Origin of the sequence: Bacillus sp. PDNC022 (assembly GCF_016919285.1) — a bacterium.
Classification (GTDB): Bacteria; Bacillota; Bacilli; order Bacillales; family Bacillaceae; genus Bacillus; species Bacillus safensis.
The window spans coordinates 1,727,192-1,784,862 of the sequence record NZ_CP070345.1 but is presented as its reverse complement, the minus strand read 5'-3'; the positions used below and the strand labels follow the sequence as shown (position 1 = coordinate 1,784,862).

The following is a 57,671-nucleotide window of genomic DNA, read 5'->3' as shown; positions in this document are numbered from 1 at the left end:
ATGGGGTATTACGTGCTTTCAAGCTTTTTTGGCTGGAATCAAACATATAATCTGATTCATGTATGCCAGTCTGTTCTCGAATTCTATGGATTCACTCCTTTGAAATATTTCCTTGATGCTTTAGTCCTCTACACGTTGGGATTTGCGATTTTCTATATGACGAAACAAATCAAAATGTACATTCAATTCAAGCAAAATCTGATGCTTGCAGTCGATCACCAGTCGACCGAATCTTTATCTGAGAAATATGCAAATGACATCATTGTGTTTCATTGTCATGAACCGCTTGCTTTCGCCATGGGAATGCTTCACCCAAAGGTCTACTTATCAACGTCTCTCATGGATATGCTGGATGAAGAGGAGATTGACGCTGTGGTTCATCATGAATTGCACCATAAATACAGCTATGATCCTTTAAAGGCCTTCACATTCTCAATGCTCACAAAAGTTATTTGGTACATTCCGGTGTTAAAGCATATGAGACAAAGCTATTCCATTTTTCGTGAAGTGATCGCAGATGACTATGCGATTCGGCAGACAGGCACTGAGCTTGGAGTAGGGCAAGCCCTTTTGAAACTCATTAAAAAGAGAACTCAGTTTCAAAAACAAACGAAGTTTGCGGTATCCTTTGGAGATCGGGCATTGAATTTAAGAATACAGAAGATCTTAAACCCAACATACAATATTCCTTTCAATGTACCCATCATTCCCATTGTCACATCAACGATCCTCATGGTGGCCTTAATGATTATGCTTAACCTAAATTACTAATTTTTTTTACTTATTAACATTACATTATGTAGTGTAAAAACAGGAGGAAATCACTATATGAAAACGAATCAAGAAATAGGAACACTTTTTGTACGTGTTATTTTAGGTATTATCTTCTTTCTACACGGACTTCAGGCATATCAAGGAGGTCTGGGAGGAACAGCGGCATTCTTTGGACAAATCGGTATACCGGAATTTATGGCCTATATTGTAAAGACAATTGAGCTGGTCGGTGGTATCGCCTTGATTTTAGGTCTAGGAACACGTATTTTCGCAGCATTATTTGTACCAATTATGGCTGTGGCGATTATTACGGTTGGTTTTTCTAAAGGATTTGTTGGCGGTTATGAATTTGAACTATCGCTGCTCGTCATGGCGCTTTATTTAACACTTAGCGGCAGTAAGATGCTATCCATTGATGGGATGCTGAAACATCAGCAGCAAAGCAATGAAGCAAAATTTCATTAAACGATCATGAAAAAAACTCCTTCTGCTATTTGTGGCAGAGGAGTTTTTTTATTTATCAAATTGTCGTTTTCACGTTTGAAAAAGTGAAAGAGATGAGAGGTTTGCTGAGGATCGTCCTTTATTTTATAGATTGAATGAATAAAAAGACAATTTCATTTTTTGACGGAACATACGATCTCCTATTAAAATAGGACTATCTAAGACACATGGTGCGTTAAAAGATATAAAAACCATACAGCATGCTGCTGTTCATCTTGAGCGATACGTTTCATCAGCTCTTTTGTTCCTTGATCCCGGACATAATCTGATACCGTTAAGTAAAAATCGACCGTTTTTTGTTCATCTTTAAATGCGAAAAGAAGCCCTTCTCTAAATTGATCTGGACAAGGTTCTGTTACGCTTGGTTTGTGGTTTTTACCTGTTAGAGAATAATATAGCTTTGAAAATAGTTGATAGTGTCTGACTTCATCCTGGCGTATTTCTTGAATGATTTTTTTTGCCTCAGGAGTTTTTGCTCTTTGGGCAAGTTTTTCGTAACATTGGATCGCAGAATATTCACCATTGATTGCTTTTTCAAGGTCTGAAATGATTCTTGTGTTTTGGCGCATGTCATATGGCGAGTAGTCGTAATAACCGTAATACATGATATTGCCAGCCTCCTTTGAGTTCATGATGGTTTATGATATGAGAAGAGTGAGGAAAGGTGCCTATATCTTTTTTAGGGAGGAGAAGGGGAAAATAGCTATTTACTTTTATTTTCGCTAGAATATGAGTACATAAGAAAGGTGTTGTGGAGCGTGGAGATTCAGTTTTTAGCAGGCAGATCGGGGAGTGGAAAAACGACTGCAATCTTAGAGGAAATCATAGAACAGCTTCGGCATGATCCGTTGGGTCCGCCAATCATTTTTTTAGTCCCGGATCAAATGACATTCTTAATGGAATATGAGCTTGCAAAAACGTCTGAAGCTGGCGGGATGATCAGGGCCAAAGTATTTAGTTTCACGCGTCTTGCTTGGTCTATTTTACAGCAGACTGGCGGAGCGAACCGGCAATTTGTGACAAGCACAGGAATTCAAATGCTTTTAAGAAAAGTGATTGAAGAGGAGAAAGAAAAGTTTAAGGTATTCAAAAAAGCGAGCGATAAGCCGGGGTTTGTGGAGCAAATCGAAAAGACGATGGCTGAGTTCAAGAGATACTGCATGCTGCCGGAGGATATTGAAAAAATTTCATTATCGAGCATGCATTCAGAGTATACGGAAGAAAGACGGGCAGCTGAGAAATTGCATGATCTGCATGTTCTTTATCAGCAGATGGAGCAGCATTTACAAGATGAATATGTGCACTCCGAAGACTATTTGACGCTTCTCACGCAGCAAATTCCTTTATCTGAAGAAATAAAAGGAGCACACATTTATATAGATGGTTTTTATCAATTTACACCGCAGCAGCTTCTCGTCATTGAACAGCTTCTGCTGCATGCTGAGAAAATAACTGCTGCGTTCACAGTGGATCGTTCCTATCATGATAAGCAGCCAAATGAACTTGATTTATTTCGTATGACAGGTAAAACGTATTTCCAGCTCTATCAGCTTGCAAGAGAGTGCGGAGCGGCCATTTCTGAGAACATTTTGGAGGGAAATAACCGTCATCTTCATACGCCAGATCTTGCTTATTTAGAACGCCAATATGAGCAGAGACCGGTGCAGCCATATCAGGAAGTCACCCCTCATCTCACAGTATCTAAAAGTGCAAGTAAACGAGCTGAAATTGAGGGAGCAGCGAGAGAAATTCTTCATTTAGTGAGAGAAGAAGGGCTCAGACTGCGGGATATTTCGATTGTAGCGCGGCATGTAGACGACTATAAAGATACGTTAAAAGAGGTTTTTCGAGATTATGATATTCCATTTTTTATTGATGGAAATGAATCGATGCAGTATCATCCGCTCATTGAATTGATTCGTTCGAGCTTGGATGTCATAAAAGGAAACTGGCGGTATGAGGCCGTGTTTCGCTGCGTGAAGACAGAGTTCTTATTTCCGCTCGAACTTGCCAAAAACAAAGCGAGAGAACAGGCAGATCAGCTTGAAAACTACTGTATTGCTTATGGTGTAAAAGGAGAACGCTGGACAAACGGTTCCCGTTTCCATTACAGACGATTCCAATCCTTAGATGAGGATTTTGGACAAACAGATCAAGAAATTGAAATGGAACAGATGCTGAATGATGTAAAGGAATGGATCGCACCCCCGCTTTTCCAGTTGCAAAAAAGGCTGAAAAAAGCGCAAAAGGTCAAAGACATGGTGGAGGCAGTCTATGTCTTTTTAGAGGAAATACAAGTGCCGGAAAAACTTGAAAAGGCCAGGCTGGAGGCTGAGGAAGCAGGTAGATTAGCTGAAGCCATGCAGCATGGACAAGTATGGGATGCTGTCATTCAATTAATGGATGAATTTGTTGAAATGCTCGGTGAGGAGGAGCTCTCATTTCCTTTATTCCAACAGATGATGGATACAGGACTCGCCTCTCTAAAATTCGCTTTAATTCCGCCTTCACTCGACCAAGTATTTATCGGAAGTATGGATTTATCGAGAATGTATCAAGTGAAGTGCATGTTTATCATTGGGGTAAATGATGGCGTTATTCCCGCACGCCCTTCTGACGAAAGTGTTTTGTCTGAGGATGACCGGGAATGGTTAAAACGAGCAGGAGCAGAGCTTGCAGAGACAGGAAAGGAACGGCTGCTAGATGAGCAATTTTTAATATACCAAGCGCTTTCGAGTCCATCCCATCATTTGTATCTGTCTTATTCGGTGTCAGATGAAGAGGGGCGCTCTCTATTGCCTTCGACTCTTATCAAGTATTGTCAGGAACTTATGCCGAATCATCAGCGTGCTTTGTATGTGTTAGACCCGGAACAGCTGGATGACGAGGAGCAATTAAAATTTGTAGCGAATGAGCATGTCTCGTTATCTTATACCGTCTCACAGCTGCAACAATGGCTCAACCAATATCCCATCAGTGGTGTATGGTGGAGTGTCTATAATTATTTGATGACGTCATCTCATCGGGATGTTTCGAAAAATATCTTGTCGAGTTTGTTTTTTACAAATCGAGCGAAGCGCTTAAAACCGAACGTCACAAAAGAACTTTACGGTGATCACATTCAAGGCAGTGTTTCAAGAATGGAGAAATTCAATGCGTGTGCGTTTTCTCACTTTGCTTCCCACGGGTTAAAACTAAAAGACCGGCAATTTTATAAACTGGAAGCACCTGATATCGGCCAGCTGTTTCACTCAGCTTTAAAGCATATTTCAGATACGCTTGTTGAACAAAAAAAGGATTGGAAAAACCTAACGAAGGAAGACTGTGTCACTTATTCAAGACATGCAATCGAACAGCTTGCTCCGCGTCTTCAAAAGGAAATTCTATTAAGCTCTAATCGGCATGCTTATATTAAAGAAAAGCTCCAGAAAATCTTGATTCGAGTCTCTTCTATCTTAAGTGAGCATGCAAAAGTGAGTGGATTTTCTCCCGTTGGGCTTGAGTTAGGCTTTGGCGGTCAAGGACCTTTGCCGCCGTTTACTTTTCAATTGAAAAATGGCTGCACGATGGAGCTTGTCGGAAGAATTGACCGGGTGGATAAAGCAGAAGGTTCAAAAGGGCTGCTGTTGAGAATCGTCGACTACAAATCGAGTGAGAAAGGTCTTGATCTAGCAGAAGTATATTATGGACTGGCCTTGCAAATGCTCACTTACTTAGACCTGACCATTACGTATTCGAAGGAATGGCTCGGCGTAGAAGCAACACCAGCTGGCATTTTATATTTCCATATTCATGATCCGCTCATTCAAGCACCGATTCCGCTTGCAGAGGATGAAATTGAGCAAGAAATATTCAAGAAATTTAAAATGAAAGGTCTATTGCTTGAAGATGTAGAAGCGGTAAAGCTAATGGATCAAACGCTTGAAACAGGAAGATCACAAGTCATTCAAGCCGGCTTGAAAAAGGATGGGTCTTTCCGTTCTGACTCTGCTGTTTTAAGTGAAGATCATTTTCATATACTCACACAGCATGTTCGGCGCACGTTTGAAGAGGCAGGCGAAAGAATTACAAATGGCGAGGTAGCCATTAATCCATATAAATTGAAGGATCAAACACCATGCCGCTTTTGTTCATTTAAGTCTATTTGCCAATTTGATGAATCGATAGAGGATAATGAATTTAGAGTGCTTTCATCTGAAAAGGATGATGTCGTGATAGACCGGATCAAAAAAGAAGGGGATCAGTATGCAAATACCAAAACCGAATAACAGTACTTGGACGGATGACCAGTGGGAAGCCATCGTTTCAGAAGGACAAGATATCCTTGTTGCGGCGGCGGCAGGGTCAGGTAAAACAGCTGTTTTGGTTGAACGGCTGATTCGAAAAATGACCCGTCCTGAAGATCCAGTTGATGTGGATCGTCTGCTCGTTGTGACTTTCACAAATGCATCTGCGGCAGAGATGAAACATCGGATCACAGAAGCACTTGAAAAGGAATTAGCCAAGAACCCTGGGTCCCTTCATATGAGAAGACAGCTGTCACTCATGAATCGTGCCAATATTTCTACCTTGCACTCTTTTTGCTTACAGGTGCTGCGTACCTTTTACTATGAGATTGACCTTGATCCAGGCTTTCGTTTGGCTGATCAAACAGAAGGAGAATTATTAGGAGATGAAGTGTTAGATGAACTGTTTGAGGATGAATATAAGGCTGGAAAGCCAGCGTTCTTTGAACTGGTTGATCGTTATACTTCTGACCGTCATGATTTAGACTTGCAATGGCTTGTGAAGAGAATTTATGAGTTTTCCAGATCTCACCCTTCACCTGAGCAATGGATGAGGGCATTCCTTTCTCTTTATGATGTAGATGCTCAAACAAAAGTAGAACAATTACCGTTTTATCCATATATCAAAGAGGATCTTTCTCTCGTTTTTCGAAGCTGTCTGGAACTGCTCGAACGAGCTCTCGCTCTATCAAAAGAACCGGGCGGTCCAGCACCGAGAGCAGAGAATTTTATAGATGATTTAGAGCAAGTCAATGAATTGATCAGGCATCAAGATGATTTTGAGAAGCTTTACGAGCTTTTGCCAAACATTAATTTTAAAAGGCTCAAAATATGTAAAGGGGACGAATATGACCCTGTGCTGTTAGAAAAAGCCACAGATGCACGCAATCAAGCAAAAAAACAATTAGAAAAGCTCAAAGATGAATACTTTATGCGAAGTCCCGCCCAGCATTTGAAAAGCTTAGCTGAAATGAAGCCAGTGGTCGAAACACTTGTGGAGCTTGTCATCCAATTTGGACAGCGATTCGAAAGAGCGAAGCAAGAAAAATCAATCGTGGACTTTTCGGATTTAGAGCATTATTGCTTACGCATTTTAGCGGAGCAGGACGCGGAAGGAAATTTGATCGAAACAGAAGCGGCCAAGTACTATCAACAGCAGTTTGAAGAAGTACTCGTTGATGAATACCAAGATACAAACCTTGTACAAGAAACGATTTTAAAGCTTGTATCTAAAGGGGAACATGCTGCAGAGGGCAACCTGTTTATGGTTGGTGATGTAAAGCAGTCTATTTATCGTTTTAGACTGGCTGAACCCATGCTCTTTTTAAACAAATATAAACAATTTAAACCAGATGGCAAAGAAACAGGGAAGAGAATTGATTTAAATAAAAACTTTCGCAGCCGTTCAGATGTGTTAGACAGTACGAACTTTTTGTTCAAACAGCTGATGGGGGAAACAGTTGGAGAAATTGAATATGATGAACAAGCTGAATTAAAGCTTGGAGCGAGTTATCCAGAAAGTAAAGATACAACGACAGAAATGCTCCTTGTTCATTTAGATCAACAGGAAGCAGAAACTGACGAAGAGCGGGAAGAACTAGAGACCGTACAGCTTGAAGCGAGAGTCATTGCTAAAAAAATAAGAGAATTGGTAGAGCAGCCATTTCAAGTGTACGATGCAAAACAGCAAATGACCCGTAATTTGCAGTATCGGGACATTGTGATTTTACTTCGCTCCATGCCGTGGGCCCCACAAATGATGGAGGAATTGAAGAAGCAGGGGATTCCTGTGTATGCGAATCTTTCCTCTGGTTATTTTGAAGCAACAGAGGTGTCTGTGATTCTTTCTCTGTTAAAAGTCATCGATAATCCATATCAGGATATCCCGCTTGCAGCTGTATTAAGATCACCAATTGTTCATTTAGACGAAAATGAAATGGCACTGATCCGCACGAGTGATAAGAAAGGCACTTATTATGATGCTGTGAAAGCATTTATGAGTGTGACTCATTCAGATCACCCTACATGCAAAAAACTAGAACAATTTTTCAGGTTGCTGCGTAAGTGGCGTGATTTCTCCATGAATCATTCAGTAGCGGAATTGATTTGGGAAGTATACCGCGATACGCAGTATCTAGATTACGTTGGCGGGATGCCTGGAGGCAAGCAGAGACAGGCGAACCTCCGTGCTCTTTATGATCGAGCGAAGCAGTATGAAAAAGCTGCCTTTAGAGGGCTGTTCCGTTTTCTTCGCTTTATTGAAAGAATGCAGGAGCGTGGAGATGATCTTGGTGCGGCAAAAACGTTCAGTGAAACAGAGGACGTTGTTCGCATGATGACGATCCACAGCAGTAAAGGATTAGAATTTCCAATCGTCTTTACCGCAGGACTCGGCAGGAACTTTAATATGATGGACTTAAACCAGTCCTACTTGCTTGATAAAGAATTAGGATTTGGAAGCAAATATATTCATCCAGAGCTGAGAATTAGTTATGCAACATTACCGCTTGTGGCGATGAAAAAAAAGATGAGAAAAGAGCTATTATCTGAAGAGCTGAGAGTTCTATATGTGGCGCTCACAAGGGCTAAGGAAAAATTATTTCTGGTCGGCTCTGTCAAAAATCAGGTGAAAGCATTAAGCAAATGGCAAAATGCTGCAACCGGAGAGGACTGGCTGATCCCTGATTTTGAACGTTATCAATCGAAAACATACTTAGATTTTATTGGTCCTGCTCTTATCCGTCACCAAGCGATGTCATCTATTTTAGAAGAAACAGGTAATGTCGTTCTGTCGCATCCATCAGTATTCACGATCTCATTTACTCAAGCTTCTGATCTTCTAAAAGAAGATATGTCACTTGAAAAGAAGCAGCAAGATGAGGTGGTACAAGCATTGATGGACGGTCTGCCTGTTGAAGGATATGGTGATGCTGATGAGAAAGTAGCAGAGAGACTTTCATGGAGATACCCATATTTAGCGGCCTCACAAGTCGGTACAAAGCAGTCTGTTTCTGAGATAAAAAGAATGAAAGAAATACAGGATGAGTACAGTGTTCCTTCTTCTCTTCGAAAAGCTCGTACAACGTTGTATGACCGTCCGGCTTTCATGAAGAAAAAAGCACTGACTGCCGCAGAGCAAGGCACCGCAATGCACACAGTCATGCAGCATATTCCGCTTCCTTCTGATGTGCTCTATGATGATTCACGTATACAGCAGCTGCTTGATTCCTTACAGCAGAGAGACTTACTAACAAATGAACAAGTCCAGTCAATTGATCAAGAAGGAATTACAGCTTTCTTCTCTACTTCTATTGGTCAAAAGCTGCAAAAAGCGGACTGGGTGAAACGAGAAGTGTCATTTAGTATGGTGTTACCAGTTAAAGAGGTATACAGCCATATTGATGCAGAGGGAGAGCCTGTCCTTATTCAAGGGATGATTGACTGTTTATTTGAAACGGACGGAAAGCTATATTTACTAGATTATAAAACCGATAGAGTGCAAGGCAGATATACAGGCGGCCTTGAAGCAGCTGCGCCTATTTTGAAAAAGCGCTATGAAACTCAAATAGCGTTATATGCAAAAGCAGTAGAACGTTTAACAAACAGAACATTAGAGGAGAAAATTCTTTATTTCTTTGACGGGAATTTAGAAATTTCTTTATAAATGTATCGGAATGAGAGGTGAATCACATGAGGATTCTGCATACGGCGGATTGGCATTTAGGAAAAACCCTTGAAGGCCGAAGCCGGCTTGATGAGCAAGCACAGTTTTTAGATGAGCTGTATCAAATCGTAAAAGACGAACACATTGATGTCATTGTGATGGCTGGAGACGCCTTTGATACAGTGAATCCGCCTGCTAGAGCAGAGCAGCTTTTTTATGAAAGTCTATCCGCCTTATCTGATAAAGGAAAACGTCAGGTCGTGGTCATCTCAGGCAACCATGATAATCCGGATCGCTTATCCGCCGCATCCCCTTTAACAAATGATCAGGGGATTCATTTAATTGGATATCCGACAAATGACATCATCCGCGTCGATGTTCCTTCTTCGAGTGAACGTTTATCCATTGCAGCTCTTGCTTATCCGTCTGAGGCGAGATTAAACGAGGTGCTGGCTGAAACATTTGAAGAGAAATTGCTTCGTGATCATTACAATTTAAAAATACATCAAGCATTCCAACATCTGAGCGCTCAATTTCAAGCCGATACAGTCAATATCGCAACGAGCCATATTTATGTGGCAGGAGGAAGTCAAACAGATTCAGAAAGACCGATTGAAGTAGGCGGCGCATATACCGTTGCGGCTGAAAGTCTGCCAGAAGCAGCCTGCTATGTTGCTCTTGGTCATTTGCACCGCCCGCAAACCATCAAACGTGCCAAAACGATTGCCCGCTATTCCGGGTCACCTCTTGCTTACAGCTTTTCTGAATCAGGATATGCCAAATCAGTCACGATTGTAGAGGCAAAACCTAATGAAAAAGCAAGCTGGAAAGAAGTGTTGTTATCAAGCGGAAAACCACTTGTGAAATGGAAGGCGACTGAGGGACTGAGCCAAGTACACGAGTGGCTGGATGAAAAACGGGATCTTCAGGCATGGATTGATTTAGAGATTCATTTAACTGATCAGCTCTCTATTGAAGAGATCCATCAGCTCCGAAAGCAGCATAGCGGGTTTGTCCACATTAGACCAAAATTTAAAGAACTGCAGCAAATGGAAGAACAAAAACAAGTCGAAAAGCTCTCAATCGAAGAGCGGTTCGTGAAATTTTATGAGCGCCAGACAGGCGGCGGTTTACCTGATGAAAAAACAGTCAAGCTGTTTTTAGAGCTCGCCAATGAAATGCAAGAGGAGGAAGCGACTTGAAGCCGATTACGCTAACCATTAAAGGACTTCATAGCTTCAGAGAAGAACAAACAATTGACTTTAGCTCATTATGTGATGCTGGTGTATTTGGCATTTTTGGACCGACAGGAAGCGGAAAGTCTTCCATATTAGACGCCATGACCCTGGCACTCTATGGCAAAGTGGAACGTGCGCTAAATAATACACATGGTATTTTGAACCAAGCGGAAGAAAAGCTGTCAGTTTCCTTTACGTTCGCTTTACAAAAGGAACATCACATCTCTTATAAAGTCGAACGTGCTTTCAAGCGGGCAGATGAAATGAAAGTCAGAACGACACTATGCCGTTTGATTGAAATTGGTGATACGCAGACAGTTCTTGCTGATAAAGCGAGTGAGGTTAATCGTAAAATAGAAGAATTACTCGGGTTAACCATCGATGATTTTACGCGAGCGGTTGTCTTACCTCAAGGGAAGTTTGCAGAATTCCTTTCCCTAAAAGGAGCCGATAGACGACAAATGCTTCAGCGTTTGTTTAACCTAGAGAAGTATGGGGATCAGCTCGTCAAACGTTTGCGCGCGAAGGCGCAGAATCAATATGGACAAAAAAACGAACTGCTGGCTGAGCTGAATGGTTTAGGTGAAGCTGGCCCAGAGGCACTGGCAAAGGCAAAGGAAGCGGCTGAGCAGGCAAAGGCTATTTTTCATGAGAAAAAACAAGCGCGGGATGAAGCGTTCACTGCTTTTACAAAGGCGCAAACGATTTGGCAGTATCAAAAGGAACAAGAAGCTTATGAGACGGAATTAAACAATCTGAATCAACTGACACCATCAATGGAAGAGAAAAAGGCCAAGCTTCATATCGCTGAGCAGGCAGAGGCATTAAAGCCGTATGCGGATGCATTAACAAAGGCTGAAAATCAGCTTTCTCAAGCATTAAAAGAAAAACAGGAAGCAGAAAATCAGCTGCTGCATCAACGAACGATCTATGATCAAATGACGCAGGACTATGAGCAAGCCAGACAAAAGAAAATAGAAACCGAACCAGAACTTCTCCAAAAGAAAGAGCAGCTGATTCAGCTAAAGGAAATTGAACGGAAAAAAAAGGCGGCTCTTCAGGAAAAGACGGCAATCGAACAGCAAAAAAATGCTACAGCGCAGCAATTATTACAAAAAAAAGAAGAAGCAGACAATCTACAATCTTTGTTAGAACGTGCACTGGCAAAACAAACACAGCTGAAGCGTGAGCTGGAGCAATTACAAGTCTCTGTAAAAGAACGGAAAAGTGTACAGGATGCTTTGCGTTTAAGCGAAAATGTTCAAAGAATACATCAGAGCATACACAAGGAAGAACAAAAGATGGAGGAGCTCAAAAAGCGATCATTACAGACCGCAGCAGCATATGAAAAGCTTCAAAAACAGCAAAAAGACCATCATGAAAAAATAGACCAATCGTTTCAAGCGATTGAACAGCTCTATTTCTATGTATGTGAATTCGAACGCGCTTTTACAGAATGGAGTAAAAGAGAACAAAGTCAGAAACTCGAAAAATTAAAACAGCGTGACGCTGTTAGGGCGGCAGAATTAAGAAAAGAATTAGCAGCAGAGCTCGTAGATGGTGAGCCATGTCCTGTTTGTGGATCGATTCATCATGATCCAAAAGCATTGGAAAACAATGACCATGAAGAAACTGTGGCACAAATTGATGAAGTGATTCAAAGGATGGACAAGGAGCTCAAGCAGGCAGAGGAATATACAAGAGACATGTATGCCGCCAAGCAGCTATTGGAAACGCACGCCCATCAATTAGTAAAGCAGTTTGCCTTTTTATCTCAGAAAGCGCCTGGTGCGGAAGTTGCTGCAGCAGTAGAAGCTGTGCAAAATCCGGAGTCCTTGCAGTATCTCATGCAAGAATGGAAAGGCTTGAAACAAGATATTCAAGAAGTTGAACGTAAACGAGCTCGTTTAATGGATGAAACACACGATCAAGCAGCAGAGATAAGCAAGATGAATGATCAAATGACATTTGAACAGCAGCGTATCGCAGAATTAGGTGGGCTGATCAAGGAGCTTCGATCTGAGCTTTCAGAGCAAACGTCTCAATTTGAACAGACCTTCCCGCGCTTTACATTGCATCAAGTACAAGAGATGCAAAAGCAGATCGATGAAAAGGACCAGCAAGCGGAAGGCTATAAAGAGCGTATTGAGAAAAGTATTTCATTTTTGGAAGAAAAGCAGCAGGCAAAAGAACAGCTGCAAACAGCCATATATGATGTAGAGAAGGAACTTGATAAACTAGCGCATCAGCTGGAAAGCCAGCAGCAGCTCATTCATCAATATGAAACAGATTTAGGGAGATATCCATTAAAAGCTGTCTCTATTTCTGATGAACTGATCGAGGTTGAACACACGCTTGCTCGTCTCAATGAAATGGAACAGCAATCGTACAAGCAATTACAGCACGCGCAGGAGCTGTTTAGTGAAGCACAAAGTCATTTTTCAAGCTGTGAGCGTCAGCTTCAAGAGGCTGACCGAAGAAAACAAGAAGCAAGTGCAGCATGGGCTAAAGAATCGGAGTCTTCTCCTTTTGATAAGCCTCAAGAGATTGAATCTGCTTTCATGAATCAGGGAGTACGTCAATCGGTTAAACAAGAAATTGACGAATTTGAGGATAAAAGAAAGCAATGTGCCGCAAACTTAAAGCGAATTTCTGAACTGCTGAAAGATGAGTCACTAGATGAAAAGCAATGGACTGACATTCAACTGAGAAAAGAAGCGGCAGAAAAGGCATTGGAAGAAGCAACAGTGATGAGCGGATCTGCATATGAACATCTGCGCGTAATAGAAGAAAATCACCAGCGCTTTGCAAGTATTCATGAACGCTTGGCAGAGCTCCAGCAAGAAATTGATCGGCTCGATAAGCTGCAAACCGTTTTTAAAGGAAATACATTTGTTGAGTTCTTAGCAGAAGAACAGCTGGAAAGTGTCAGTCGTGATGCATCTGCCCGTCTTGGTATTTTGACAAGACAAAGGTATGCGATTGAGGTTGATTCAGAAGGCGGTTTTGTTATGCGTGATGATGCGAATGGCGGTGTCAGACGTCCAGTGTCCAGCTTATCCGGCGGGGAAACTTTCCTGACGTCGCTTGCGCTTGCATTAGCTCTTTCAGCGCAGATTCAGCTAAGAGGTGAGTTTCCGCTGCAATTCTTTTTCCTTGATGAAGGCTTCGGTACCCTTGATCAAGACTTGCTTGATACGGTGATTACCGCATTAGAGAAGTTACAATCCCAAAACTTAGCTGTTGGTGTCATTAGCCATGTGGAAGAATTGAAAATGCGGCTGCCGAAAAAACTGATTGTCCATCCAGCAGATCCAAGCGGGAAAGGGACAACAGTCTCAATGGAATTAATGTGAATATTGAGGTGATGACACGGTGGCAAAGCAAACAATTGGATTATGTGAGCTGTGTGGAAGACAAGATGTCCTGCTCACAGAACATCACTTAACGCCAAGAGAAGAGGGCGGTGCTTTTTTACCGACTGCCTTCCTGTGCATCCCTTGTCATAAACAAGTACATGCCCTCTTTACAAACCAGGAGCTTGCCGCACGTTTGAATACAATTGATGCGCTAAGGCAGGATGAAAAGCTTGCTTCGTACATCAAATGGATTCGGAAACAGCCGGCAAGCAAGCTGGTCAAAACGAAAAAATCGAGACAGCGCAGAAAGAAATAAGCATAAAAAAGCGCTCCTCTATTTGAAATGGGTGTAGAGGAGCTGCTTTATGCATTGCCTACCATATTCTGATCATTTAAGTCAGGATCCACATAGTTGGTGGCGCTGATGCCATTATTTAATATCAAGAAATCTCCGGTATTCCCCGCTCCAGAGCCTAAAGCAGATTTTGACGAACTTTTAGGCGACAGGTAGAATGAGTCACCGACGTTTACGACGCCTCCAGAAATAGAGTTAATGTAAATGGGTCCGACAATTGCTGGCATAATCGACATCCTTTATTCGAAGTCATATCACATCATATGCGCAGGTAGGTCCATTTGTGAGTTTTGCGGACTTTCATCATTGCTAAACAGCTCCCTGATGTGCTTCACTCGCGCAACGCCATTCATTCTACAAGTAGACCCGATTTGATAGACAGAGGACGATGATACCCCTTCTACATGGATTGAAGACACCTTAATTACAGGCTTTTCATGGTAGAATGCGGTTCTAACTGATCGTTCTGGCAGCATCAATGGAATGGGTTCATAATACACTTCAAATTCTTTCGCATCTAAATTTCCTGCTTCATAGCCATAAAACAAACTAATGGTTCGTTGAACAGCTAACACCTTGACTGTCGGGCATAGCTCTTGTGTATCACCAATTTGAACCACACTCGAAATCCCGACAGAATTCACCTTTGAGAACTTCACTTTAGATGTGCGCTTGATCATTATCGAGGCGCCAGAGGAACAAACGGGCCGATAATCAGTGATTCTGGCGGTGTATCGAAAATCGAGGATAATTGTACATGGTCTGTGTCCCCGATGATAAACAGGGAAGAGGACGATACCCCGACTACTTTAATGCTTCCAGTCTCGATGTTGCGGTTGACAACTGTGAAATTCATCCGTTTTCCTCTCCTTTCGTTTCACTTGGAATATGGGCTAAAAAGTGCTCAATCGCCCGCTTTACATCATGCTTCACATATTCAGCAATTTGCTCTGAACGCTGCAGCGGGGTCATATCTTCCCGGTGCGGCAGCTGTCCCGCATAGTATTTGATTCTGCTGTCAATTTGCTTGCGAATGTCCTCAATGATATGGTGTTTGTTGCTTTCATCAAGGGACCCTTCATATCGCTGCTCTAGCTCTTCAAGAAGGTCCGGTGCTTCTTCATTTAAGAATGCATCGACAAGCTGTCGTGTTTGATTGAAAAATTGATCAGCCATTTCTTGCTGCATCATTCCAATTCCCGGGGTTGTTGTTTGGCCCACTTCAAAGTTTTGAACACTGTTTGGATCAGATGGATTGAGGCCGATATTCAGCGTTCCTTCCAGCCGTTCGATTTTCAGTTGATCAAATTGATAATCAATCCGTTCAATATTCGTTGTCGGCTTATCTTTGATCATTTGTATTTCCTGCTGAAGTTCGTTAAGCCTTTTTTCAAGCATCATGATTTGTTGCGAGTGTTTTTGAATGATGCCATACGCTTGTGAAGCGTTGCTTTGATAATCATACATTTACATACACCTCCGGGGATTGCAGATGAACTTAAGTTGTTGGTGACTGAAGTGGTACAAAAGGTGCTGTGCTTGCGCCTTGAGATTCTTCAATTCCTTGTGTACCTGCTGCGGCAGGCGCTGCTTCTACGTAGCTTCCCGTGTTATACAGGTTGGAAAGGGCTTTGATGGATCCAGCACTCCCAATTTGCAGAACAGAGGAGTTACTCACAGACTCTACACGTAAATAATTAATTTGTATCGCTTGATTAATATAGAAGTTCAACGGATCCTCACTCCTTACAAGTTACCAACAAGCGGTTGATCAATGACATCACTGTCGTACGTATTTGTCACACTTTTGTAGTTGCTAATTCGTAATTGATCACCAGTATTAAAACTGCCTGCGCCAGCAAACGTTTTAACCTGACTATTTGGAGAAATAGTGATGCAGTCTCCAACATGAACGACTCCGCTCGTTCCGACGGCATTTACTTTAAAGGCTCCAACAATAGCCGGCATAGCGGTGCACATCCTTTATAAAATTAGGGCACTAGTTTTGGGCGTTTCACCATAGCTTATGATGGGTCTTTTAATGTGTGATTGTCTTTTTGAAAGCTTTTGATGAGAGGAAATTGATGTATGGCTTACCCTTTTTTTGAGCAATCTTTAGAGGTGGATTTGATGCCTTTATTTAAGAGTGTGTCAAGCTCCTGACTGCACCTGATCGTTTCTTCGGCATTCATCCCGAATTTTTTTGCAGTCTCAATTAAATGTAATCTTTTTTGTTCAATTTCATAATTGATCATAACGGACGCCAACTCTCACATTTTTTATCAAATAGAAGGATATGGTTAGTATACCCTATTTTTCTATAAAAAAAGCTGTTTCGTCAATATGAGTAATAAAGTGACAAAATTCGAAAGTGTTCTTACATGCCAAATATCTCTTTTCTTATCTCAGCCTGTAAATAACGTCGTCTTTTGTTGATATACTGCCGGATTAAGTCTCGTTCAGACTGCAGGATGTCTTTTCGATCTTTCGTATATGGATCATCTCCAATTCTATCCTCAATCGATTCATGCCATTTCTCAATGATTGGGCAGAGCCGGTCTTCTACAAAATGTGTATCGAGTACATGCTGAAAAAGTGTGTAATAGGCTCTTTTAAACGAAGGGATATCTAGTAATCTAGCTGTTAATGTATTAAAACCGTTTACTGGTATATAATCAAACGCCATTTCTTCTCCATGAATGTCACGACCCCATGTTGCATCATAATCCCAAGGAAGTACTTGAAACCTTCCTTGTTCATTCACATAAAGAGCGTAGTTATGAACAAAACCATCAAAGTTTTGGGTGCATACCACACCGACGAGCCAGCGGAAATATTGTGTCACATCTAGGTACTGTTCAATCTTTTCTGCAAAAGTGTCATCTTTCGCTGTGTTGAGAAAGTAAATAAATTCGCTCAGCTGCTGATCATGTTGAGGAGTCCCCGTTTTTTTCTCGTATCCGAGAAGAAGGTGCTTTTTTGGCTTTTTATCAAAGGAACTCAAAAGGGAGAAGTTCGCATCGTCATCAACTGCATAATAAATGCCGCCTCCTGAAAGCTGCCGTTTTTGAAGAAAAAACTCATCGACGGATTCTATTTTCAAATAAATGCCTTCTTTTCTTCCGTTTATGGTGAGAAACACATGAGAAGCGGCTGGGCTTAGCACCCCCATCTGTTCAAAGAAATAAAAGGACAGCCTGTTTCGGATAAACGAAGGGTCATTGTACTCTGCATTTAAATGGAAGATGGATTCGCCTTGTCTTTGTTTTGGCTTTCGGTATTCAATTTGATAGGACTTTTTCTTAAGCTTTCTAATGTGTGATCCGCGGTATGAAGCATAAATATGTGATTTGATTTGGCCGGTTTTCAGAATGGCTTCAACAGGTTCATCGTTCCAAATGTCTTTTTTTAATTCAATCAGATCCTTTGGATGAATCCACATATCAAGTTGTTTTAAAGGTTCTGTGTTCATATGTTCATCAGCCTCCTATATGCTCTTCTTTACGATATGAAAGTGAAGGAATGTCCTGTACCGGCTGGTAGGTATTCATGGAGTTTTAAAGGAAAGAGGCATTCGTCACGAACACTTGTCTACCGAGTCTCGTAACATAAAGCAGAGAAGATAAACAGCTTTGTCTGTTTGTTTTGTCGAAGCATAGACTGGGAGGGGAATTGTTCGTGAGTACAATTGATCATTCACACATTGAACATGCAGTAGCTTCACTTCGAAGTGAGGGACGTGATCATCACTTAGATCGTGAACCAGAATCGAGACGTTCGCATAAGTCAGCTCGTTCTCGTCATTCAAGTCGCGGTCATTGGTTCTTTGGTGGTGGACGCCGTAAATCACGCCGCAGTAAAAAAAGTTACAGAAGCTATCGTTCAAAGAAAAGTTATCGCTCTAAGAAAAGCTATCGCTCGAAGAAAAGCATGAAGAGTAAAAAGTCATATAAAAGCAAAAAATCTTACAGAAGCAAAAAGAGCGAACCGAAAAAGTCACACCGCAGCAAATGCAGATCTCATCATAAGAAGAGCTGCCGCAAGTCACACCGCAGCAAGCGCAAATCGCATCATAAGAAGAGCTGCCGCAAGTCACACCGCAGCAAGCGCAGATCTCATCATAAGAAAAGCTGCCGCAAGTCACATCGCAGCAAGCACAGATCCCACCATAAGAAGAGCCGCAAGTCACGCCGCAGCCATCGATCTAAACGTTCTCATCACCATAAACGCAGCCGCTCTTGCCATAGATGTGGAAAGAAAAAGCATCGTTCTCAAAGAACAGGAAATGTTGAGCGTAAATGGGATCAAGGAAACATGTGGGAGTACCGCCGTTTTCGCTAAGCGTTAGATCATCATTTTTGAAACCCTTTTTAAAAGAGAGTATGATAAAAAAGGGTTTTTTTTGTTTCATAGAGAAATAAAAATGAGACATCATAACTTAATAACTTAGCGAAATGAAGATTGTGAGGGGAAGACATGAAGTTTTTTACAGGTGAGATACATAGCAGCATGTTTATTGGGGTAGTCATTGATGATGAATGGGTGATGGACGTCAAAAAGGCAGAAGCCAAATTATTTGAGCTTGAGACACTGCCAAATTCATTATCTGAGTGCATCAAAATGGGGGACAAGTTTGTGGAACATGTAGGGCAGCTTCTTGATTGGGCTGAGAAAAAAGAAGAAGACCGCGGTTCTTATGTATATCCGCTTTCGGATGTGAAGCTCCATGCACCGATTCCAAAGCCATCTAAAAACATCATGTGTGTCGGAAAGAATTATCAAGACCATGTCATGGAGATGGGGAGTGCGGAAGATATTCCTAAAGACGTAATGATTTTTACAAAGGCACCTACTTCTGTCATTGGACACGAAGCGGACATTCTTCTTCATGAAGCTGTGACAAGTGAATTGGATTATGAAGGAGAGCTTGCCATCGTGATGGGTAAATCAGGGAAAAACATTGCTCCTGAAGAGGTTCAAGATTATATATTTGGTTACACCATTTTAAATGATGTGACGGCAAGAGATTTGCAGAAAAAACATAAACAATTTTTCATTGGTAAAAGCTTAGATACTACCTGCCCGATAGGACCTTATATCGTTCATAAGTCAATGATCGAGGATCATGGTGCGCTCCATGTAGAAACGAAGGTAAACGGAGAGGTTCGTCAGTCTGCCAGTACGGAATTAATGATCTTCACAGTTGAAGATATTGTCTCCACTCTTTCAAAAGGGATGACATTAGAAGCGGGTGACATCATTGCAACAGGTACACCTTCTGGCGTTGGGAAGGGCTTTGAACCGCCTAAGTTTTTAGCTTCTGGAGATCGAATTGACATCACGATTGAACCGATTGGAACGCTGACAAATCACGTCAAATAAAGCGAGTGATGACACAGGATTGTCGCTTTGTGTTCGACTTATTTCGTGGTACGATGAGAAGGTACTTGTTCTGATAAAGGGGGAAATCACAAATGGGAACACATTTACATATCACAGCATGGGTGCTGGGGATTATTTTATTCTTTGTAGCCTTTGCTCTAGCAGGTAAAAACGACAAAGGCGCTAAAATTGTGCACATGATCGTTCGCTTATTTTACTTGATCATTATCGCAACAGGCGTGGAGCTGTATGTTCGCACAGGAATGAAAATTCCAGGTTTCGGTGGCGAGTATATTGGAAAAATGATTCTCGGTATCCTTGTGATCGGTTTCATGGAAATGGTCCTAGTGCGCAAGAGAAAAGGAAAATCGGTGACTGGTGTGTTGATTGGTTTTATCGTATTTGCGATTGTGACCATTCTTCTCGGTTTACGTCTGCCGATCGGTTTCCATATCTTTTAATATAAAAAGGGCATTGCTTAAACAAAAGCAGTGTCCTTTTTATGTGGCATCAAATTGTGAAACCGTCCGGTGTCCGTCTGAAGTGGTCCATTCAAAACGAATGTGGCTGGATGCAGGCTCATAGTGACATTGAAGTGCAAGTGATTGCGTATCTGCCGAAAACTGAAAGAAAGAGACGCGCTGCAATGAATGAAAGGAAGAGAAGACACAATCATAGACGGAAAAACCAAGATGCTCTACCTGTTCAAGGATGTGATAAAAGACGTTTTCCGGTACGAACATGAGAAGATCAAGCCATCCTTTGGCAAGGGACGCCGTATATTGAATTTTTTCTCCCCCGTGTACTTCTATTAGCTGCCCGTTTTCATGGAGAATCATGGAACCAAGCAATTCTCCTTTTGTCCAACGGTCATTTTCTTTCAAATAGATCATCATGCTTTGAAGACTTTCAGGCAGCATGATCTCTCCTTCTTCATCTTCAATCAGACAATGCCCGTTTTCAATGAGCAAATACCCGTTACACCATCTTCGGCTGCAGCATTCAAGCTGCTTCATTCGATTCTCCATTTGCAAAAAGCTCCTTTCTTCTTTCTTTTCTTACCAAATCAAGCTTGTCCTATACGCCCGAGGAAAAAGGACAAATCAACTATCAAGGAGACGATGCATAAACTAAGAAAGGCTGAATGAGAACACTTGAGGAAAAACGGATGGGAGCTGATGATGATGTGTGGAATTACAGGCTGGGCAGACTTTAAAAAGCAGCTCATCCAACAGGATCATGTAATCAATCAAATGACAGATACATTATCTAAAAGAGGGCCAGATGATACAAATACGTGGAAAAGTGAGCACGTTCTTTTCGGGCATAAAAGGTTAGCGGTTGTAGATGTAGAAGGCGGAAAGCAGCCGATGACATATACACATCAAAACCATGCTTATACGATTGTATACAATGGAGAGCTCTATAACACAGAGGATATAAGAAAAGAATTGTTAAAAAAGGGGCACCGCTTTCTTGGGCATTCTGATACAGAAGTTCTTCTTCATGCCTATACAGAATGGAAGGAAGAGTGTGTCTCCCATTTTAATGGCATTTTTGCATTTGTGATCTGGGATAGTGAGCGTGAATTGTTATTTGCAGGGAGAGACCGGCTCGGCGTCAAGCCGTTTTTCTATACAGAACGTCATCATTCCTTCTTATTTGGTTCGGAGATCAAAGCAATTCTTGCACACCCTGATATCAAAGCAAAAGTCGATCATGAAGGGCTGTCGGAGATCTTTGGCTTAGGGCCGTCAAGAACACCAGGTCAAGGAGTGTTTAAAGGGATAAAAGAGCTGAGACCTGCACATGCCTTGACCTTTTCAAAAGACGGACTGCGCGTGTGGAGATATTGGAATGTCAAAAGCAAGGAGCATACCGACTCACTTGATGACACGGCACAGCACATTAAGCATCTTTTTACAGATGCCGTGACAAGACAGCTTGTCTCTGATGTGCCTGTATGTACATTTTTATCTGGTGGCGTCGATTCTAGTGCTATTACTGCCATAGCTGCTAAGCACTTTGAGAAAATAGGGAAAGCACCGCTTCATACGTATTCCATTGACTACGAAGAAAATGATCAATTCTTTGAAGCAAGTCACTTCCAGCCGAATGCTGACGGCCCATGGATTGATCAAATGACCAAAGCGTTTCAAACGAATCATCACAGCTGTATCATCGGGCAAAAAGAGCTGGCTGCTTATTTGAAGGAAGCGGTTGAGGTTCGAGATTTACCTGGTATGGCAGATATCGATTCTTCTTTACTTATATTCTGCCGAGAAATTAAAAAGGATTTCGTTGTTGGTTTGTCAGGTGAGTGTGCTGATGAGATTTTTGGCGGCTATCCTTGGTTTCACATGGCAAATGAAACAAATAGTTTCCCTTGGATGAGATCGACTGAAGCGAGAACGCAGCTTCTGCAAGATTCGTGGCAAAAAAAGCTGTCACTTAAGGAATACGCGCAAAGCAAATATGAAGAAACGTTGGCAGAAACGCCTCTTTTAGATAGAGAAACTGGCGTCGATAAAGCCCGGAGAGAACTTTTTTACTTAAATATGATCTGGTTTATGACAACACTGCTTGACCGAAAAGATCGCATGAGTATGGGCGCTAGTCTTGAGGTACGTGTGCCATTTGCAGATCATCGTCTTGTCGAATATGTGTGGAATATTCCTTGGGAAATGAAAATGCATGGAAATCGTGAAAAAGGGGTTTTACGGAAAGCATTAGAGGGAATTTTACCGAATGAGGTGCTTTATCGAAAGAAGAGTCCTTATCCGAAAACACATCATCCAGCCTATACTCAGGCTGTGAAAGAGATGCTAACAGACTGTCTCGCGCAAAAAGACTCTGTACTTCACGAATTTTTAGATCCACATCAATTAAAGCAGCTGATTGAAACGGAAGGAGCTTCCTTTCATGTGCCATGGTATGGCCAGCTCATGAAGGGCCCGCAGTTGATTGCCCATCTAGCACAGATTCATCATTGGTTTGAAACGTATCGAATTGATATAGAAGCGTAATAAAAGGTCGGCTTTCTTGCACTTGTTGAAAGGAAGCCGGCTTTTTTGATACATAACATGAGACTTTTTGAGCACATCAAAAGTTGATCTAACCTTTTCAATTTGTATAATTAACTTAAAGTGAATTAATTTGGAGGAAAAAGGATAATGAAAATCATTGTGATCGGAGCGGGACCAGGGGGACTTGCGGCAGCTATGATGCTTCAAAGCAAAGGACATGATGTTCATGTATACGAAAAGCAGCCCTTTGTCGGCGGACGTAACGCTAAGTTTCGACTTGGTGATTTCACGTTTGATACAGGTCCTACCTTTCTCAGCATGATTCATATTGCAGAGGAACTGTTCACCTTTGCTGGTAAAAATCTTTATGACTATATCGATGTGATTGAATTAAAAGAGATGTATAGATTAATTTTTCAAGACAATCAGCTGGATATGATTCGAGATCGCGATGAAATGTACAAACGATTAGAAGCCTTTGCACCTGGTGAGGGCGAAGGGTATCTAAGATTTATGAATGATACAAAGCGCAAAATGGATCGTCTGACACCAATTTTACAAAGTAAAATGGATCGCTTTCATCATTACTTGCGCCCGAAGGTGATCAAAGCACTTCCGCAGCTTTCGTTAAATAAAAGTTTGTATGATGTGCTGTCAGACTATTTCTCGAATGAATCAGTGAAATATGCCTTTACATTTCAATCAAAGTACTTAGGAATGTCACCGTGGGAATGTCCTGGTGCGTTCTCAATCCTTTCGTTTATGGAACATGACACAGGTGTATTCCATCCGAAGGGCGGTGTCAATCAGCTGTCAGAAGCGATGGCAAAGGCTGCGGTTGAAGCTGGAGCAAAGGTTCATCTGTCAGCGGGCGTCGAAAAGCTGCTCACGGAGGGCAGGGAAGTGAAAGGCATTCGTTTAGAATCTGGGGAAGAAATACAGGCAGATGAGGTTGTCGTCAATGGAGACTTTGCACATGTGATGACAAAGCTTGTCGAGCCAGGACTCTTAAAGAAATACAGCGAGAAAAAATTAAAAAAGAAAAAATTCTCATGCTCTACCTTTATGCTTTATTTAGGATTGGATACCATGTACGATGAGCCGCATCACACCATCGTTTTTTCCGATGATTATGCTCGATTCGTCAAAGGCATTACGAAAACATATGAGCTGCCAGATGATCCGTCTATTTATATTCAAAATGCAAGTGTAACCGATGACTCACTTGCTCCAAAAGGAAAATCAGCTCTTTATGTGCTCGCTCCAGTTGCCAATAACCAAAGCGGTATTGACTGGGAAGCGCATCAAGATGAATTTAGAGAGCTTGTGCTGGATACATTGGAGCGGAAAACCGGCTTTCAGAATGTGAGACAGCATATAGAAGTTGAGCGGATGATCACACCGAAGCAATGGGAGGAAGACCTTTATGTATATGAAGGAGCTACATTTAACCTTGGCCACCAGCTGACGCAGATGATGGTCCTAAGGCCGCACAATGAATTTGATGAATTAAAGCACTGCTGGCTCGTTGGAGGAGGAACGCATCCAGGAAGCGGACTCCCAACCATTTTAGAATCAGCACGTATCACAACAAATGCCATTCTTTCAAAAAAGAAACATTCACACAAAACAATGCCGCATCAAGAAAAGGGGAGCGCCTCATGAAAAAACATATATTGATTGCAGGTGGCGGTATTGGCGGAATGATCTCAGCGCTTTATTTAAAAAAAGCGGGACATGATGTTACCCTTGTCGAAAAAAATGAACGGCTTGGCGGGAGACTTGCTTTTGTACGTGAGAAAGGATATAAAGTAGATGAAGGTCCGACCATTGTCCTACTTCCGGAAATGTTAAAAGGCATTTTACATGAGGTAGGAATTGACGATTCATCTCTTGATCTGTTGCAGCTTGATCCGCTGTACACCATTCAATATCAAGATGGAACCTCTTATACGAAATACTCTGATGCACTTCGTCAGCTAGATGAAATTAGACGTGTATTTCCAAAGGAAGATCAAGGGTTCCTGAGGTTTATGGAAGAAATGACGGACCGGTTTCAAGAAGGGCAGCAAGCCTTTCTAGAAAAATCATTTCACGAAAAACGTACATTTTTTACAAAAGCTAATATGAAGATATTAATGAAATTAAAGGCGTATCGAACGGTACAAAGCGCTCTGAAAAAATATTTCTCAGACGAACGCCTGCGAGATGCATACGCACTTCAAACCCTCTATGTTGGGGGAAACCCGTATGAAGCATCGGCTATTTATTCGCTTGTGTCATATAGTGAGCATGCACATGGAATCTACTATTTAAAAGGCGGCTATGCGAGTTTAGTAGATATATTGGAAGGGCAGCTCATCAAAATGGGTGTGCATGTAAGAAAAAATGAAGAAGTCACGCAATTGGTGTTTGAGGGGAAACGGGCAGTCAGAGCAAAAGTAAATGATGAACATGTAAGCGCTGATGCATTTGTGATCAATGGAGATTATCCAGCTGCGTTAAAACAGCTTGGTTTAGACGAACAAGATCCCCGGAAATACGTGCCGTCCTCTGGCTGTGTGATGGTGTATCTCGGGTTAAACAAGATGTATCATGAAGCACCTGTTCATCAATTTTTTATGGGAGAACACTTTGATCAGCATATGAAAGAAGTTTTTCAAACGAAAACGATTCCTCAAGACCCGTCGTTTTATACATTTAATCCATCGATCATTGATCCATCTCTTGCCCCGGATGGCTGCAGTGTTCTCTATATGCTGATTCCCGTTCCTTCAGGAGATCATATCAACTGGGAAAAGGAGACAGATTTTGCCGAGAACATGGTGGATGTCCTTGAGAAAAGAGGGTTTCCGAAATTGCGAGAGTCGATTGTCTGGAAAAAGGTCAGAACACCAAATGATTCCTTGCGAGAAGGATTGTTTGAAGGCGGCAGCTTTGGACTTGCGCCTAATTTGTTTCAATCAGGTGTCTTCCGCCCGCAAGTGAAGGTCAGAGAGACAGACAATCTTTATGCGGCAGGTGCCTCCATTCATCCGGGCGGCGGGGTGCCAATCGTGATGCAAAGTGCAAAGCTCATGGCTTCTGTACTACTAAAAGATTTGAATGATAGAAAGGAAGTGAAGTTAAGTGGTTGATGTACAAACAGCATTGAAAGAGTGTGAGAAAACCATTCAAACCCATTCAAAAACGTTTTACCGTGCTTTTTCCATGCTGCCTAAAAAGAAGAGACAGGCCGTCTGGGCCGTATATTCCTTTTGCCGGAGAGCAGATGACATTGTAGATGAGTCGCCTTCGCCAAAAGAGGATCTTGCATCCTTTCGGGAGACGTTTGATCGATTTTTACAAGGTGAGATAGACCGGAATGATCCAATATGGGTGGCGCTAGAGCATACATTTCAAGAATTTCGGATGGATGAGGCTCCGTTCCGTGACCTGCTCCAAGGACAAGAGATGGATTTAGAGCAGCAGCGATACGAAACGTTAGATGAACTGCTCATCTATTCCTATCATGTTGCTAGCACCGTTGGGCTCATGCTGCTTCCCATTATTGCACCGCGTAAAAAAGAGCAGCTAAAAGAAGCGGCCATTTCGTTAGGAATCGCTATGCAGCTAACCAACATCCTTCGGGATATCGGCGAGGATCAGGCTGAAAGAGACCGCATTTATTTGCCAAAGCAGGTGATGGATCAATTCGGGTACACAGAGCAAGAATTGCAGGAAGGGATTGTAAATCAAGCTTTTCAGCACGTCTGGGAGTACATTGCCTTTGAGGCAGAGGCGTACTACGAGGAGTTCTTTGACCATCTTCATGAATTCCCGCTGTATTCACGTATACCGGTGAAAGCAGCAGCCTACTTTTATAAAGCCATTTTAGATAAAACAAGAGAAAACGAATACCGCGTCTTTACAGAGCGAGCATTTATTTCAAAACAGGAAAAAGCACTTATTTTAGAAGATATTACGTAAAAAAGGACTGCGGGTGCAGTCCTTTTTATGTGGAAGAAAAGCGATACTCCGTCCATACTCTGGAACGCCAGCGCCTATACATGAAGATGCCTCTTATCCATTCATCCACGATAAAAGAAATCCAAACCCCGATGAGCCCCATTTCAAACTGAATGCCTAACAAATAAGCGATCGGAAGCCCAATTCCCCACATTGATATCATCGCCATATACACTGGAAACTTCGCGTCACCAGCAGCCCGCAATGAATTAATTATGACCATATTAAAAGAGCGTCCCGGCTCTAAAATGATCGTCAATAGGAGAAGTGTGGCGGCGATTTGAATGATCTCACGATTGCTAGTGAAAAAAGTAAGCAAATGCGTCGATGATAAAGATAAGGCAGTGGAAGAAAGAAGAGAGATCCCAATGGCCCAGTATAGGCTTTTCATACATCTTCTGTAGGCAGCATCGAATTCTTTCGCTCCAATATGGCGCCCGATTAAAATCTGTGTCCCTTGGCTAATCGCTGCACCAAACAACATAATGAACATCATCAAATTTTGAGTGTAGACCTTTGCTGCTAAAGCCTGCGTCCCCATAAATGTAATAAACAATGTAATGATCATTTGAGAGCCGTTATATGAAAGCTGCTCCCCAGCAGAAGGGATTCCAATTTTCAGCAGCTTTTTTAAATGCGTCCGCTGAATGTGAAACATACTCTTCAGCGAAAAGCGCAATCCAATTCGTCGGCGGGCAATGATGATCATCGCCATCAATCCGATCAACCGAGCGAGCGAGGTTGAAAAGGCAACACCCATGACACCTAATACCGGAAAGCCAAACGGACCAAAAATGACCAAATAATTGCCGGCAACGTTTAGCAAATTCATTCCGATGGTGATATACATCGTGTCTCTTGTATATCCGTAGCTTTTTAAAATAGCACTATACGTCATAATGAGTGCTTGAATAAAAGAAAGCAGCCCAACAATTTGTAAAAAGACCGCCGCATCCGGCATGAGTTCACTTGATAAACCCATCATGTGCAGAATTGGAACAGCTAACACAAACATAAGGAGACTAATAATAAAGCTGATCAAGAAGTTGGTTCCTAGAGAGACATAGGCAACTTGAGTCGCTTCCTGCTTGCGGTCAGCTCCTAAAAGCTGGGCAATGACAATGGTCGTTCCTGTTGTAATGAAGCTGAACATAACAATTAATAAATTCAGGAGCTGGTTGCTTACACCTACTGCGGCCACACTGTTATCAGAGTATTGGCTAAGCATGAGTGTATCAGCGCTCCCCATGAGCATATATAAAGAGATTTCGATAAATATAGGCCAAGTTAATGCAAATAATGAAGGGTGTGTTTTTTCACCTTTGGCTTGAACTTTTTCATATGACAGAGTTTGAGGTTTCATCACATAGCCTCCTTTCGTATAAATCCGATTTATAGTGTACCTTGCATCGGCTATAATAAGAAGAGATGAAACCGAAACTTATTGGAGAAATCCGACTTCATAAGGGGATGAATATGGATCGATTTATTACATTTACTGTACCGCCGTTTCCTATTTATATTGCTTCAGGTAAAGGGGTATTTCATCAAGGAGAGAGACATATCTCAAGAACTTTCACTGTATTTGATCTTCTCTATGTCACAAAAGGTGAACTGTGGATGACAGAGGACGCGGATGCTTATCACATAAAAGAAGGTGAATATATGATTCTCTCACCGGGCCTGTCTCATGGTGGACATTTGCCATGTGAAGAGGAAACACACTATGAGTGGCTGCATTTCTCAATTGATCGATTTGAGCTGACGAACCGGCCGAGAGAACACTGGATTGATATGAAACAAAACCAAGCCACCTTTGAAAAGCCGGCAACATATGAATTTAGCCTGCCCCGTTTAGGAAAAGTGAAAGGACGAAGTGTGTTAGAAAAACACCTTTCAGCGATGAGAGCACTAAATCATGATGCTTCTGAACTTCCGCTGAAAAAACAGCTCCTATTTGAGGAACTGCTCATTCACCTGCAAAAGGAAGCATTCCATATTCCAAGTGCAAAGGAGACCGTTGCATCAGAAGTAGTTCACTATCTTGAGCATCACTTTATGGAGAAATTACACATGGAGCAGCTTTCAGAAAAGCTGCACTATCATCCTGATTACATGACAAGATGCATGCAGACGGTATATGGATTGACGCCGAACCAGTACAGCCATCGTCTCAAGATCGAAAAAGCCAAAAGCATGCTCGTCTCAACGAATGAAAAAATCGCAGCCATTGCAGAGCATGTAGGCATTGACGACCCTACTTATTTTTCTAAGCTGTTTCGGCAGAACGAAGGCATGACGCCGATCGAGTACCGTCATCTTGCAAAAAGAACGACAAAGTAAAGGAACGTGAACAGATGAAAAGGGAAAAGGAAGAGCTTGTGAACATACGTCCATTAACCGAAGCGGACTTAGAGGAGGTATGGCATTTAAAATTTAAAGCGCCAGATCAGTCCTATCGAAAATGGAATGCCCCTTATTTTTATGAACACGAAATCCCGCTTGCTGCATTTAAGAAACGATACTTACAGGATGAATCCATTCCCCAAAAGCTATATGGCATTGAAATAGACGGTGACATCAAAGGCACCGTCTCATATTATTGGGAGAATGAACGTACACGGTGGCTTGAATGCGGCATTATCATTTATGACTCACGCTTTTGGAGCGGGGGCATTGGGACAAAGGCGTTAAATCTATGGATTGATCTATTATTTACACATATTGATATCCCTCGAATTGGTCTAACTACTTGGTCAGGGAATGAACGGATGATGCGGTGCGCAGAGAAATGCGGATTTGTCCTTGAGGGGAGACTGAGAAAGGTCCGTTATTATCAAGGAGAGTATTATGACTCTATGCGCTACGGAATGCTGAGAGACGAATGGCGAAGCCTTCCGCGCAATATCCTCTGAATCATTATTTTTTCAGGACAAAAGTATCATATAATGGAATAAACTGAAGAAGAAGGGTGGCAGATGAATGTGGGCTGGATAACTGGATGGTTTGTTTCTATTTTAGTCGCAATCTATCTTTTTATAGATGCACCAAAACATGGGAAAAATAAATGGTTATGGTCTATTTTAGGTCTTTTATTCGGGCTCTTTGCATTTGGGATCTACCTCATCAAAACAGGAAGAAAAGGATTAGGCTGGACAGTTCTAATCGTGTCCATCATCATCTATTCTATTGTTATACTAGTCTTTGTCTTTTACTTCCTGTTGCTGATCTTCGGATACTCAAACGCATCATAGAGAGCGCGTATACATAAGGGGGAGTTTAATCTTGAGAATAACGGGTCTATTCGTTTCACTTGCTGTGGCCATCTATTTATGGTTTGATGCGACAAAGCACAACAAAGACAAATGGCTGTGGGCTATTTTAGGCGTGCTATTTAGTACCATCGTACTCGGTATTTATTTGATCAAGACAGAGAGGAAGGGGCTGGGCTGGACGATCTTGATTTTAACCATCTTGTTTTATCTCATGCTGCTCATCTCTGTTTTGATCGGTGTTATTCTTTTTTATCAGGTAAGTCCTTCATGAAGAAGGGCTTTTTTCTTTTATCTTTTGAGCCGGCACACCTGCGATGACGATCTGCTCTTCATGAAAGGAACGATTCACTACGGCATTTGCTCCAATTGAAATATGATTCGCAATATAAATGTCCCCAAACAGCTTAGCGCCGGGGCCAATCCATACGTGATCTCCAATAATTGGTACATCCTTTTCGGAATGGTTTTGACCAATGTTCACCCCTTGATGAATATCACAAAATGCCCCGATTTTTGCGTGCCTGTTCACAATTAAGAGTCCGGTATGATTGATTCTAAGGCCGGGGCCAAAGACGCCAATCGGAATATCAAAGCCAAGCTGCATGCCTTTCTTTTTATGTAAATAACGATAAAACCATTTGCGGAGTAGAGCGCTGCTATTAGAATAGTATTCATATTTTCGTAAATACCTTTGATATTTCCATATATCATCCCCAAACCACTTTGGCCTTCTGCGTGTGATCGCTAATGCTTTCTTATCCTGCGTTAAGTAGTGGTGAAGATCGTGCTTTGTTAAAATCATCAAATTCCCCTCCATCCCCTTATGTTTCAGAGAAATTATACCACCAGAACCATTTATATCAAGAAAAAATGGTGTGATTTCTTCAATTTTCTACCTTCATTTCATCCGAATTTCTGCATAAAATGAGTGTTTAGAGTCGAATAGAACAAAAGAACCAGGAAAAATGATTTGTAATTTTTTTCAATATTCATCCGCCTCATACGTTCCATCTCCTTATGGCAGTAGATGCTTGTAAAAATTACTCGAAAATACTCATTAAAAAGAGAATATTGCATTCATATGCTTTTAGAATCATCTTTTTGAATACAATTGACTTTCATATCTAAAATCCTCTAGGCTAGTAAATGAAAATGATAATCTTTATCAATTGGAGGAGTGTTTTATTATGTCCATCAAAACCGTTTCTAAAAATCAGCAATTTTTAGAGCAGCAAAGTCAAAGAGAATCTAATGCAAGGTCTTACCCGAGACGGTTCCCATTAGCCATGCAAAAAGCCGAGGGTATGATCGTGACAGATGCGGATGGCAGAGAGTTTTATGACTGTCTGGCAGGCGCAGGAACACTAGCACTTGGTCACAATCATCCGGTTGTTATAGAAGCTATTGAACGTATGCTTCATGAAAAAAGACCATTGCATACGTTGGACATAACCTCAGAAATTAAAGAAGAATTTGTGAATGAAATTTTTTCTCACCTGCCAGAAGAGTTTGCAAAGAGAGCCAAAATTCAATTTTGTGGACCAACTGGCGGTGATGCCATAGAAGCAGCGATTAAATTAGTCAAGACAGCGACAGGAAATCGTTCCATTCTTTCTTTCCACGGTGCTTATCACGGTGCGACACATGGCACGATGTCATTAAGCGGGAATTTGTCTCCAAAGGAAAGAGTGCAAGGGTTAATTCCAGATGTGCATTTCATGCCTTATCCATATGAATACCGCTGCCCATTTGGAATTGGCGGGAAAGATTCACACCGCATTTCCAGCTCTTATATTGAGCGTGTATTAAATGATCCTGAAAGTGGTATTCTTCCGCCAGCAGGTATGATCTTTGAAGCAGTGCAAGGTGAGGGAGGCTCAATTCCAGCATCTATTGAATGGATGAAAGAAATGAGAAGAATCACAAATGAAAAAGGCATTCCACTCATTATCGATGAGGTTCAATCAGGCATTGGCCGAACAGGTAAGATGTTTGCCTTTGAACATGCGGGAATTGTGCCAGACGTCATTGTATTATCTAAAGCCATTGGTGGCAGCCTGCCGCTTTCAGTTGTGATTTATGATAAAGATTTGGATCAATGGAATCCAGGTGCACACATTGGCACATTTAGAGGGAATCAAATGGCGATGGCCGCAGGAACCGCAACGCTTAAATTTATAAAAGAAAACAATCTGCTTGATCATGTAGACCAGTTAGGGGATCGCATGCAGGCATATCTAAAAGACATTCAAAAAAATGTACCTGCTATCGGTGATGTTCGAGGAAGAGGATTAATGATTGGTGCTGAAATAGTTAATCCAAATGAGAAGCAGGATGTGGATGGAAGTTATCCAGCAAATCCTGAACTAGCCAGTCTCATTCAAAAGAATTGCTTCGATAAAGGCCTAATTGTAGAGACAGGAGGCCGTTTCGGAAGCGTCATTCGATTCTTACCGCCATTGATCATGACTGAAGAGCAGCTTGAACAAGTCATCGCTATTTTTAAAGAGGCCGTTTACGATGCAATCAACTAAGGCTTCTGTGGATTCATTATTTATCAATCAAAGCCAGCTTGGAAGAGAGTCCTTCCAAGCGGCTCTTCATACATCTATCGACAGCCTGCTGGATCAGTGGCAAAAAGACCAAGGCCCATACAGCGGAATATTGCCTGGGAAATTAGCGGCTAGTGTCGAATCATTATTTCAGTTTCAACCGTCTGGCGAATCAATGGAATCAGTTTTTCAAGATATAAAGCAGCACCTTTTGCCGCATCTCGTTGATGTATCGCATCCTAAATGTTTGGCACATTTGCATTGCCCGCCGCTTATACCTGCACTTGCCGCAGAGGTGATAGTAAGTTCATTTAACCAATCTATGGATTCCTTCGATCAAAGCGGTATTGCATCTTTGGTGGAGGAGGAAATTCTAAAGTGGCTATGTGCGAAGTTTTCTTATGGAAATCTAGCAGATGGGACATTTACGAGCGGTGGAACCCAATCTAACTACATGGGGCTGCTTCTTGCAAGAGATGCATTTTGTGAAAACACATGGCAATGGAATGTTCAGCAGAAAGGCTTGCCGAGTGAGGCGCACCGCATGAGAATTCTTTGTTCTAAGAATGCACACTTCACTGTGAAGAAATCTGCATCCCAGCTAGGCTTAGGGGAGCAGGCAGTCGTTCTAGTAGAAACGGATGAGCATCACCGTATGGACCTCAATGATTTGAAGAAGAAACTTGTCGAGTTAAAGGAACAGGATCTCCTGCCTTTTGCGGTAGTGGCAACTTGCGGGACAACTGATTTTGGCAGTATTGACCCGGTTCGAGATGTGTATGACATCGTCAAGCCATATGGTTTATGGATTCATGCAGATGCTGCCTACGGCGGAGCGCTTGTATTAAGCGAAACCTACGGGTGTAAATTAGACGGTATTGAGCTTGCTGATTCAATCACGATCGACTTCCACAAACTATTTTATCAACCGATCTCCTGCGGGGCATTTTTGCTGAAGGATAAAAGACATTTTGGTTTGATTAATTATCATGCAGATTATCTCAACCCAAAGGAAGATGAACTGGATGGAATTCTACATCTCGTCAATAAATCTATCCAAACGACGCGACGTTTTGACGCACTGAAATTGCTTCTTTCTCTTCGTCTGATTGGGGAGGAAGGGTTTGGTGACATCATTGACCATACCATTGATTTTGCGAAGGATGTGGCCGCGCTTATAGAGAGAAAAGATCACCTTGAAGTGATCAATCCTGAGCCAGAAATCAATGCAGTTGTGTTTCGATTTAAGAATGATCAACGAACGGATGACATCAATAAAATCATTCATCGAACACTGTTCAAATCAGGAACGGCTGTCATTGCGAAAACAGTGGTGGATGGTCAAACATGCTTAAAATTCACTTTGTTAAATCCGAGAACGACAATCACACATATTGAGGAAATCCTTTCTGACATCGTTGATATCGGGATCGCTCATATTCAATCCGGGAGGGTACTACGTTGAGTCAATATAAACAAATGGCTGAAAATGCAACTATGCAAAGCTTTTTAAACTGTTTTTTACGTGAAACAGGAATCGATCGATCTGCAAAAAAAGAGACAAAAGCAGATGGTTCGTTTGTATTCGTGGCAAAACTAGCAAAGCAAGACCTTGAGCTTGTGATTCCGATCCGATATTTTTCATCTGTAGGCCGCCATCTCTTTGATTTTCCGATTCGCTTTCGTCCGCATGGCAGCGAGCAAGAGGGAACGATCGTCGATTACACGACACTTGTTGCTTTATGTTCAAAGGAGCTTCTCATTGCATATGGCCGCACAGATGCAGAGGATGAATTCATGCTTCGCATCATTTTAAGCTGCCGAAATATTGAACGATTCTTAAAGGAGAGAGAAAGTGATCAAGCTGCTTTATCTCAAGCTGATTTTGAGTACATCGAGGCTGAGCAGTCACTTCTCCTTGGACATTTAACACATCCAACACCAAAAAGCAGACAAGGGATGACAGAAGAAGAGGAAGCCGTCTATTCTCCTGAGCTGAAAGGAGCTTTCCAGCTTCATTACTTTAAAGCGCATCATTCGATTGTGCTTCAGGATTCGTCTATTTCACAATCTGCGGCAAGCCTCATGTTAGAAGAACTTTCGCGTCAGGTACCAGAAGAAACAGAGAGACTGAATATGCTAACAGAAAACGGAAAATATGTGCTCATTCCAATTCATCCGCTGCAAGTCAAAGTGGTCATGAGGAAGGCATTTGTGAAGCGTTATATAGAGGAAGGGAAACTGGCTTATTTAGGACCGCTTGGATCTGAATACACAGCGACCTCATCCTTTAGAACGGTCTATCAAAAGGATTCTGCTTATATGCTCAAATTCTCTGTTCCAGTGAAAATTACAAACTCTTTACGTATCAACAAACAAAAGGAACTGGATCGCGGGGTTGAGATGTCCCGCATCTTAAAAACAGAATTAGGCGTTTCTTTATATGAAAAATTCTCTGGATTCCGGGTCATTGAAGATCCAGCATATCTCTCTATTCGAGGAGATGAAGTGGAATCTGGCTTTGAAGTGGTCATTCGTCAAAATCCATTTTTGCATCGTGAAAAAGGCGCAAGCTTAATTGCGGGGCTATGTCAGGATCATGCGTACGGAGGAAAATCGAGATTAGCAGGAATTATTCATGAACTTGCAGACATAGAAGGCCGATCAACAGAAGCGGTCAGCCAAGATTGGTTTAAACAATATTTAACCATTTCGTTAAAACCGATGCTCTGGCTGTTTGAAACGTATGGTCTTGCACTCGAGGCCCATCAGCAAAATGCTGTTGTGCAAATGAGGGATGGTTATCCAGAGACCTTCTATTACCGTGACAACCAAGGCTACTATTATAGTGAATCGAAAAAGGATAAGCTCGCAAATCTAGTTCAAAACTTGAGCGTGAGAAGTGAAACCATTTGTGCGGATGATGTAGCCGTTGAGAGACTCCGTTATTATTTCTTCTTTAATCATTTATTTGGTCTCATTAATGGCTTTGGCACGGAAGGATTAGCAAAAGAAGAAGACTTGCTGGCTCTCGTGAGAGATACATTGCTCGCTCATGAGGAGACGTACGGAGCATCTGATCTGACTAACAGCCTTCTCCGTTCAAAAGAACTTCCTTCAAAAGCGAATTTGCTGACACGATTTGAAGATATGGATGAGCTGACCGGATCTCTGGAAACACAATCTCGTTACACGGCTGTCTTGAATCCGCTCTTTTTACATAAGGAGGCGCTGATTGGATGAGGCATCGTATTAGGTTTATTCGTGCTGAATATGAAAGAGATGTCCAGCTTGTCCATAAGTGGATGCAAGAAGAGTACGTTCACCCATTTTGGCATTTGAATATTCCGTTTCCTGCTTTTGAAAAGCATTTTTATCAGGCCATACATGATCCGCATCAAACCCTTTATTTAGGCACGATTGATGGGACACCAATGAGTTATTTTGAGGCTTATAACGTCAAAGGGGATATCATTGAATCCTACTATGAACCTTCTCCGCATGATCAAGGCATCCACCTGTTAATAGGGGAGCCGGATTATGTGGGAAAAGGATTTGCTGCGCCGCTCCTTCAGGCAATGACAGCATTTCAATTTGAGCAGAACAAACGAACAGAAAAAATCGTCGCTGAGCCGGATATTCGCAATGAAAAAATGATTCATGTATTTGAAAAATGCGGCTTCGAACGTGTAAAACCAGTCACTTTACCCGATAAAACAGGTCTTTTGATGTTTTGTGATCGAGAACGATTCGAAAGGAAGTATAACCATGACGCGGTTCAACAGGCAAAATAATGTAGTGGATGTAATTGGGATCGGCATTGGCCCGTTTAACCTAGGGCTTGCCGCATTATCTGAAGAGGTAAATGAAATCAATGCTTTGTTTTTTGAAAGAAGTGAAGCCTTTCACTGGCACCCAGGGATGCTCATTGAAGGGACGACACTGCAAGTCCCATTTTTAGCGGACCTTGTCAGCATGGCAGATGTGAAAAGCAAATATAGCTTTCTCAACTATTTGCAGGAACAAAACCGTTTGTACTCATTTTACTTTCTAGAAGACTTCCATATACCGCGCAAGGAATACAGTCATTATTGCCGCTGGGTCGCTGACCAGTTAGACTCTTGCCGATTTGGCATGAACGTCGAATCTGTCTCACTGATCGAAAAGGCAGGGGAAAAGCGGTATGAAGTGCATGTCCGTCATGTAAAGGATCAAACTGTAGAGGTGTTTGAAAGCAAACATCTCGTCTTAGGAATTGGCACGCAGCCGGCGATACCCGCATCGCTCCAGCCAGCTTTAGGAGAGAAGGTTTTTCACTCAGCTGACTATTTAAAACGAAAGAAAGAAGGCTGTTTCAAAGGGAAATCTGTGACAGTTATCGGCTCTGGTCAAAGTGCGGCAGAAGTGTTTTATGACATTTTATCAGATGATGAGGCGAAGGATATTCACTGGTTCACACGGTCAAAAGGATTTTTCCCAATGGAATATTCAAACCTTGGACTTGAGTATTTCTCCCCTGACTATATTGATTTCTTTTATGAGCTTCCGCAAACAAAAAAAGATGCGTTATTAAAACAACAAGATTTGCTGTATAAAGGCATCAGTTCGGCGATGATTCGTGATATTTATCATTTGCTTTATGAACGTTCGGCCTGCGGAAAGCAGCTGAACACAGTGCTTCAAGCCATGACGGAGGTCAACTTAATTGAGGAAACAACAGGCGGATTATCACTTTCCTGCACACAATGGGTCAAGGAAGAATCCTTTACACATGAGACAGATATTGTCGTATTGGCGACTGGCTACCAATCCGTTCTGCCGCCATTTATCAACCCTATTTCTCATCACATTCAATGGGATGATCAAGGACGTTTCCAAGTTGAACGTGAATATCGTTTGAAAACAAATACGATGGGTGAAAATGATATTTTTGTACAAAATGCAGAGCTTCATACACATGGGGTCGGCGCTCCAGATTTGGGACTGGGGGCTTATCGAAACAGTGTGATCATCAATGAACTTGCTCGTCAAACCGTGTATCCACTTTATCAAAAGCACGTCTTCCAGACATTTGGTACACACAAGAACGCACACACATTTGAAGAAATCAAAGGTTAAGGAGGATGAAGCGATGAGTGTACAAGATGAATTGAAAAAAGCGGTGAATCCTGCTGCTTGGAAAAAGGCAAACCAGCGAATGGTGGCAAAAATGCTGTCTGAATACATGTATGAGGACATGCTTCATCCTGTAGAACTGGATTGTAAGGATGGCATCGCGCAGTATGAATTAATCATTCATGAACATAAGAAATATCGTTATCTGGCAAAACCTCGATTGTTTGATAGTTTTGATACAATCGCTGAATCAATTGAGTGCTGTCAAGATGGAAAATGGTCAAAGGATGTCAGTGCCATTGTGTTTTTACTAGACATCCAGCCGATCATTCCAATGTCCTCTGACACAACAGGCCATCTAATCAAAGAGCTTCACCATACTTTGTTAGCCGATGTCCATTTGCTGTCGAAAAAAGCACTTCGTGCGGATGAGCTAACAGATACGGATTATGCATGGATTGAAGGAGAAATGACAGGCCATCCTTGGATTGTGTATAACAAAGGGCGTATAGGATTCAGCTACGATGATTACTTAGCCTATGCACCAGAACGTCAAGAATGTGTGCAGCTGTCTTGGATTGCTGTACATAGAGAGCTTGCGACATTCCATGCAGTTGATCATGAAAACTATGAGCAGGTGATCGCTAAAGAATTAGATGAAGTCACGATTCGTCAATTTCAGCGCGTGTTAAAGGATGAAGGACTGAATGCGGCTGACTATTATATGATGCCTGTTCATCAGTGGCAGTGGACGCATATGATTATTCAGCATTTCCCGGAAGATTTGGCCTTGCGCCGGATTGTGTATTTGGGAGAGGGGCTGGATCAATATATCCCGCAGCAGTCGATCAGAACCTTTACAAATATCTCAAACAAAGGCAAGCATCATATTAAACTGCCAATGAGTATTTTAAATACGCTCGTGTACCGTGGACTCCCATCAGAACGTACGGTCATTGCCCCGCGCATTACAGCGCATATTAAAGGGATTGCTGATCAAGACTCATTTTTATCTGATGTGTGCCGCGTCATTTTACCAGGTGAGAATGCAAGTATCAATGTCGATCATCCATACTACAGCAAACTGCCTGGTGCGCCGTATCAATATCTTGAGATGCTTGGTGTCATTTTTAGAGAAAGCATTTATACGTACTTAGATGAAGGGGAGAGCCCTGTTACACTTGCGGCACTCACTTATGAGGATCATGAAGGAGAGCCGTATATCAAGCAGCTGATTGAAAAATCAGGTCTCTCAGCAAAAGAATGGATGGCGAAGTTTTTCCATGTCGTGATGCCGCCGCTGCTGCACTTCATGTATCAATACGGCACAGTCTTTTCACCGCATGGTCAAAATACGATTCTTGTGTTGAAAAATCATCAGCCGCATCGTTTGGCGATCAAAGATTTCGTTGATGATGTAAATATAAGTGACCAGCCGCTGCCTGAATTAGCTTCACTAGAAGAAGATTTAAAAGAAGTGCTGCGCAGTGAGCCGCCAGAAGGTTTAGTACAATTTATCTTTACAGGATTATTTATTTGTAACCTGCGCTACGTATCCAATGTGTTAGACAATCATCAGCTGTTAGATGAAACGACTCTATGGCGCTTGCTTGCAGAAGAAATTCAGCTTTATCAAAAGCAATTCCCGCAGCTGAAGGACCGTTTTGAATTATTTGATCTATTCCAGCCGAAGCTGACAAAGCTTTGCTTAAATCGTAATCGAATGATTGATTATGGCTATGGAGATGGAGATGACCGCCCGCATGCATCAGAGCACGGGAAGGTCACAAATGCACTCGCTCATGTCCTTGCGTCAGTTGGAGAGAAGTAATATAAAAGCTGTAGACATCAAGTGTCTACAGCTTTTTTGTTTTTTAAGAAAATGCTTGAGAGGCAAGGAAATAGAAAAGGGCGGGATCATTTAGTTTTTCTTTCCCGCGGATCATCATAAAATGGGCTACGTTTGTTTTCGTAAATCCTGCTTCCACAAGTGTTTCATGCAGGCGTTCAGCAGTTTCTTCCTGCATATCTATACGAATTGCACCTGAATAAGACGAGATGAGTGATTGGATGAGCGAGAGAGCGGTTTGTTCATCGTTTGCTGTAAGCGGTCCAATCATTAGATTAGCAGGGGTTTCGACGCCAAACGCAAAACCGGTTGTTTCATGATGTTCATTCTGTGCAATCATTCGGAATGCTGCCCGGTGCATCCGATTTTTTAAAAAGCTTGATCGATTGGCTCCTGCTCCTTTTGCGTCAAGTGTTTCAATAGACGGGAGATGAGTTTCATCAGCGGGAGACAGATGAATCTTATCTGGCACCTGAAGCGCATAAGGATTTGTTTTCTGTGCTTTGTATGTATGAATGTAGCCGGCCGTTTGAAATCCGATTTTTTCGTAAACGGGCTGTCCTTGTACAGTAGCGGTTAAAACGACAGGAACGCTTTGATCGCTTCGGCGAAGCAGGGTGTCAATCATTTTCCTTGCAAGGCCTAAGCCGCGATGCGTCTCAGATACAATGACAGCACCAATTGATGCTGCTTTATCATATTGGAAAAGTCCCGCACATGAGATGACTTGTCCATCCGTTGTTGAAAAACCTGTAAAATATCCGTTTGTTAAAAGAGATGTAAGCTCTTCCGCATTGTAATCAGGCCAGTCGACCTCTTTTGACAATGCGATAAGATCAGGTATGTCATCAAGTGTTAATGTTCGTTGTACAACGTTTTCCAATTCACGCAACTCCTTCTTAGCTGAATTCATCTATATGTATCGTATCATAAGAAGGCATAAGAAAAAGGAAAAGGGAGATCCTTTTCCACTCAGCGTGTAGACAAACCCTCGCATTCGTTGTCAAGGCTGCAGGTTTTCTATCACGCTGAAAAAAAGAGAAAGGGCTAAAATAAAGATTACTTTAGCCCTTTGTCCTTTTAATAATTCAAGTCTCGGTTGTATTCATATTCAAAGGTGAGCTGTAAGTTTTTAATCGACACTACACCTACTTTGATTAATCGCCCGCCGATAAACTGAGGGACCTCTATCGCGTTGAAAGAAACAAAAAAGCGGTCTTTTGCTGGAACCTGGCTTGTTTTATAGGAAGAGATGTCGACCTTTTGGCCGTTCCAAGGTACATTCACTGCTCCGCCTTTAAGGGAAGAAACGGTGAAGACATAATTGTGCGCGTTTGTACTGCCTTTATCAGCTTCTAATGAAAGACCAGTCACGACAGCATCCTGCGGCAGGCTGTTTAAATCAAAATTAGAATTTGGAGAACCGGCTTCATTGAAACTATTAAGTGTGGCTGGTGACCCATATCGTTTGAGTGTTGCTTTTTCAATGCTTTTGTCAAAGACAATGCGGTACGTTTTATCTTCTTCATTTAATAATTGTTTAGGCTTAACCGCTAAATAATAATCCGTACTGGCGGCAATTTTCGGCATATGAATAATCTCGTTTTGGTTGTAAGTCCGCACAGAAGAAGACACAAGTGCGCCGTTCTTATTGTAAAGATAGAGATCAAAATCATTTCCTGACTTTACATTCACAAGTTTAATAGAAAAACGGCCATCCGCACCATCAAATTTGGAGCTGGTGAAATGGTAAAAGTCGACATCATTTGTAGAAGAAATACTTCCCTCATGATATAAATAAGATTTATTCAAATAAAGGGAAGACTGTAGGAACTGAGCTTTTTCCATCGTATCATTGTTGGCATAATCGCTGTCTGGATATAGGTGCTCCAATTCTTCTGTATAATTTTTTGTTTGTTTCGTAGATGCTTCACTTGCTTGTGCAGGTGATTGGAAGAGAGAGGCAGCGATGAAGAGGCCGGCAAGCAGTAAAACCCCCATTTTCTTTTTGAACATAACAAACATCTCCTTTTCAGTTTCTTTCATTTATATTATCGGATCATTATTCCTAAAATTGATATTTATTCCATTTTTATATCAAAAAAGAACCCCCAATGATGGAGGTTCTAGTATTAATGAACATTAAAATATCGAGCTTCAGGGTGGGAAACGACGATCGCTGAAACAGATGCTTCCGGTTCCATCATGAATCCTTCTGTCAGATGGATGCCGATTTTTTCGGGCTGAAGCAGCTTGAACAGCTTTTCTTGGTCTTCAAGATTTGGACACGCTGGATAACCAAAGGAATAGCGCTGCCCTTGATATTTCGCCTGGAATCGTTTGTCCATTGTGAAATCGACTGGGTCAGGGAAGCCCCATTTGTCACGAATCACTTGGTGTGTTCTTTCAGCTAATCCTTCTGCAAGCTCAAGCGCCAGAGCTTGGACAGCATGCATTTTTAAATAATCCCCTTCCTGCTTAAATTGCTGTGCGACTTCACGTATACGCGCGCCGGCTGTGACGGCAAATAAGGCAATATAATCTTTCTCGTTTTCATCACTTTTCCTTACATAATCAGATATGGAGCGGTACGGGAGCTTCTCCTGCCTTGGAAATTGGAACGTTTCAATGATGCGGTCAGGCTCTTCGGGATCATAAATATGCAAATCATTTCCGTGTGAATTGGCAGGGAGGAATTGATAGACAAATGCAGGTGCAAACCAGTTTTTCTCTCTGCCTTCATTTAGAAGATCCGTGACAAGCTGTTTTAATTCCAATGCTTTTGGGTGCTGTTCAGCTAATAAGGTTTTGACCTTTCCCTTTAAACCGAGATGATGACCAATGAGCATTTGTTCATTCACATAAGGCATAATATGATGCAAATCGATGTCCTTCACATAATGGCGTGCGGTATTTTCTGGTGTAAATACCGGTGCCTGCGGGAGTGCTGCGCGTTTTTCTAGTAGTTCAATGACAGCTTTCGGCTGCTTTCCTTCTTTCTCCTTGAAAGGTGCTGCTGGCTCCTCTTGCGGCTTTGTTTGAAATTGAAGAGGATTCGCTTTTAACTCATTGGCTAATGACAGTCCGTCCATAGCATCTTTTGCATAAAGAACAGGTCCATCATAATGAGGCGAAATTTTCATTTTTGTAAATTTACGAGAAAGGGCAGCACCGCCGACCAAAATAGGAACAGAAATGTTTGCTTTTTGTAAATCTTGAGCGGTTAGTACCATTTGCTGGGCGGACTTTACAAGTAAGCCTGATAACCCGATCATATCTGGTTTTTCCTTTTGCACAGCTTCAATCAATGTTTGAGGTGTCACCTTGATGCCGAGGTCGACCACTTGAAAGCCGTTATTGCTCAAAATGATGTCGACGAGGTTTTTCCCGATATCATGGACATCTCCTTTTACGGTCGCAAGTAGAATCTTTCCTTTCCCGCTCGCATGCTGCTTTTCCATATATTGCTCAAGAAACGAAACAGATGCTTTCATGACCTCAGCCGATTGAAGCACTTCGGCTACAATCAGTTCGTTTTGATTAAAAAGACGACCAACTTCAGCCATTCCCTGCATTAATGGACCATTGATGATATGAAGCGGCGATTCATATTGCTTCAAAGCAAGGGAAAGATCATCGATGAGCCCTTCTTTCGTTCCTTCGACGACGTAGAGCGCCAGCCTTTCATCAAGTGATAAGGAGACCTTTGGTTTTTTCTCCGTTTTCTTTTTGCCGCGGTAAAATTGGGTGAATTCAGCCAGTGTTTGATCATTTGTTTCATAAAGCAAGGTTTCAGCTAGTTTGATTTCTTCCTTTGGAATGGAAGCGAAGCGTTCAAGCTTTTCTGTATTTACAATGGCATAGTCAAGTCCTGCTTGCACGCAATGATATAAATAGACAGCATTTAAGATTTCTCTGCCAACAGGCGGAAGTCCGAAAGATACGTTGCTGATGCCTAAAATGGTGAGGCACTCAGGCAGGGTTTCCTTGATCATTTTAATGCCTTTGATCGTTTCTTCAGCGGCGCCAATATATTGCTCGTCTCCAGTGCCTACTGGAAAGACAAGCGGATCAAAAATGATATCACTTGCGGGAATTCCATATTTCTTCGTTAGCAAATCGTGAGAACGTACAGCAATTTCAAGCTTTCGTTCTGCTGTCACGGCCATTCCTATTTCATCAATCGTGCCAACAACAAGTGCACCGCCATATAGCTTCACAAGAGGAAGAATCTCTTCAAAGCGTTCCTCGCCATCCTCAAGATTGATGGAATTGATGATGGCTTTCCCTTGAGAATAGGTGAGTGCCTTTTCAATCACGTGTTTATCCGTTGAATCAATGACAAAAGGGGCTTTGACCTTTTTCATGGCTTCTTGTAAAAAGCCTTCCATGTCTGCTGCCTCATCACGGTCTGGATCGGCGAGACACACATCAACGACGTGAGCGCCATTTTTCACTTGAGCACGAGCAATTTCTGCTGCTTCTTCAAACTTTTGTTCCGCAATGAGCCGTTTGAATTTACGAGAACCAATGACATTGGTCCGTTCGCCTACAAAAAGGGGACGCATCGAATCCTCATAAATAAGGGGCTCAATTCCTGATACTGTATGCTGCGGTGAATCGCGAGTGATAGGTCGCGGCTGAAGCTTGCGTACTTCATCTGACAATGCTTGAATATGCGCAGGTGTAGTTCCGCAGCAGCCGCCGACAATATTTAACCAGCCTTCCTTAGCAAAGGCGGCGATTTTCTTAGCAAGAGAAGCAGGGGATTCGTGATAATGACCTTCTTCATCTGGGAGTCCAGCATTCGGATAGCAGCTCACCGCTGACTTTGCGATGGAGGAGAGAGTCCGGATATGGTCTGTCATAAATTCTGGACCAGTTGCACAGTTAAGACCGACACTGATGGGTTTCATATGCTCAAGAGAGATATAAAAGGCTTCGATATCTTGACCAGCAAGGGTGGTACCCATTGGTTCAATCGTCCCTGATACCATGAGTGGTAATTGAATGCCCGTCTGCTGAAAGGCTTCTTGAATCCCTTTGAATCCAGCTTTTACATTCAGCATATCTTGGCTTGTTTCTAAAAGAAGGGCATCACACTTTCCGTCAATCAGAGCGCGGGCCTGCTCTTCATAGTTTCTGACGAGTTCACTGAAGGTTGTGCCGCCTGTTACAGATAATGTTTTTGTTGTCGGGCCCATTGCACCTACAACAAAACGAGGCTTTTCGGGTGTGGAGAAACGGTCAGCTTCTGCCTTTGCCAGCTGCGCAGCTCGAACATTGAGTTCATAGGCAAGATGGCCAAGCCCATATTCATCAAGGACGAGCTTTGTAGCGCCGAAGGTATTTGTTTCAATGAGATCGGCACTTGCTTCAAGGTACTCCCTATGGATCTTAGAGATGATGTGAGGGGCTGTCACATTCAAATACTCGTTACAGCCCTCATACTCTTCTCCGCCAAAGTCCTCTGCTGTCAGGTTGGCGTTTTGAATCATTGTGCCCATTGCCCCATCAAGGACGAGGATGCGTTTCTTGAGCTGTTCAGTGATAGTTGACATGGACGTTAGACTCCTTTTCTTTCTGATGGATGTAGGTGGTCAGTTCTGCTGTTAAATCTGATCGAAGGAAAGGAGTAATTAAATAAATGCCATTAAACAATTCGCAGGCTGTATCTAATAAAGAGCGGGCAATGGCTAAACCTTCTGCTCGCTGCTTTTCCTTATCCTCGCCAGCTTTGGCCATAATGTCACGAATAGAATCAGATAATTTGATGCCTGGAATTTCGTGATGGATAAACTCTGCATTTCGGCTGCTTGTTAACGGCATAATGCCGATATAAATCGGTTTATCCAAGTGGCGGCTTTCCTCATGAATTTTCACAAGCTGTTCCTCAGAATAAACAGGCTGTGAGATAAAATAATCAGCACCGTATTCTATTTTTTTCTCAAGACGTTTCACGGCTTTATCTATATGGCGCACATTTGGGTTAAAGGCACCAGCCACTGAAAAATTGGTCTTTTTGCCAAGGGGCTTTCCTGAGAAAGAAAGGCCTTCGTTAAACTGTTTGATGAGACGAATCAAATCAAAGGAGGTTAAATCATACACAGATGTTGCACCTGGGAAGTCTCCAATTTTAGATGGATCGCCTGTAATGGCTAAAATATCGGTTAATCCAAGGGTGTCGAGCCCCATTAAATGAGATTGAAGCCCAATCAAATTACGGTCGCGGCATGTGATATGAACAAGAGAACGCATATCAAGCTGCTGCTTTAATAATGCGCCGCAAGCGACATTGCTAATGCGCGGAGTCGCAAGAGAATTATCGGCTAACGTCAACGCATCAATGCCAGCATTCTTTAATTCATTTGCAGCAACGAGAAATTTTTCGAAGTTCAGCTTCTTCGGCGGATCGAGCTCTACGATAATCGAACGTTTTTTCACAGCCAGCTCATCAAGACCTGGTTCAGTGCGCTGGTCTTGGATTGAAATGATTTCTTCTTTTAACACTTTCACTTCTTTTTCAGTGATCGGCGCTAAATCTTTGACCGCTTCAGCCATTGCGCTAATATGCTGGGGCGTTGTTCCGCAGCAGCCTCCGATAATACGTGCGCCCTGATTTCTAAATTCAAGTGCACTTTTTCGGAAATAATCGTTATCTGTATCATAGACGAGTCTGCCTGCTTCAAGAGAGGGGAGACTGCTGTTAGGATAGACAGATAAATGTGAATTTTCCAAAAGTGGAACGCCTTCGAGTGCCTGAATCATGTGATAAGGGCCCAGCCTGCAGTTGATACCGACGACATCTGCACCAAGAGTTGATAACTCAGATAAACCATCACTCAGCGGGGTACCATCCTGCAAGACTCCTTGTTCATGCATAGAGACGTTCATGACAATCGGAAGAGTCGTTTCTTTGCGGGCAATTTGGAGAACAGCCTTCGCTTCTTCTATGTCATAATACGTTTCAAGCAACAATCCGTCAGGTTCTTCATTTAATAGGATGTACAGCTGCTCTCTAAAGCTTCGTTTGATTTCTTCTATAGAGTAGGCATTTTTGTTAAACGTTCGAATACCGCCAATTGTTCCGAGTACATAAGCAGAGCCTGCGGCTGCTTTTGCAATTTGTACCGCTTTTGTATTGATGCGTTTCGTTTCTTCCTCTAAGCCGTAGCGGGATAGTTTAATATAATTCGCACCGTATGTGTTCGTTTGGATGATGTCAGCGCCTGCCTGCACATATGCTTCATGCACGCGTTTCACTTCATCCTCTTTCGATAAATTTAATTCTTCAAAGCAGCGGTCAATGCCGTAAGAGTATAAAAGTGTTCCCATCGCTCCGTCAGCAATCAGTACGCGGTTTTCTAAGTCTTGTAATAGGCCCATTGTATTCCTCCTTATTTCTATGTAACAAAAAAAGCCTTCTGATAAGAAGAAGACTTTTTGGATGTATCGTAATTCTTCTCCTTATCTTCCAAGCAGTTGCTTGCTGGATTTAGCACCTTGGTCATAGAAAATAGATTTCTACTACACCGGTTGCTGAGGCTTCACAGGGCCAGTCCCTCTGCCTCTCTTGATAAGAAAGCAATATGAACATGTCAATGAATTGAACTTCCATCAACTGTAACGAAAAATGCAGAAATAATCAATGGAAAATTTGAAATTTATCGAAAATTTATAAATTGGACATCAATCGGCAAATCAGCCTTGCGCATAAGAGAAATCACCTCTTGTAAATCATCTTTATTTTTCCCTGTCACACGCACTTGGTCATCCTGAAATTGTGATTTCACTTTAATGCCAGATTGCTTGATGAGGGCGTTGATCTTTTTGGCGTTGTCTTGATCAATCCCGCTGATCAGCTTCGCACGCTGGCGTACTGTACCGCCAAGGGCATGCTCGGTTTTTCCGTAATCAATGTTTTTAGTTGGAACATTTCGTTTGATCAGCTTTGTCACAAGCACATCTTTTAGCTGCTCAAGTTTGAAGTCATCATCAGAGATGAGAACGAGCTCTTCTTTTTCGAGAGAAATATCACTTTTACTTCCTTTAAAATCATAACGGTTTTTAATTTCTTTCAGTGCTGCTTGAACAGCGTTTTGCACCTCAGGCAGTTCAACCTTCGAAACAATGTCAAATGAGCTTTCTTTTGCCATAGCACATGACCTCCAAGTATTGATATTGCGTCTATTTTATCATGCCAATAGGAGAAGAAGAAACTTTATCGAAGAGATGAGCCAAAGAGTTCAGCCGGCTGCGGTATAAATCGTGTCCAATTTGTCCACTTTAGCTAACAGAACTAGAGATGTTCATGCGGGGAGAAGTATAGTAGAATAGAGTGAATCAAAAGATGAACGAACGCTCTTTTATGGGCAGATAGGAAGGAAGAGAACATGAGACCAGGTGAGCAACTGACCTTGCAAATAGAGAACGAAATGGAATACGGCTACTTTTTGACAGACGGTGAAGATTCGGTCCTCTTACATCGCAGTGAAATGACAGAAGATATTGGTGACCGAGATGAAGTAGAGGTCTACTTATATGTAGATCATGAAGAAAGACTTGCTGCCACGATGAAAATACCTACAATTAACGCGAATACATACGACTGGGTAGAAGTCGTGGATGTGGTAGAAGACATGGGTGCATTTGTTGATGTTGGACTGTCAAAGGATGCACTTGTTGCAACAGAACACCTCCCGCCTTTTGAGGAAGCATGGCCGAAAAAAGGAGACAAACTCTACTGTATGCTGAAAGTCACAAGCTACGGCAGAATGTTCGCAAAACCAGCCACAGAAGATGTGATCAGTGAATTGTTTACTGAGGCACCAGAAACCTTAATGAACAAAGAAATCACTGGAACAATTTATCGCTTAATTGCGACAGGTTCTTTTATGCTGACAGATACAGGCGTGCGTGGGTTTATCCACCGCACGGAACGAAAGGAAGAGCCAAGATTAGGATCGACCGTTACAGGACGCGTCATTGCAGTGAAAGAGGATGGAACCGTAAACGTTTCTCTGCTTCCTAGAAAACAGGAAGCGTTATCTGTTGATGCGGAAGAAATCTTAACTTATATGAGAACGAGAAATGGTGCTATGCCTTATGGAGATAAAAGCGATCCAGAAGACATCCGCGAACGATTCCAAATGAGCAAGGCAGCCTTTAAACGGGCATTAGGTCATTTGATGAAAAACGGTCTAGTCTACCAAAAAGAAGGCTGGACATACGAGAAAAAGTGAGCACCTGAAGCAAACCCCGCATTCGTCCGCAGACTTGTGCGCTAGACTTCAAAGGGTTTTCAAATCACGCTGAAAAGAAGAAAAAGGGATAAAATCATCATGATTTTATCCTTTTTTATATTTGTCTTAAATAATGGATTTTTTCTATGAAAAAAGTCATGAAAAACCTTCACTATACCATTGAAACAACGACCCTCAAATCCGATAAAAAAGGAGTAAGGATGATAAAAGGAGTGTGTTTTTGGATGAAAGTGAAGATTTCATTACTTCTGATGGCAGCTATGCTTATGATGCTCGCCGCATGCGGTAATCAACAGGAGGGGGCGCCAAAATCAACTGCGAAGCATATTGGCGTTATGCTCACAGATGATGGTCTTGGTGATCAATCATTTAACGATTCATCATTTAAAGGATTAGAAAAAGCACGTGATGAGCTTGGCATTGAATTTGATTATAGAGAAATTGCAGAAACTGATACATATGAAAAAGGGCTGACAGAGCTCGTCAAAGAGGGCAATGATCTCATCATCGGTGTAGGTTTCAGTATGCAAGAAGACCTAGAAAAAGTCGCAAAGAAATATCCGAAGAAGCAGTTCCTGCTTATTGATGCCGTATCTGAGCTGAAAAATGTGACCTCTGTGACGTTTAAAGAAGAGCAAGGCAGCTATTTAGCGGGTGCGCTTGCTGCGATGACAACGAAAAGTGATGTCATTGGATTTGTTGGTGGTGTTGATGCAGATGTCATCCATCGTTTTGAAAAAGGATTTCAAAAAGGCGCCAAATCAGTCAATCCGAAAATCAAGATCTTATCCACCTATGCAGGCACATTTAGTGATGCAGGCAAGGGCGGTAAAATAGCCAAAGACATGATCAAAAAGAAAGCTGACGTTTTATATGCCGCAGCTGGCTATTCAGGTGTCGGCGTATTAAAAGAAGCGCAATCACAGGGCAAATATGCCATTGGAGTAGACAGCGATCAGTACTATACTGCTGAAAAAGCGGTCATTTCGTCTATGGTGAAAAAAGTCGATGAAGTGGTCTATCAATTCAGCGAACAGCTCGTAAAGAACAATGAAATGAAAAGCGGGCATGTTGTCTATGACTTAAGCAATGATGGAATCGATATGGCAAAAATCCGGATTTTGAAAAATGCTGAGACATTGACTAAAAAATTAAATGGGCTGAAACAGACGCTTCTAAAAGAAGAGGGAGGCGCATCATGAGCTTACGCGTCAAAATTTTACTCAATTCACTTATCTCACTTCTTTTAGCAGTTGGCGTTATCGCCTTTATCATTGTCAGCATGACAAAGATCCAATCATCAAATGAGACAGATGTCCAAACCTTATTAAATGTACAAAAAACGAAGGCAGGCTTTGAAAGTGTCGAGCAAGCCATGACCAATTATTCGATGACACTCTCAGATGAACAGCTAGAGATCGTTCAAAACAATATTTCTACAGCAAAAAAACAGCTGCAAACGTTAAACAAACATGCAGGAAATATGAACAAAGAGGCATTAACAAGGTTAAATTCAAAATATGAAACGTGGATCAAAGAAGCAAACAATGCCATTGGTGAAAAAAACGCCTCGGATGCAAGACGTGTGGCAGCAAGAATTGATGGCGTTTTAAATGATGTGCATACGATGAATAAAAGAGCAGAAGAAGCGTATAAACAAAATCTAGAGAATGCAGCAGACAATGTGCAATGGATTATCACAAGTGCACTCATCTCAGCCCTCACATTGATTGTGATTGCCGTCTTTTTGAATATTGGACTAACGCGATCCATCGTGACCCCCATCAAATCATTATCTTACAGAGCAAAGCAGATCGCAGAAGGCAATCTTGCTGTGGAGCGGATGGATATTCAGCGTAAGGATGAAATCGGCGGCTTGAATGAATCCTTTAATCAAATGACAGATCAGCTGATTAGTCTGATTAAAGAAATCAGCAATGTCTCAAGCCGAGTAGAGACATTCTCGATCCACCTGAATGATGAAAACAAAAAGATGATGGAATCTGCGAATCAAGTATCTGTCTCAACAGATGAAATGGCAAATGGGTCACAAGCGATTTCAGAAGATCTCCAGCACGGCGTCAGCTTGATTGAGAAAATGGACCAGCATGGACGTAAAAATTCCGAACGCTCACAAACGGTCATCCGCAGTACAGAGGATGCCATTGAAGCCGTAGAAAGCGGAAAGCACACGTTAACAGAAACAAAAAAAGCGATTGAAAAAAATACACATGCCACGAGACAAATCGAAGAGTCAGCAGGAGAATTCACGCAATACGCCAGCGGAATCTCGGCCATGGCCAAAACGGTTTCTGACATTGCGGACCAAACAAACCTGCTTTCCTTAAACGCAGCCATTGAAGCGGCAAGAGCCGGCGAAGCTGGAAAAGGCTTTGCCGTTGTAGCAGATGAAATTCGTAAGCTTGCCGATGAATCGTCTAATGCAACAAGACAAATCTTTGACATGGTCAGCCATATTGAAAGAGGCATTCAATCCATTAGTCAAACTGTTCAAGAAGGGGTCAAGCTTTCATTTCAGCAGCAGGATGCGATGGACAAAACCTCACACTCCTTTGAAGATATAGAAATAAAAGCGCAGCATATTAAACAAGAAATGGCGGTCTTAAATGACCAAATTATGCAATCAACAGAACTTGGCGGACAAGTGCTGCACTCGATTGAAAATATTAGTGCAGTTGTAGAAGAAACAGCAGCTGGCAGCGAAGAAATTTCTGCCTCAGCCAATGAACAGCTGCAATCATTCCATCAAATGAACAAACAGGTCGAAGAATTGATGAGTATGACGGCGAGGTTAAATGAAACCGTCCAGCGATTTAAACTGTCATAAGAAAAGCACCCTTCCCGTGTTGTGTCAGGGAAGGGTGCTTTTTATGATCGTTTGCCTGTAAAAAAGATCGCAAGGGTACTAGGTCCAGAATGGGACCCAACAGCGGCACCGATGATCTGAATATCAATTTCCTTTGGATGAAATTCGTCTTCAATCAGTTGTTTCATGTCTTCTGCCAGTGCAGGATCATCACCATGACTAATGCCAACCGTTTGGTTCGACCAATCCGTTCCGCGTTCTTTCATTAGTTCAATAATGCGTTTCAGCAGCTTTTTACGTCCGCGGATTTTTTCTAGCGGGATGAGTTTTCCATCTTCGACATGTAATATGGGTTTAATGCTTAACAAACCGCCAACAAATGCGGACGCTTTACTGATTCTTCCGCCTCTTGCTAAATACGTTAAATCGTCTACAGTAAAAATATGTTGTAAAGATTCACAAAAATGCTTTACAGACGTTTCAATTTCTTGTATTGTATTTCCGTCAATGGCAAGTGATTGAGCGTGTTTGACAGCAAGCCCGTAGCCGAGTGAAGCGCATTTAGAATCAATGATTCGTAAATCAAAATCAGGGTATTCTTCCTTCACTTCATTTGCCATCATCACAGCTGTCTGATATGTACCTGAAAGCTCTGATGAAAAAGCGACATAGATGGCAGATGTATGGGTTTGAGCGGCAGAAACAAACGTTTCCTTGATTCGGTTTGGTGAAGCCTGTGATGTTTTTGGACTGGCTCCTTGTCTCATCGCATCAAATACTTGTTTTGGTTCAATGGTGATCAAATCCTCAAATTCCTGCTCGCCAAGCAAGACGCGGAGCGGAATGAGCGTTATGTTATGTTCATCATAATAAGAAAGAGGCAGATCAGCAGCACTGTCTGCTATGATATGAACAGTCATATAAATCCCTTCTTTCTAAAAAAATAAGCCATATTTTACATCTTTTTAGCCTAACTATATCATAGAAATCATCTTTTCGTGTTCAAATTCTAAATTTTAGGGAAAACCATAGAGAGAATGGTAAGTGGAGGAATGACAACATGTTCATTGGAGAAGCAAAAAAACTCATTGTCGTCGTTATTGGTGCATTACTCAATGCGATTGGACTAAATTTATTCTTAATCCCAGCTGACGTATATGCGAGCGGTTTTACAGGGGTAGCCCAGCTGTTATCCAGCTTAATCGATCAATATGCGCCATTTTATGTATCAACAGGGATTCTATTATTTATTTTAAACATTCCAGTCGGCATTTTAGGCTGGATGAAAGTTGGCCGTTCCTTTACTTTGTACAGCATCATCAGTGTTGCGCTGACGACCATTTTCCTCGGTATTTTACCAGAAACGAGTGTTTCCCACGATATTTTATTAAATGCTGTGTTTGGCGGTGTCATATCCGCAGTAGGGATTGGGATCACGCTCAAATACGGGGCATCGACAGGCGGACTCGACATTGTTGCTATGGTTTTAGCGAAATGGAAGGATAAACCAGTTGGCACGTATTTCTTCATTTTAAATGGAATCATCATTTTTACAGCAGGATTATTACAAGGTTGGGAGAAAGCATTATATACCCTTGTCACATTATATGTGACCACAAGGGTCATTGATGCCATCCATACAAGACATGAGAAGCTGACCGCGATGATTGTCACGAAGAAAGCAGATGAAATCAAAGAAGCCATTTATGGAAAAATGGTCAGAGGCATTACAACTGTACCTGCAAAAGGCGCATTCACCAACGAGCCAAAGGAAATGATGGTGATCGTTATTACAAGGTATGAACTGTATGAACTTGAACAAATTATTAAAGAAGTCGATCCAAAAGCCTTTACAAATATTGTGCAGACAACCAATATTCTTGGATTTTTCAGACGAGATTAAAAGGTGGGTAGCAGATGAAAAAAGGGTTGGTGCTTCTTCTCATTCTATTGCTTTTAGCCGCTTGTGGACAACAAAAAAAGGATGAACCAGACAAGGAGGTATCCGGTCAAATGGGAGAAAAAACGGTTGAGCTCACAGTAGACCCCGTCCAGAAAGGTTCTTCAGTTCAATTTAACATGTCACTGAAAAATGAATCAGATCGAGATATTGAATTTACTTTTAACACTAGCCAAAAATTCGAACTTAGTGTGTATGACGAAAACGGAAATGAACAATACCGCTATTCGAAAGACCGTATGTTCACACAGGCCATCCAATCTTTTGTACTGAAAAAAGGCGAGGCCTATGATTTTCAAGATACGTGGTCAAACGGTGTAAAGCCCGGAACGTACGAAGCAGTCGTGACGTTTAAAGGAAAAGCAGAAGGGCTGAAACAAATCACGGAGAAGAAAACGTTCCAAGTCAAATAAGTGCAGGAATTAGAAAAAGCTGTCCATCTAATGTGGACAGCTTTTTTATGTTAGAGATCATCAAGCAAGTCTTGGAAGGTATGCAGCTGGTTTCTTTCTGCATCTGTCGAATTGGCAAATGCAGACGATACGGCGTTTTTCGCCCGTTTCACTGCCTGCTGACGCTCTAACCCAGATGAAAATGAAGAAGTAAGAGCTTCTTCAGTAAACGATTTGGCTTGATCAAAAAGTTCGTTTCTCACAATGAACCTCCAGAAGCATCAGTCTTCATATTTCCTCTGTCTGACGCTTCTTCAAGTGTCGAACGATAAGGAAAGCGCGCGTCATGAAGACTGACTGAATCTTTACCTTGTTGTATAAAGCGTTTCGATTTGCTTCTTTTACCCATTCGGAATCCGCCCCTTTACACAAGCTGACAGGACAACCTGTCTAACGGTAGTATGCCCGCTTCCATCTGCTATGTATGAATGGAAAAATTAAAGCGAGAAGTAATTCGTTAGAAACTTTGCAATCCCATCTTGTTCATTTGTATCAGTGACTTCATTTGAGACACGTTTCACGGCATCAATTCCGTTGCCCATTGCCACACCGCATCCAGCAAATTCAAGCATTTCTAAATCATTGTCTTCATCTCCGAATGCGACAATCCGCTCCTTAGGAACGCCGTAATAATCACTGATCTTTTGCAGTCCAACGGCTTTATTCATGCCAGTTTTAATGATTTCAATCACGTGCCACGGGGCAGCCCAGCGCCTGTGATCAATCACTTCTGCATGAACATCTGATAAATAGCTTCGAATGGCTCCGACGTCCTCTTCTTTTGCATGAATTAACACGCTCGTCACATTCTCCCCAAGGTTGTCCCTAAGGTCCCCAACGGTGACTTTGTTTGCATTCATATTAAATATATCAATGAGTTTTTCATCATGATAATGGAAATACAAATCGTCTAATACTTCAGCTAACACATTGTGCACTTTATACTCTTCACTAATGTCTACAAGCTGTTTGACCACTTGAAGATCAAGTGACGTATGAAATCTGCCCCATTTTTCATCAAGAGGATGATGGACAAACGCTCCGTTAAAATTCACAATGGGTGAATCAAGCTGTAATTGCTGATAATAAGGAGAGCTGGATCGAAATGGCCGGCCTGTTGATATACAGACGTGATGCCCGCTGTCTCTCACTTTTCGAATGACGTCAAGTGTATGCGCAGAAATGGTTTTATCATCTTTTAATAATGTGCCATCCAGGTCAAGTGCGATTAGATAAGGTTTAGTCTCCATAAAATCTCCTTTGATCTGTAAGTGATAGGAGGCAATTCATGTTAGCGCCTCTATCTATAGTGTATCTTTATCACATCTTTGTTGTCTACATGTTAAAATAAACAAAGACGGGAATGATAAAGGAGGATTCATAGGCTGTGATCACCATTGATGAGCAAATTACGCGCGATATTCCATTTTTACATATCGTAAAAGCTGAAAATAAAGACAAACCGCTGCCGCTTGTATTTTTTATTCACGGATTTACAAGTGCACGCGAGCATAATTTACACTTCGCCTTCCATTTGGCGGAAAAAGGCATGAGAGTCATTTTGCCTGACTGTGCTTATCATGGTGTAAGGTCAGAAAACCTCAGCTTAGAGGAACTGGCATCAAAGTTCTGGGAAATTGTCCTGAACGAAATTCGTGAAATCGATATACTCAAAACATACTTTCAAGAAAAACAATTGATTGAAGCTGATCTGATAGGCGTTGCGGGTACTTCCATGGGCGGCATCACCACCTTTGGTGCACTTGCCAAGCATGATTGGATCAAAGCCGCTGTCAGCTTGATGGGAAGTCCAAACTATACGACGTTTCTAAAAGCACAAATCATGGACATGCGTCACAAAGGGTTAATGAAAGATATTACAGACGAAGAGGTTCATCTGCAATTAGACGCCCTGCGCCCATATGATTTAACGCTGCAAACGGATCGATTAAACAAAAGACCGCTGTTATTCTGGCATGCAGAAAACGATCCTGTCGTCCCTTACCGGCACGCAAAATCTCTATATGATGAGTTAGCGGCTACACAATATAAGCAGGACCCGCATCTGATTCGTTTTATCACTGATGGACAAGCTGGACATAAGGTCTCAAGACAAGCGATGTTTGAAACGATTGATTGGTTTGTGACACATCTGAAAAGCACAAACGTTTAGTCAAAAGAAAAAGTACGTTATACTAATGGAAAAAGGAGTGGATATCATGGATGAAGCATTGAAAGAAAATATTTTAGGCGCCCTAGAACAGGTGATTGACCCTGAACTAAATGTCGACATCGTCAACCTTGGGCTTGTCTATGATGTCGATCTAGATGAGAATGGAAAAGCGGATATCACCATGACCTTAACATCAATGGGTTGTCCTCTTGCACCAATTATCGTGGATGAAGTCAAAAAAGCATTAAGTGACCTTCCAGAAGTAAAAGAAACAGAAGTTCACATCGTATGGAATCCGCCTTGGACACGAGACAAAATGTCAAGATACGCAAAAATCGCGCTCGGTATTCAATAAGCAAAAATGAAAAATGCCTGGTATGAGTTGAACTCATGCCAGGTTTTTTTATGAAAAATTAAGGTGGAGGAAGAGAGTAGCTTGATATAATGGATGTAATTTTATAGAACGGAGTACCTATCATGAAACGAAAATGGCTATGGATCGTTCTTTTGATCGTATATGCTGCTGCATTTTGTGCATCAATCACCATACGAGAAGGCAAGGCGCACAATAAACAGGATCTTGAGGCTTTTACAGATGTCAGTCATCTCATGCCTGTCAAAATCAAAAAAGTTGTTCAAGGGAAAGAAATTGACACGTTAAAAGAAGTATTAAAAGAAGCAAAAGCAAAAAACCTGCCGATTTCTATTGCCGGCAAACAGCATAGCATGGGCGGTCACACATATTATGAAAACGGCATCGTGCTCGATATGACGGAATTCCGCCAGATTTTAGCGTTTGATCCAAAAAAGAAAACGATTCGGGTTCAAAGCGGCGCTACATGGGATGATATACAAAAATATGTGAACCCTTATGGTCTTGCTGTGAAGGTGATGCAATCGCAAAATATCTTTACAATTGGCGGATCTTTAAGTGCAAACGCACATGGACGTGACATTCGCTACGGGTCACTCATTGATACAGTACGTTCCTTTAGGCTTTTAAAAGCAGATGGGGAGATTATCACAGTAAAACCAGGCGATGATTTGTTTTCTGCGGTCATTGGGGGATACGGTTTGTTCGGCGTCATTTTAGATGTTGAGCTTTCTTTAACAAAAGATGAACTATATAAAATGGAGACAACCTCTCTCAATTACGATGAGTATACGGATTATTTTCAAAAGCATGTCAAACACAATAAAGAAGTACGCATGCATCTTGCCAGAATCTCAACAGCGAAAACAAACTTTTTGAAAGAAATGTATGTGACGAATTATTCCCTCACTTCACAACAAGGGATCGCATCATATCAAGAACTGAAAGAAGATCAACTCGTCATGCCTTTGAAATTTATGCTCGGCCTTTCAAGGAGATTTGATATGGGGAAAGATCTGCTCTGGAATTTGCAAAAGAAGTATTTCCTAAGTCAAAATGATCAGCTGATCACAAGAAACAATGTGATGCGGTCTGATTCTGCCTTTTTGGAATATGAAAATGATTCAGACACAGATGTGCTGCAGGAATATTTCGTCCCAGTTGACCGTTTTCGTGCGTACATCGATGACATGAGAGCCTTTTTACAACAGGAAGATTTGAATCTAATGAATATCA

General features: G+C 41.9%; 53 protein-coding genes and 1 riboswitch (2 of these 54 running past the window's edge). Of the genes, 32 read left to right on the top strand and 21 right to left on the bottom strand.

From position 1 onward, the window contains the following. Both JVX94_RS09315 and JVX94_RS09310 read left to right on the top strand, forming a co-directional pair. Positions 1-771 carry the 3' portion of a M56 family metallopeptidase gene (locus JVX94_RS09315; protein ID WP_205185387.1) on the top strand. 69 nt of this gene lie to the left of the window's left edge, so only the last 771 of its 840 coding nucleotides appear in the window; the start codon falls outside the window, past its left edge; the stop codon is at positions 769-771. A 57-nt stretch (positions 772-828) separates the two neighbouring features. Beyond that, positions 829-1,239, top strand: coding sequence for a DoxX family protein (locus tag JVX94_RS09310; RefSeq protein WP_025093362.1), 411 nt, complete (start codon positions 829-831; stop codon positions 1,237-1,239). Positions 1,240-1,436: 197 nt separating this feature from the next. Here the strand turns inward: JVX94_RS09310 and JVX94_RS09305 are convergent, their stop codons facing one another. Then, positions 1,437-1,883, bottom strand: coding sequence for a ferritin-like domain-containing protein (locus tag JVX94_RS09305; protein ID WP_048238419.1), 447 nt, complete (start codon positions 1,881-1,883; stop codon positions 1,437-1,439). Positions 1,884-2,036: 153 nt separating this feature from the next. Here JVX94_RS09305 and addB point away from each other — a divergent pair, with 153 nt between their 5' ends. The 5 genes from addB to JVX94_RS09280 are packed head-to-tail and all read left to right on the top strand — an operon-like array spanning position 2,037 to position 14,141. Next, complete coding sequence (addB, locus tag JVX94_RS09300; RefSeq protein WP_205185384.1) at positions 2,037-5,546, top strand: helicase-exonuclease AddAB subunit AddB; 3,510 nt, start codon at positions 2,037-2,039, stop codon at positions 5,544-5,546. Next, on the top strand, positions 5,524-9,228 hold the full coding sequence (gene addA / locus JVX94_RS09295) for a helicase-exonuclease AddAB subunit AddA (RefSeq protein ID WP_205185382.1): 3,705 nt from the start codon (positions 5,524-5,526) through the stop codon (positions 9,226-9,228). The genes addB and addA overlap by 23 nt, the downstream gene beginning before the upstream one ends. A 26-nt stretch (positions 9,229-9,254) precedes the next feature. Continuing rightward, entirely contained in the window at positions 9,255-10,430 is a 1,176-nt protein-coding gene (gene sbcD / locus JVX94_RS09290) for an exonuclease subunit SbcD (protein WP_205185379.1), read from the top strand. Continuing rightward, the gene (locus tag JVX94_RS09285) at positions 10,427-13,822 is read left to right on the top strand and encodes an AAA family ATPase (RefSeq protein WP_205185377.1); all 3,396 of its coding nucleotides are present in this window, start codon (positions 10,427-10,429) and stop codon (positions 13,820-13,822) included. Before sbcD ends, JVX94_RS09285 begins: the two co-directional genes overlap by 4 nt. Positions 13,823-13,841: 19 nt before the next feature. Further along, entirely contained in the window at positions 13,842-14,141 is a 300-nt protein-coding gene (locus tag JVX94_RS09280; RefSeq protein WP_039177660.1) for an HNH nuclease-like protein HlpB, read from the top strand. 47 nt (positions 14,142-14,188) lie between these two features. Here JVX94_RS09280 and JVX94_RS09275 read toward each other — a convergent pair whose 3' ends face one another. The 8 genes from JVX94_RS09275 to JVX94_RS09240 form a co-directional block, all read right to left on the bottom strand. Continuing rightward, positions 14,189-14,407, bottom strand: a complete 219-nt coding sequence (locus JVX94_RS09275) for a spore germination protein (protein ID WP_003211468.1) — start codon at positions 14,405-14,407, stop codon at positions 14,189-14,191. Positions 14,408-14,434: 27 nt separating this feature from the next. Next, the gene (locus tag JVX94_RS09270; RefSeq protein ID WP_048238425.1) at positions 14,435-14,860 is read right to left on the bottom strand and encodes a spore germination protein GerPE; all 426 of its coding nucleotides are present in this window, start codon (positions 14,858-14,860) and stop codon (positions 14,435-14,437) included. After that, entirely contained in the window at positions 14,860-15,036 is a 177-nt protein-coding gene (locus JVX94_RS09265) for a germination protein GerPD (protein WP_003210893.1), read from the bottom strand. Before JVX94_RS09265 ends, JVX94_RS09270 begins: the two co-directional genes overlap by 1 nt. Beyond that, entirely contained in the window at positions 15,033-15,647 is a 615-nt protein-coding gene (locus tag JVX94_RS09260) for a spore germination protein GerPC (protein WP_144470101.1), read from the bottom strand. Before JVX94_RS09260 ends, JVX94_RS09265 begins: the two co-directional genes overlap by 4 nt. A gap of 31 nt (positions 15,648-15,678) precedes the next feature. After that, a complete protein-coding gene (locus JVX94_RS09255) occupies positions 15,679-15,912 on the bottom strand; it encodes a spore germination protein GerPB (RefSeq protein WP_003210877.1) in 234 nt (77 codons plus the stop codon). A gap of 14 nt (positions 15,913-15,926) precedes the next feature. After that, entirely contained in the window at positions 15,927-16,148 is a 222-nt protein-coding gene (locus JVX94_RS09250) for a spore germination protein (protein WP_003211745.1), read from the bottom strand. A gap of 125 nt (positions 16,149-16,273) precedes the next feature. Next, positions 16,274-16,435, bottom strand: coding sequence for an aspartyl-phosphate phosphatase Spo0E family protein (locus JVX94_RS09245; RefSeq protein WP_029707539.1), 162 nt, complete (start codon positions 16,433-16,435; stop codon positions 16,274-16,276). 122 nt (positions 16,436-16,557) lie between these two features. Then, entirely contained in the window at positions 16,558-17,652 is a 1,095-nt protein-coding gene (locus JVX94_RS09240; RefSeq protein WP_144485565.1) for a CotH kinase family protein, read from the bottom strand. A gap of 206 nt (positions 17,653-17,858) precedes the next feature. On the opposite strand from JVX94_RS09240, the gene JVX94_RS09235 reads away from it, so the two are divergent. From JVX94_RS09235 to JVX94_RS09225, 3 genes are all read left to right on the top strand, one after another. Next, positions 17,859-18,521, top strand: a complete 663-nt coding sequence (locus JVX94_RS09235) for a CotG/ExsB N-terminal domain-containing protein (protein ID WP_144485563.1) — start codon at positions 17,859-17,861, stop codon at positions 18,519-18,521. A gap of 135 nt (positions 18,522-18,656) precedes the next feature. After that, positions 18,657-19,562, top strand: a complete 906-nt coding sequence (locus JVX94_RS09230; RefSeq protein ID WP_095408155.1) for a fumarylacetoacetate hydrolase family protein — start codon at positions 18,657-18,659, stop codon at positions 19,560-19,562. Between the two features lie 92 nt (positions 19,563-19,654). Continuing rightward, positions 19,655-20,023, top strand: a complete 369-nt coding sequence (locus tag JVX94_RS09225) for a YisL family protein (RefSeq protein WP_205185375.1) — start codon at positions 19,655-19,657, stop codon at positions 20,021-20,023. 39 nt (positions 20,024-20,062) lie between these two features. Here the strand turns inward: JVX94_RS09225 and JVX94_RS09220 are convergent, their stop codons facing one another. Further along, positions 20,063-20,590 carry a DUF2777 family protein gene (locus JVX94_RS09220; RefSeq protein ID WP_095408157.1) on the bottom strand — a complete coding sequence of 176 codons (528 nt, stop codon included), beginning with the start codon at positions 20,588-20,590 and terminating at the stop codon, positions 20,063-20,065. 156 nt (positions 20,591-20,746) lie between these two features. Between JVX94_RS09220 and asnB the strand changes: the two genes are divergently transcribed. From asnB to JVX94_RS09200, 4 genes are all read left to right on the top strand, one after another. Beyond that, positions 20,747-22,588 (top strand): asparagine synthase (glutamine-hydrolyzing), encoded by a 1,842-nt coding sequence (asnB, locus tag JVX94_RS09215; protein ID WP_205185373.1) that lies wholly within the window; start codon positions 20,747-20,749, stop codon positions 22,586-22,588. A gap of 147 nt (positions 22,589-22,735) precedes the next feature. Then, positions 22,736-24,253 carry a phytoene desaturase family protein gene (locus tag JVX94_RS09210; protein WP_205185371.1) on the top strand — a complete coding sequence of 506 codons (1,518 nt, stop codon included), beginning with the start codon at positions 22,736-22,738 and terminating at the stop codon, positions 24,251-24,253. Then, the gene (locus JVX94_RS09205) at positions 24,250-25,725 is read left to right on the top strand and encodes a phytoene desaturase family protein (RefSeq protein WP_205185369.1); all 1,476 of its coding nucleotides are present in this window, start codon (positions 24,250-24,252) and stop codon (positions 25,723-25,725) included. Before JVX94_RS09210 ends, JVX94_RS09205 begins: the two co-directional genes overlap by 4 nt. Beyond that, positions 25,718-26,557, top strand: a complete 840-nt coding sequence (locus JVX94_RS09200) for a phytoene/squalene synthase family protein (RefSeq protein ID WP_205185367.1) — start codon at positions 25,718-25,720, stop codon at positions 26,555-26,557. The genes JVX94_RS09205 and JVX94_RS09200 overlap by 8 nt, the downstream gene beginning before the upstream one ends. Positions 26,558-26,582: 25 nt before the next feature. Here the strand turns inward: JVX94_RS09200 and JVX94_RS09195 are convergent, their stop codons facing one another. Continuing rightward, positions 26,583-27,959, bottom strand: a complete 1,377-nt coding sequence (locus JVX94_RS09195; protein ID WP_111290148.1) for an MATE family efflux transporter — start codon at positions 27,957-27,959, stop codon at positions 26,583-26,585. A 113-nt stretch (positions 27,960-28,072) separates the two neighbouring features. Here JVX94_RS09195 and JVX94_RS09190 point away from each other — a divergent pair, with 113 nt between their 5' ends. The 4 genes from JVX94_RS09190 to JVX94_RS09175 all read left to right on the top strand — a co-directional run bounded on the left by JVX94_RS09190 (position 28,073) and on the right by JVX94_RS09175 (position 30,142). Then, positions 28,073-28,939, top strand: coding sequence for a helix-turn-helix transcriptional regulator (locus JVX94_RS09190; protein WP_111290146.1), 867 nt, complete (start codon positions 28,073-28,075; stop codon positions 28,937-28,939). A gap of 14 nt (positions 28,940-28,953) precedes the next feature. Beyond that, the gene (locus JVX94_RS09185; protein WP_144470110.1) at positions 28,954-29,511 is read left to right on the top strand and encodes a GNAT family N-acetyltransferase; all 558 of its coding nucleotides are present in this window, start codon (positions 28,954-28,956) and stop codon (positions 29,509-29,511) included. A 63-nt stretch (positions 29,512-29,574) separates the two neighbouring features. After that, the gene (locus JVX94_RS09180) at positions 29,575-29,850 is read left to right on the top strand and encodes a hypothetical protein (protein ID WP_048238437.1); all 276 of its coding nucleotides are present in this window, start codon (positions 29,575-29,577) and stop codon (positions 29,848-29,850) included. 31 nt (positions 29,851-29,881) lie between these two features. Next, a complete protein-coding gene (locus tag JVX94_RS09175) occupies positions 29,882-30,142 on the top strand; it encodes a hypothetical protein (protein ID WP_205185365.1) in 261 nt (86 codons plus the stop codon). Here JVX94_RS09175 and JVX94_RS09170 read toward each other — a convergent pair. Continuing rightward, positions 30,137-30,673 (bottom strand): serine O-acetyltransferase, encoded by a 537-nt coding sequence (locus JVX94_RS09170; RefSeq protein WP_111290142.1) that lies wholly within the window; start codon positions 30,671-30,673, stop codon positions 30,137-30,139. The genes JVX94_RS09175 and JVX94_RS09170 overlap by 6 nt on opposite strands. Before the next feature lie 385 nt (positions 30,674-31,058). Between JVX94_RS09170 and JVX94_RS09165 the strand changes: the two genes are divergently transcribed. The 6 genes from JVX94_RS09165 to JVX94_RS09140 are packed head-to-tail and all read left to right on the top strand — an operon-like array spanning position 31,059 to position 39,369. Then, positions 31,059-32,405 (top strand): aspartate aminotransferase family protein, encoded by a 1,347-nt coding sequence (locus JVX94_RS09165; RefSeq protein ID WP_048238440.1) that lies wholly within the window; start codon positions 31,059-31,061, stop codon positions 32,403-32,405. Then, positions 32,392-33,888, top strand: coding sequence for a pyridoxal phosphate-dependent decarboxylase family protein (locus tag JVX94_RS09160; RefSeq protein ID WP_205185363.1), 1,497 nt, complete (start codon positions 32,392-32,394; stop codon positions 33,886-33,888). The genes JVX94_RS09165 and JVX94_RS09160 overlap by 14 nt, the downstream gene beginning before the upstream one ends. Continuing rightward, entirely contained in the window at positions 33,885-35,666 is a 1,782-nt protein-coding gene (locus JVX94_RS09155) for an IucA/IucC family protein (RefSeq protein WP_205185361.1), read from the top strand. Before JVX94_RS09160 ends, JVX94_RS09155 begins: the two co-directional genes overlap by 4 nt. Beyond that, entirely contained in the window at positions 35,663-36,217 is a 555-nt protein-coding gene (locus tag JVX94_RS09150; protein WP_024426511.1) for a GNAT family N-acetyltransferase, read from the top strand. Before JVX94_RS09155 ends, JVX94_RS09150 begins: the two co-directional genes overlap by 4 nt. Next, complete coding sequence (locus JVX94_RS09145; protein WP_205185359.1) at positions 36,192-37,541, top strand: lysine N(6)-hydroxylase/L-ornithine N(5)-oxygenase family protein; 1,350 nt, start codon at positions 36,192-36,194, stop codon at positions 37,539-37,541. Before JVX94_RS09150 ends, JVX94_RS09145 begins: the two co-directional genes overlap by 26 nt. Positions 37,542-37,554: 13 nt before the next feature. Beyond that, complete coding sequence (locus tag JVX94_RS09140) at positions 37,555-39,369, top strand: IucA/IucC family protein (RefSeq protein ID WP_095408169.1); 1,815 nt, start codon at positions 37,555-37,557, stop codon at positions 39,367-39,369. A gap of 43 nt (positions 39,370-39,412) precedes the next feature. Here JVX94_RS09140 and JVX94_RS09135 read toward each other — a convergent pair whose 3' ends face one another. The 5 genes from JVX94_RS09135 to JVX94_RS09115 all read right to left on the bottom strand — a co-directional run bounded on the left by JVX94_RS09135 (position 39,413) and on the right by JVX94_RS09115 (position 47,543). After that, positions 39,413-40,270 (bottom strand): GNAT family N-acetyltransferase, encoded by an 858-nt coding sequence (locus JVX94_RS09135; protein WP_205185358.1) that lies wholly within the window; start codon positions 40,268-40,270, stop codon positions 39,413-39,415. A 197-nt stretch (positions 40,271-40,467) separates the two neighbouring features. Continuing rightward, positions 40,468-41,403 (bottom strand): anti protein, encoded by a 936-nt coding sequence (locus JVX94_RS09130; protein ID WP_205185357.1) that lies wholly within the window; start codon positions 41,401-41,403, stop codon positions 40,468-40,470. 116 nt (positions 41,404-41,519) lie between these two features. Beyond that, positions 41,520-44,948 (bottom strand): methionine synthase, encoded by a 3,429-nt coding sequence (gene metH / locus JVX94_RS09125; RefSeq protein WP_205185356.1) that lies wholly within the window; start codon positions 44,946-44,948, stop codon positions 41,520-41,522. Beyond that, complete coding sequence (locus JVX94_RS09120; RefSeq protein WP_095408173.1) at positions 44,932-46,773, bottom strand: bifunctional homocysteine S-methyltransferase/methylenetetrahydrofolate reductase; 1,842 nt, start codon at positions 46,771-46,773, stop codon at positions 44,932-44,934. Before JVX94_RS09120 ends, metH begins: the two co-directional genes overlap by 17 nt. Before the next feature lie 78 nt (positions 46,774-46,851). Next, positions 46,852-46,970, bottom strand: a riboswitch (SAM riboswitch). 81 nt (positions 46,971-47,051) lie between these two features. Further along, positions 47,052-47,543, bottom strand: a complete 492-nt coding sequence (locus JVX94_RS09115) for a YajQ family cyclic di-GMP-binding protein (RefSeq protein ID WP_012009527.1) — start codon at positions 47,541-47,543, stop codon at positions 47,052-47,054. Positions 47,544-47,780: 237 nt separating this feature from the next. Between JVX94_RS09115 and JVX94_RS09110 the strand changes: the two genes are divergently transcribed. The 3 genes from JVX94_RS09110 to JVX94_RS09100 all read left to right on the top strand — a co-directional run bounded on the left by JVX94_RS09110 (position 47,781) and on the right by JVX94_RS09100 (position 51,498). Beyond that, entirely contained in the window at positions 47,781-48,629 is an 849-nt protein-coding gene (locus JVX94_RS09110; protein ID WP_144470127.1) for a CvfB family protein, read from the top strand. Positions 48,630-48,874: 245 nt separating this feature from the next. Further along, on the top strand, positions 48,875-49,852 hold the full coding sequence (locus tag JVX94_RS09105) for a BMP family lipoprotein (RefSeq protein WP_095408674.1): 978 nt from the start codon (positions 48,875-48,877) through the stop codon (positions 49,850-49,852). After that, positions 49,849-51,498 carry a methyl-accepting chemotaxis protein gene (locus tag JVX94_RS09100; RefSeq protein ID WP_205185355.1) on the top strand — a complete coding sequence of 550 codons (1,650 nt, stop codon included), beginning with the start codon at positions 49,849-49,851 and terminating at the stop codon, positions 51,496-51,498. Before JVX94_RS09105 ends, JVX94_RS09100 begins: the two co-directional genes overlap by 4 nt. 41 nt (positions 51,499-51,539) lie before the next feature. On the opposite strand, the gene JVX94_RS09095 is transcribed toward JVX94_RS09100, so the two are convergent. After that, complete coding sequence (locus JVX94_RS09095) at positions 51,540-52,397, bottom strand: DegV family protein (protein WP_111290115.1); 858 nt, start codon at positions 52,395-52,397, stop codon at positions 51,540-51,542. A 140-nt stretch (positions 52,398-52,537) separates the two neighbouring features. Between JVX94_RS09095 and JVX94_RS09090 the strand changes: the two genes are divergently transcribed. Both JVX94_RS09090 and JVX94_RS09085 read left to right on the top strand, forming a co-directional pair. After that, entirely contained in the window at positions 52,538-53,380 is an 843-nt protein-coding gene (locus JVX94_RS09090; protein WP_056766136.1) for a YitT family protein, read from the top strand. Between the two features lie 14 nt (positions 53,381-53,394). Further along, positions 53,395-53,850 (top strand): BsuPI-related putative proteinase inhibitor, encoded by a 456-nt coding sequence (locus JVX94_RS09085; RefSeq protein ID WP_073204681.1) that lies wholly within the window; start codon positions 53,395-53,397, stop codon positions 53,848-53,850. A gap of 50 nt (positions 53,851-53,900) precedes the next feature. Here the strand turns inward: JVX94_RS09085 and JVX94_RS09080 are convergent, their stop codons facing one another. The 3 genes from JVX94_RS09080 to JVX94_RS09070 form a co-directional block, all read right to left on the bottom strand. After that, entirely contained in the window at positions 53,901-54,092 is a 192-nt protein-coding gene (locus tag JVX94_RS09080; protein ID WP_024425070.1) for a DUF3813 domain-containing protein, read from the bottom strand. Next, a complete protein-coding gene (locus JVX94_RS09075) occupies positions 54,089-54,238 on the bottom strand; it encodes a hypothetical protein (RefSeq protein ID WP_024425069.1) in 150 nt (49 codons plus the stop codon). The genes JVX94_RS09080 and JVX94_RS09075 overlap by 4 nt, the downstream gene beginning before the upstream one ends. 88 nt (positions 54,239-54,326) lie before the next feature. Next, complete coding sequence (locus JVX94_RS09070) at positions 54,327-55,139, bottom strand: Cof-type HAD-IIB family hydrolase (protein WP_048238455.1); 813 nt, start codon at positions 55,137-55,139, stop codon at positions 54,327-54,329. A 137-nt stretch (positions 55,140-55,276) separates the two neighbouring features. On the opposite strand from JVX94_RS09070, the gene JVX94_RS09065 reads away from it, so the two are divergent. The 3 genes from JVX94_RS09065 to JVX94_RS09055 form a co-directional block, all read left to right on the top strand. Further along, positions 55,277-56,062 carry an alpha/beta fold hydrolase gene (locus JVX94_RS09065; RefSeq protein ID WP_024425067.1) on the top strand — a complete coding sequence of 262 codons (786 nt, stop codon included), beginning with the start codon at positions 55,277-55,279 and terminating at the stop codon, positions 56,060-56,062. A 46-nt stretch (positions 56,063-56,108) separates the two neighbouring features. Continuing rightward, positions 56,109-56,417 (top strand): metal-sulfur cluster assembly factor, encoded by a 309-nt coding sequence (locus JVX94_RS09060; RefSeq protein ID WP_024425066.1) that lies wholly within the window; start codon positions 56,109-56,111, stop codon positions 56,415-56,417. A 122-nt stretch (positions 56,418-56,539) separates the two neighbouring features. Further along, positions 56,540-57,671, top strand: partial view of an FAD-binding oxidoreductase gene (locus JVX94_RS09055; protein ID WP_205185354.1) — the 5' portion only. It continues 314 nt past the right edge of the window; 1,132 of the gene's 1,446 nt are visible here — the first part of the coding sequence; its start codon is at positions 56,540-56,542; its stop codon lies beyond the right edge, outside the window.

Excerpts from the sequence above, each read along its gene's own strand:
- JVX94_RS09205 (WP_205185369.1), top strand. The coding sequence starts at position 24,250 with ATGAAAAAACATATATTGATTGCAGGTGGCGGTATTGGCGGAATGATC.
- JVX94_RS09305 (WP_048238419.1), bottom strand. The coding sequence starts at position 1,883 with ATGTATTACGGTTATTACGACTACTCGCCATATGACATGCGCCAAAAC.
- sbcD (WP_205185379.1), top strand. The coding sequence starts at position 9,255 with ATGAGGATTCTGCATACGGCGGATTGGCATTTAGGAAAAACCCTTGAA.
- JVX94_RS09245 (WP_029707539.1), bottom strand. The coding sequence starts at position 16,435 with ATGATCAATTATGAAATTGAACAAAAAAGATTACATTTAATTGAGACT.
- JVX94_RS09185 (WP_144470110.1), top strand. The coding sequence starts at position 28,954 with ATGAAAAGGGAAAAGGAAGAGCTTGTGAACATACGTCCATTAACCGAA.
- JVX94_RS09225 (WP_205185375.1), top strand. The coding sequence starts at position 19,655 with ATGGGAACACATTTACATATCACAGCATGGGTGCTGGGGATTATTTTA.
- JVX94_RS09130 (WP_205185357.1), bottom strand. The coding sequence starts at position 41,403 with ATGTTCAAAAAGAAAATGGGGGTTTTACTGCTTGCCGGCCTCTTCATC.
- JVX94_RS09120 (WP_095408173.1), bottom strand. The coding sequence starts at position 46,773 with ATGGGCCTATTACAAGACTTAGAAAACCGCGTACTGATTGCTGACGGA.
- JVX94_RS09165 (WP_048238440.1), top strand. The coding sequence starts at position 31,059 with ATGTCCATCAAAACCGTTTCTAAAAATCAGCAATTTTTAGAGCAGCAA.
- JVX94_RS09195 (WP_111290148.1), bottom strand. The coding sequence starts at position 27,959 with ATGAAACCTCAAACTCTGTCATATGAAAAAGTTCAAGCCAAAGGTGAA.
- JVX94_RS09270 (WP_048238425.1), bottom strand. The coding sequence starts at position 14,860 with ATGATCAAGCGCACATCTAAAGTGAAGTTCTCAAAGGTGAATTCTGTC.
- JVX94_RS09115 (WP_012009527.1), bottom strand. The coding sequence starts at position 47,543 with ATGGCAAAAGAAAGCTCATTTGACATTGTTTCGAAGGTTGAACTGCCT.
- JVX94_RS09275 (WP_003211468.1), bottom strand. The coding sequence starts at position 14,407 with ATGCCAGCAATTGTCGGACCCATTTACATTAACTCTATTTCTGGAGGC.
- JVX94_RS09070 (WP_048238455.1), bottom strand. The coding sequence starts at position 55,139 with ATGGAGACTAAACCTTATCTAATCGCACTTGACCTGGATGGCACATTA.
- JVX94_RS09230 (WP_095408155.1), top strand. The coding sequence starts at position 18,657 with ATGAAGTTTTTTACAGGTGAGATACATAGCAGCATGTTTATTGGGGTA.
- JVX94_RS09145 (WP_205185359.1), top strand. The coding sequence starts at position 36,192 with ATGACGCGGTTCAACAGGCAAAATAATGTAGTGGATGTAATTGGGATC.
- JVX94_RS09110 (WP_144470127.1), top strand. The coding sequence starts at position 47,781 with ATGAGACCAGGTGAGCAACTGACCTTGCAAATAGAGAACGAAATGGAA.
- JVX94_RS09265 (WP_003210893.1), bottom strand. The coding sequence starts at position 15,036 with ATGAATTTCACAGTTGTCAACCGCAACATCGAGACTGGAAGCATTAAA.
- metH (WP_205185356.1), bottom strand. The coding sequence starts at position 44,948 with ATGTCAACTATCACTGAACAGCTCAAGAAACGCATCCTCGTCCTTGAT.
- JVX94_RS09150 (WP_024426511.1), top strand. The coding sequence starts at position 35,663 with ATGAGGCATCGTATTAGGTTTATTCGTGCTGAATATGAAAGAGATGTC.
- JVX94_RS09060 (WP_024425066.1), top strand. The coding sequence starts at position 56,109 with ATGGATGAAGCATTGAAAGAAAATATTTTAGGCGCCCTAGAACAGGTG.
- JVX94_RS09100 (WP_205185355.1), top strand. The coding sequence starts at position 49,849 with ATGAGCTTACGCGTCAAAATTTTACTCAATTCACTTATCTCACTTCTT.
- JVX94_RS09260 (WP_144470101.1), bottom strand. The coding sequence starts at position 15,647 with ATGTATGATTATCAAAGCAACGCTTCACAAGCGTATGGCATCATTCAA.
- JVX94_RS09085 (WP_073204681.1), top strand. The coding sequence starts at position 53,395 with ATGAAAAAAGGGTTGGTGCTTCTTCTCATTCTATTGCTTTTAGCCGCT.
- JVX94_RS09160 (WP_205185363.1), top strand. The coding sequence starts at position 32,392 with ATGCAATCAACTAAGGCTTCTGTGGATTCATTATTTATCAATCAAAGC.
- JVX94_RS09170 (WP_111290142.1), bottom strand. The coding sequence starts at position 30,673 with ATGATTTTAACAAAGCACGATCTTCACCACTACTTAACGCAGGATAAG.
- asnB (WP_205185373.1), top strand. The coding sequence starts at position 20,747 with ATGTGTGGAATTACAGGCTGGGCAGACTTTAAAAAGCAGCTCATCCAA.
- JVX94_RS09140 (WP_095408169.1), top strand. The coding sequence starts at position 37,555 with ATGAGTGTACAAGATGAATTGAAAAAAGCGGTGAATCCTGCTGCTTGG.
- JVX94_RS09190 (WP_111290146.1), top strand. The coding sequence starts at position 28,073 with ATGGATCGATTTATTACATTTACTGTACCGCCGTTTCCTATTTATATT.
- JVX94_RS09250 (WP_003211745.1), bottom strand. The coding sequence starts at position 16,148 with ATGCCGGCTATTGTTGGAGCCTTTAAAGTAAATGCCGTCGGAACGAGC.
- addA (WP_205185382.1), top strand. The coding sequence starts at position 5,524 with ATGCAAATACCAAAACCGAATAACAGTACTTGGACGGATGACCAGTGG.
- JVX94_RS09180 (WP_048238437.1), top strand. The coding sequence starts at position 29,575 with ATGAATGTGGGCTGGATAACTGGATGGTTTGTTTCTATTTTAGTCGCA.
- JVX94_RS09210 (WP_205185371.1), top strand. The coding sequence starts at position 22,736 with ATGAAAATCATTGTGATCGGAGCGGGACCAGGGGGACTTGCGGCAGCT.
- JVX94_RS09095 (WP_111290115.1), bottom strand. The coding sequence starts at position 52,397 with ATGACTGTTCATATCATAGCAGACAGTGCTGCTGATCTGCCTCTTTCT.
- JVX94_RS09310 (WP_025093362.1), top strand. The coding sequence starts at position 829 with ATGAAAACGAATCAAGAAATAGGAACACTTTTTGTACGTGTTATTTTA.
- JVX94_RS09240 (WP_144485565.1), bottom strand. The coding sequence starts at position 17,652 with ATGAACACAGAACCTTTAAAACAACTTGATATGTGGATTCATCCAAAG.
- JVX94_RS09075 (WP_024425069.1), bottom strand. The coding sequence starts at position 54,238 with ATGGGTAAAAGAAGCAAATCGAAACGCTTTATACAACAAGGTAAAGAT.
- JVX94_RS09220 (WP_095408157.1), bottom strand. The coding sequence starts at position 20,590 with ATGGAGAATCGAATGAAGCAGCTTGAATGCTGCAGCCGAAGATGGTGT.
- JVX94_RS09090 (WP_056766136.1), top strand. The coding sequence starts at position 52,538 with ATGTTCATTGGAGAAGCAAAAAAACTCATTGTCGTCGTTATTGGTGCA.
- JVX94_RS09105 (WP_095408674.1), top strand. The coding sequence starts at position 48,875 with ATGAAAGTGAAGATTTCATTACTTCTGATGGCAGCTATGCTTATGATG.